This window comes from Bradyrhizobium sp. Kon58 (assembly GCF_055807455.1).
This window is the reverse complement of the sequence record NZ_JBVVOT010000010.1, coordinates 115,343-173,013: the sequence shown is the minus strand read 5'-3', so window position 1 is coordinate 173,013 and position 57,671 is coordinate 115,343. Positions and strand designations below refer to the sequence as shown.

The 57,671-nt window shown below is 60.7% G+C and carries 51 protein-coding genes and 2 pseudogenes (2 of these 53 running past the window's edge); 36 read left to right on the top strand and 17 right to left on the bottom strand.

The features are described from left to right. The 12 genes from AC0L20_RS19240 to AC0L20_RS19185 form a co-directional block, all read left to right on the top strand. Positions 1 to 130 carry the 3' end of an aldehyde dehydrogenase family protein gene (locus AC0L20_RS19240; protein WP_473290805.1) on the top strand. The gene continues 1,301 nt to the left of window position 1, outside the view, so 130 of the gene's 1,431 nt are visible here — the last part of the coding sequence; the start codon falls outside the window, past its left edge; the stop codon is at positions 128 to 130. 23 nt (positions 131 to 153) lie between these two features. Further along, positions 154 to 1,053 carry a helix-turn-helix transcriptional regulator gene (locus AC0L20_RS19235; RefSeq protein ID WP_473290803.1) on the top strand — a complete coding sequence of 300 codons (900 nt, stop codon included), beginning with the start codon at positions 154 to 156 and terminating at the stop codon, positions 1,051 to 1,053. Positions 1,054 to 1,178: 125 nt separating this feature from the next. Then, the gene (locus tag AC0L20_RS19230; protein ID WP_473290801.1) at positions 1,179 to 1,904 is read left to right on the top strand and encodes an SDR family NAD(P)-dependent oxidoreductase; all 726 of its coding nucleotides are present in this window, start codon (positions 1,179 to 1,181) and stop codon (positions 1,902 to 1,904) included. A 42-nt stretch (positions 1,905 to 1,946) separates the two neighbouring features. After that, complete coding sequence (locus tag AC0L20_RS19225; RefSeq protein WP_473290799.1) at positions 1,947 to 2,282, top strand: hypothetical protein; 336 nt, start codon at positions 1,947 to 1,949, stop codon at positions 2,280 to 2,282. 185 nt (positions 2,283 to 2,467) lie between these two features. Then, positions 2,468 to 3,181, top strand: coding sequence for a TetR/AcrR family transcriptional regulator (locus tag AC0L20_RS19220; RefSeq protein ID WP_473290797.1), 714 nt, complete (start codon positions 2,468 to 2,470; stop codon positions 3,179 to 3,181). A gap of 108 nt (positions 3,182 to 3,289) precedes the next feature. Next, complete coding sequence (locus AC0L20_RS19215) at positions 3,290 to 5,701, top strand: xanthine dehydrogenase family protein molybdopterin-binding subunit (RefSeq protein WP_473290795.1); 2,412 nt, start codon at positions 3,290 to 3,292, stop codon at positions 5,699 to 5,701. Next, positions 5,698 to 6,555, top strand: a complete 858-nt coding sequence (locus tag AC0L20_RS19210; RefSeq protein WP_473290793.1) for an FAD binding domain-containing protein — start codon at positions 5,698 to 5,700, stop codon at positions 6,553 to 6,555. Before AC0L20_RS19215 ends, AC0L20_RS19210 begins: the two co-directional genes overlap by 4 nt. After that, positions 6,555 to 7,046: a (2Fe-2S)-binding protein gene (locus AC0L20_RS19205; RefSeq protein WP_473290790.1), complete on the top strand. Its 492-nt coding sequence runs from the start codon at positions 6,555 to 6,557 to the stop codon at positions 7,044 to 7,046. The genes AC0L20_RS19210 and AC0L20_RS19205 overlap by 1 nt, the downstream gene beginning before the upstream one ends. A gap of 27 nt (positions 7,047 to 7,073) precedes the next feature. Continuing rightward, complete coding sequence (locus AC0L20_RS19200) at positions 7,074 to 8,408, top strand: MFS transporter (protein ID WP_473290788.1); 1,335 nt, start codon at positions 7,074 to 7,076, stop codon at positions 8,406 to 8,408. A gap of 25 nt (positions 8,409 to 8,433) precedes the next feature. Then, a complete protein-coding gene (fahA, locus tag AC0L20_RS19195) occupies positions 8,434 to 9,741 on the top strand; it encodes a fumarylacetoacetase (RefSeq protein ID WP_473290784.1) in 1,308 nt (435 codons plus the stop codon). 21 nt (positions 9,742 to 9,762) lie between these two features. Continuing rightward, positions 9,763 to 10,551, top strand: coding sequence for a cyclase family protein (locus tag AC0L20_RS19190; protein ID WP_473290782.1), 789 nt, complete (start codon positions 9,763 to 9,765; stop codon positions 10,549 to 10,551). A gap of 472 nt (positions 10,552 to 11,023) precedes the next feature. Beyond that, the gene (locus AC0L20_RS19185) at positions 11,024 to 12,169 is read left to right on the top strand and encodes a hypothetical protein (protein ID WP_473290780.1); all 1,146 of its coding nucleotides are present in this window, start codon (positions 11,024 to 11,026) and stop codon (positions 12,167 to 12,169) included. Positions 12,170 to 12,183: 14 nt separating this feature from the next. Here AC0L20_RS19185 and AC0L20_RS19180 read toward each other — a convergent pair whose 3' ends face one another. After that, complete coding sequence (locus AC0L20_RS19180) at positions 12,184 to 12,789, bottom strand: TetR/AcrR family transcriptional regulator (RefSeq protein WP_473290778.1); 606 nt, start codon at positions 12,787 to 12,789, stop codon at positions 12,184 to 12,186. Between the two features lie 191 nt (positions 12,790 to 12,980). On the opposite strand from AC0L20_RS19180, the gene kce reads away from it, so the two are divergent. Together kce and AC0L20_RS19170 are read left to right on the top strand one after the other, a co-directional pair. After that, a complete protein-coding gene (gene kce / locus AC0L20_RS19175) occupies positions 12,981 to 13,913 on the top strand; it encodes a 3,5-dioxohexanoate:acetyl-CoA acetone transferase (protein ID WP_473290776.1) in 933 nt (310 codons plus the stop codon). A gap of 114 nt (positions 13,914 to 14,027) precedes the next feature. Further along, entirely contained in the window at positions 14,028 to 14,786 is a 759-nt protein-coding gene (locus AC0L20_RS19170; protein WP_473290774.1) for an SDR family NAD(P)-dependent oxidoreductase, read from the top strand. Between the two features lie 6 nt (positions 14,787 to 14,792). Here the strand turns inward: AC0L20_RS19170 and AC0L20_RS19165 are convergent, their stop codons facing one another. Next, positions 14,793 to 15,815: a LysR family transcriptional regulator gene (locus AC0L20_RS19165; protein WP_473290771.1), complete on the bottom strand. Its 1,023-nt coding sequence runs from the start codon at positions 15,813 to 15,815 to the stop codon at positions 14,793 to 14,795. A 21-nt stretch (positions 15,816 to 15,836) separates the two neighbouring features. Beyond that, positions 15,837 to 16,517, bottom strand: a complete 681-nt coding sequence (locus tag AC0L20_RS19160; RefSeq protein ID WP_473290769.1) for a glutathione S-transferase family protein — start codon at positions 16,515 to 16,517, stop codon at positions 15,837 to 15,839. A gap of 238 nt (positions 16,518 to 16,755) precedes the next feature. On the opposite strand from AC0L20_RS19160, the gene AC0L20_RS19155 reads away from it, so the two are divergent. The 10 genes from AC0L20_RS19155 to AC0L20_RS19110 all read left to right on the top strand — a co-directional run bounded on the left by AC0L20_RS19155 (position 16,756) and on the right by AC0L20_RS19110 (position 25,550). Next, positions 16,756 to 17,775 carry an NADP-dependent oxidoreductase gene (locus tag AC0L20_RS19155; protein WP_473290767.1) on the top strand — a complete coding sequence of 340 codons (1,020 nt, stop codon included), beginning with the start codon at positions 16,756 to 16,758 and terminating at the stop codon, positions 17,773 to 17,775. Positions 17,776 to 17,821: 46 nt separating this feature from the next. After that, a complete protein-coding gene (locus tag AC0L20_RS19150) occupies positions 17,822 to 18,829 on the top strand; it encodes a zinc-dependent alcohol dehydrogenase family protein (RefSeq protein ID WP_473290765.1) in 1,008 nt (335 codons plus the stop codon). Beyond that, positions 18,826 to 19,839 (top strand): ABC transporter substrate-binding protein, encoded by a 1,014-nt coding sequence (locus tag AC0L20_RS19145; protein ID WP_473290762.1) that lies wholly within the window; start codon positions 18,826 to 18,828, stop codon positions 19,837 to 19,839. Before AC0L20_RS19150 ends, AC0L20_RS19145 begins: the two co-directional genes overlap by 4 nt. Next, a complete protein-coding gene (locus tag AC0L20_RS19140) occupies positions 19,829 to 20,611 on the top strand; it encodes an ABC transporter ATP-binding protein (RefSeq protein ID WP_473290759.1) in 783 nt (260 codons plus the stop codon). The genes AC0L20_RS19145 and AC0L20_RS19140 overlap by 11 nt, the downstream gene beginning before the upstream one ends. A gap of 143 nt (positions 20,612 to 20,754) precedes the next feature. Beyond that, entirely contained in the window at positions 20,755 to 21,366 is a 612-nt protein-coding gene (locus tag AC0L20_RS19135) for an ABC transporter permease (RefSeq protein ID WP_473290756.1), read from the top strand. Positions 21,367 to 21,370: 4 nt separating this feature from the next. Beyond that, positions 21,371 to 22,126, top strand: coding sequence for an ABC transporter permease (locus AC0L20_RS19130; protein ID WP_473290752.1), 756 nt, complete (start codon positions 21,371 to 21,373; stop codon positions 22,124 to 22,126). Positions 22,127 to 22,435: 309 nt separating this feature from the next. Continuing rightward, positions 22,436 to 23,056, top strand: a complete 621-nt coding sequence (locus tag AC0L20_RS19125; RefSeq protein ID WP_473290748.1) for a cysteine hydrolase family protein — start codon at positions 22,436 to 22,438, stop codon at positions 23,054 to 23,056. A 68-nt stretch (positions 23,057 to 23,124) separates the two neighbouring features. Continuing rightward, a complete protein-coding gene (locus AC0L20_RS19120) occupies positions 23,125 to 24,066 on the top strand; it encodes an enoyl-CoA hydratase/isomerase family protein (protein WP_473290746.1) in 942 nt (313 codons plus the stop codon). Positions 24,067 to 24,097: 31 nt separating this feature from the next. Next, positions 24,098 to 24,526, top strand: a complete 429-nt coding sequence (locus tag AC0L20_RS19115) for an OsmC family peroxiredoxin (protein ID WP_473290744.1) — start codon at positions 24,098 to 24,100, stop codon at positions 24,524 to 24,526. Positions 24,527 to 24,584: 58 nt separating this feature from the next. Continuing rightward, the gene (locus AC0L20_RS19110; protein ID WP_473290742.1) at positions 24,585 to 25,550 is read left to right on the top strand and encodes an alpha/beta fold hydrolase; all 966 of its coding nucleotides are present in this window, start codon (positions 24,585 to 24,587) and stop codon (positions 25,548 to 25,550) included. Positions 25,551 to 25,617: 67 nt separating this feature from the next. Here AC0L20_RS19110 and AC0L20_RS19105 read toward each other — a convergent pair whose 3' ends face one another. The 6 genes and pseudogenes from AC0L20_RS19105 to AC0L20_RS19080 all read right to left on the bottom strand — a co-directional run bounded on the left by AC0L20_RS19105 (position 25,618) and on the right by AC0L20_RS19080 (position 32,848). Continuing rightward, positions 25,618 to 27,696 (bottom strand): hypothetical protein, encoded by a 2,079-nt coding sequence (locus tag AC0L20_RS19105; protein WP_473290740.1) that lies wholly within the window; start codon positions 27,694 to 27,696, stop codon positions 25,618 to 25,620. A gap of 101 nt (positions 27,697 to 27,797) precedes the next feature. Then, on the bottom strand, positions 27,798 to 29,126 hold the full coding sequence (locus AC0L20_RS19100) for a cytochrome c (RefSeq protein WP_473290738.1): 1,329 nt from the start codon (positions 29,124 to 29,126) through the stop codon (positions 27,798 to 27,800). Beyond that, entirely contained in the window at positions 29,126 to 31,282 is a 2,157-nt protein-coding gene (locus tag AC0L20_RS19095; protein ID WP_473290736.1) for a xanthine dehydrogenase family protein molybdopterin-binding subunit, read from the bottom strand. The genes AC0L20_RS19100 and AC0L20_RS19095 overlap by 1 nt, the downstream gene beginning before the upstream one ends. A 7-nt stretch (positions 31,283 to 31,289) precedes the next feature. Continuing rightward, positions 31,290 to 31,745, bottom strand: coding sequence for a (2Fe-2S)-binding protein (locus tag AC0L20_RS19090; RefSeq protein WP_473290732.1), 456 nt, complete (start codon positions 31,743 to 31,745; stop codon positions 31,290 to 31,292). Positions 31,746 to 31,967: 222 nt separating this feature from the next. Further along, positions 31,968 to 32,453, bottom strand: a pseudogene (locus tag AC0L20_RS19085) (LysR substrate-binding domain-containing protein); the annotation flags it as partial. Further along, positions 32,393 to 32,848 (bottom strand): alcohol dehydrogenase catalytic domain-containing protein, encoded by a 456-nt coding sequence (locus AC0L20_RS19080; RefSeq protein WP_473290729.1) that lies wholly within the window; start codon positions 32,846 to 32,848, stop codon positions 32,393 to 32,395. The pseudogene AC0L20_RS19085 and the gene AC0L20_RS19080, both read right to left, overlap by 61 nt. A gap of 304 nt (positions 32,849 to 33,152) precedes the next feature. On the opposite strand from AC0L20_RS19080, the gene AC0L20_RS19075 reads away from it, so the two are divergent. From AC0L20_RS19075 to AC0L20_RS19055, 5 genes are all read left to right on the top strand, one after another. After that, on the top strand, positions 33,153 to 33,665 hold the full coding sequence (locus AC0L20_RS19075) for a winged helix-turn-helix transcriptional regulator (protein WP_473290727.1): 513 nt from the start codon (positions 33,153 to 33,155) through the stop codon (positions 33,663 to 33,665). 169 nt (positions 33,666 to 33,834) lie between these two features. Continuing rightward, complete coding sequence (locus tag AC0L20_RS19070; RefSeq protein ID WP_473290724.1) at positions 33,835 to 34,404, top strand: TetR/AcrR family transcriptional regulator; 570 nt, start codon at positions 33,835 to 33,837, stop codon at positions 34,402 to 34,404. A 14-nt stretch (positions 34,405 to 34,418) separates the two neighbouring features. Then, complete coding sequence (locus AC0L20_RS19065; RefSeq protein WP_473290722.1) at positions 34,419 to 34,799, top strand: cation:proton antiporter domain-containing protein; 381 nt, start codon at positions 34,419 to 34,421, stop codon at positions 34,797 to 34,799. A gap of 169 nt (positions 34,800 to 34,968) precedes the next feature. Then, positions 34,969 to 35,229, top strand: a complete 261-nt coding sequence (locus AC0L20_RS19060; protein WP_473290720.1) for a hypothetical protein — start codon at positions 34,969 to 34,971, stop codon at positions 35,227 to 35,229. A gap of 124 nt (positions 35,230 to 35,353) precedes the next feature. Beyond that, on the top strand, positions 35,354 to 37,057 hold the full coding sequence (locus AC0L20_RS19055; RefSeq protein ID WP_473290717.1) for an FAD-dependent oxidoreductase: 1,704 nt from the start codon (positions 35,354 to 35,356) through the stop codon (positions 37,055 to 37,057). On the opposite strand, the gene AC0L20_RS19050 is transcribed toward AC0L20_RS19055, so the two are convergent. Continuing rightward, positions 37,054 to 37,440 carry a winged helix-turn-helix transcriptional regulator gene (locus AC0L20_RS19050; RefSeq protein WP_473290714.1) on the bottom strand — a complete coding sequence of 129 codons (387 nt, stop codon included), beginning with the start codon at positions 37,438 to 37,440 and terminating at the stop codon, positions 37,054 to 37,056. The two genes, AC0L20_RS19055 and AC0L20_RS19050, sit on opposite strands and share 4 nt — an antisense overlap. A 109-nt stretch (positions 37,441 to 37,549) precedes the next feature. Next, on the bottom strand, positions 37,550 to 38,587 hold the full coding sequence (locus AC0L20_RS19045; protein ID WP_473290709.1) for an AraC family transcriptional regulator: 1,038 nt from the start codon (positions 38,585 to 38,587) through the stop codon (positions 37,550 to 37,552). 50 nt (positions 38,588 to 38,637) lie between these two features. On the opposite strand from AC0L20_RS19045, the gene AC0L20_RS19040 reads away from it, so the two are divergent. Next, positions 38,638 to 39,420, top strand: coding sequence for an alpha/beta fold hydrolase (locus AC0L20_RS19040; protein ID WP_473290706.1), 783 nt, complete (start codon positions 38,638 to 38,640; stop codon positions 39,418 to 39,420). 149 nt (positions 39,421 to 39,569) lie between these two features. Here AC0L20_RS19040 and AC0L20_RS19035 read toward each other — a convergent pair whose 3' ends face one another. Beyond that, positions 39,570 to 40,343, bottom strand: a complete 774-nt coding sequence (locus AC0L20_RS19035) for an SDR family NAD(P)-dependent oxidoreductase (protein ID WP_473290701.1) — start codon at positions 40,341 to 40,343, stop codon at positions 39,570 to 39,572. A gap of 535 nt (positions 40,344 to 40,878) precedes the next feature. On the opposite strand from AC0L20_RS19035, the gene AC0L20_RS19030 reads away from it, so the two are divergent. The 6 genes from AC0L20_RS19030 (at position 40,879) to AC0L20_RS19005 (ending at position 49,216) form a co-directional block, all read left to right on the top strand. Next, complete coding sequence (locus AC0L20_RS19030; protein ID WP_473290699.1) at positions 40,879 to 41,793, top strand: LysR family transcriptional regulator; 915 nt, start codon at positions 40,879 to 40,881, stop codon at positions 41,791 to 41,793. Between the two features lie 113 nt (positions 41,794 to 41,906). Further along, positions 41,907 to 43,979 (top strand): hydantoinase/oxoprolinase family protein, encoded by a 2,073-nt coding sequence (locus AC0L20_RS19025; RefSeq protein WP_473290697.1) that lies wholly within the window; start codon positions 41,907 to 41,909, stop codon positions 43,977 to 43,979. Beyond that, positions 43,976 to 45,745: a hydantoinase B/oxoprolinase family protein gene (locus AC0L20_RS19020; RefSeq protein WP_473290695.1), complete on the top strand. Its 1,770-nt coding sequence runs from the start codon at positions 43,976 to 43,978 to the stop codon at positions 45,743 to 45,745. The genes AC0L20_RS19025 and AC0L20_RS19020 overlap by 4 nt, the downstream gene beginning before the upstream one ends. A 31-nt stretch (positions 45,746 to 45,776) precedes the next feature. Then, positions 45,777 to 46,763: a Bug family tripartite tricarboxylate transporter substrate binding protein gene (locus AC0L20_RS19015; RefSeq protein WP_473290693.1), complete on the top strand. Its 987-nt coding sequence runs from the start codon at positions 45,777 to 45,779 to the stop codon at positions 46,761 to 46,763. A gap of 87 nt (positions 46,764 to 46,850) precedes the next feature. After that, positions 46,851 to 47,825: a fumarylacetoacetate hydrolase family protein gene (locus AC0L20_RS19010; RefSeq protein ID WP_473290691.1), complete on the top strand. Its 975-nt coding sequence runs from the start codon at positions 46,851 to 46,853 to the stop codon at positions 47,823 to 47,825. A gap of 47 nt (positions 47,826 to 47,872) precedes the next feature. Next, the gene (locus AC0L20_RS19005; RefSeq protein WP_473290689.1) at positions 47,873 to 49,216 is read left to right on the top strand and encodes an MFS transporter; all 1,344 of its coding nucleotides are present in this window, start codon (positions 47,873 to 47,875) and stop codon (positions 49,214 to 49,216) included. A 54-nt stretch (positions 49,217 to 49,270) separates the two neighbouring features. On the opposite strand, the pseudogene AC0L20_RS19000 reads toward AC0L20_RS19005, so the two are convergent. From AC0L20_RS19000 to AC0L20_RS18980, 5 genes and pseudogenes are all read right to left on the bottom strand, one after another. Continuing rightward, positions 49,271 to 49,571: pseudogene (locus AC0L20_RS19000) on the bottom strand (transposase); the annotation flags it as partial. Between the two features lie 40 nt (positions 49,572 to 49,611). After that, positions 49,612 to 50,961: a hypothetical protein gene (locus tag AC0L20_RS18995; protein ID WP_473290686.1), complete on the bottom strand. Its 1,350-nt coding sequence runs from the start codon at positions 50,959 to 50,961 to the stop codon at positions 49,612 to 49,614. Further along, complete coding sequence (locus AC0L20_RS18990; protein ID WP_473290684.1) at positions 50,958 to 52,817, bottom strand: AAA domain-containing protein; 1,860 nt, start codon at positions 52,815 to 52,817, stop codon at positions 50,958 to 50,960. Before AC0L20_RS18990 ends, AC0L20_RS18995 begins: the two co-directional genes overlap by 4 nt. Positions 52,818 to 52,943: 126 nt before the next feature. Beyond that, a complete protein-coding gene (locus AC0L20_RS18985; RefSeq protein ID WP_473290682.1) occupies positions 52,944 to 56,996 on the bottom strand; it encodes a protein kinase domain-containing protein in 4,053 nt (1,350 codons plus the stop codon). Between the two features lie 241 nt (positions 56,997 to 57,237). Further along, on the bottom strand, positions 57,238 to 57,671 hold the 3' portion of the coding sequence (locus tag AC0L20_RS18980) for a 4Fe-4S single cluster domain-containing protein (protein WP_473290680.1). 220 nt of this gene lie beyond the right edge of the window; the window shows 434 of its 654 coding nt (coding positions 221-654); the start codon falls outside the window, past its right edge — the gene reads right to left on this strand; its stop codon occupies positions 57,238 to 57,240.

Here is a 57,671-nt window from a genome sequence, read left to right as displayed (position 1 = left end):
GGGCGTACCGAACGACCGAGGCGCGCCCTTCGGAGGCTACAAGCAGTCGGGTAACGGACGAGAGTGGGGCCGATACGGCCTCGAAGAGTATCTCGAGGCCAAGGCGGTCGCCGGATTCAACGCCGCCTGAGCCTCCGCCGGTCCAACGCAAGCATGAGCGCACGTTCCGGGTTGATAAGCATCGAGGGCGCACTGTCCAATCAGCTGCGCCCCCCCTTGTTGACGAGCAGGGGGCGTTCGTGGTCGGGAGCGACGGTCGATCTCCATGAGCTAGACGAAGAGGTCGGCTTCCAAGCGCCGGCCTATGATCACCACGTCGTCATCATGCATTGCGCTGGGGGCGGGGAGATCATCCAGCGGCGGGGAGGCGAAGTTTATAAGGGCGATGTGTCGCCAGGGTCGATCATGATCCTTCCGGCCAAGACCGAGTCGTATTGGTCCTTCGCCAGGCCGCTGAAGAAGCTCAAGATCAGGGTACCGCAAGAACTGCTTGCCGACGCATCGACCGTGATCGAGAGCGGACCACGCGATGTCGTCCTCAAGAACGTCTTCCATGCGCGCGATCCTTTGATACAGCGACTAGGTGCCATTCTCCTGGAAGAGTTGGAGCGTCCGGACCATCCCGCGCAACGTCTGATCGCGGAGGGTGCGTCGTGCGCATTGGCGGCACATCTCGTTCGATCCTACGATTTCTGGGGAGTAGACCATCCGACGCCACGATCGAAGCTTGCTCCGAGGGCTCTGGCAGCGGTGTACGACTACGTCGACCAGAATCTGTGCGGCGGAGTAACATTGTCGGATCTGGCGCAGGTCGCCGGGGTTAGCCGTTTCCACTTCGCGCGAATGTTCAAGAGCAGCGTCGGCTTGACCCCTATCGCCTTCGTCGAGCGATCCCGGATCGAGCGTGCAAAAGAGCTGATCCGAGTAAACGAACAGTCGCTGGCTGAAGTGGCTTTAGCGGTCGGGTTCTGCGACCAGAGCCACTTCACCCGTCGTTTCCGAGTTCATGCCAACTGCACTCCAGCCGCATTCGCCAAGAGCTTGAAGCGATAAGGGCGAGCGGTCTGACAGCGCAACGAAAAACCATATCGCGCAATACCGTTCCATACGTTAGAGGAGCCGCTCTCTAGCATCCATTGGTCGCTCGACCTCAGCCGAGCGACCAATGGAGCATGTGCATGAACGAGATCGATCTTCGCGGGCGCGTGGCCGTCGTCACCGGTGGTTCCAACGGTATCGGCAAGGCTATCGTCGAGCGCTTCGCGGCATCAGGAGCGACGGTCGAAAACTGGGACCTGGAGAAGGCGGAGGCAGGCAAGAACGTCAAGACGACGTTGGTGGATGTGACGGACCATGCGGCGGTCACGGCGGCAGCGACGGAGGTCAAGTCTCGGCACGGTCGGATCGACATATTGATCGCAAACGCCGGAATTTCCGGCCCTGACTTCACGACCTGGGAATATCCCGTAAACGAATGGCAGCGGGTAATGCGGATCAACGTGGAGGGCACCTTCTTCTGCTGCAAGGCGGTCATCCCGGCGATGCTCGAAGCCAACTACGGGCGGATCGTCGCCATCGCTTCGGTGGCCGGCAAGGAGGGCAACGCACGAATGCCTGCCTATTCCGCGTCCAAAGCCGCCATCATCTCGATGACGAAATCCCTCGGGAAAGAACTGGCAAACAAGAACATCGCGGTGAACTGCGTCACTCCGGCAGCCGCTGAAACACGGATTCACGGTCAGACCAGCGCCGAGCAGGTCAAAACGATGCTTTCCAAGATTCCGCGAGGACGCTTCGTGGAGCCGTCGGAGATCGCATCGATGGTCGCCTGGCTCGCTTCGGAAGACAATAGCTTCTCGACCGGAGGCGTATTCGACATCTCCGGCGGCCGCGCCACGTATTGAGCGATGCGCCCCCAACGCGGAACCTTTTGGGATACCGAAGACATGTCTCTGGGCGAAGACGAAAGGCTGGTGAGGGAGCTCGGCATGTCGGTCGCGCACGAAGGCGTGGCATACGTGCCGTCCAACCTACGGCTTACCAACGGCCAGATAGCCGTACCGGAGCTCATCGCGATGAGCGGGTGGTTAGTCAAGGACATAGCCGATGCGGTGAGAGCCGCTCAAAGCGCCCGTCCGGCGTTCGACGAAACATCGTTCGAACTCTGCGGCAGGACGATCGGTTCGGACTGTTCGACGCCCCGCAGGCCTCGTCGGGACGAACTCGCCGATGGAACAGTCGATCCTCAGTCGGCGGGCCGAAGGCGCGAGGGGACTGTCTAGGTTTTGGAGGGTCTTGGTGATGCGCATTCCGATGGGGGCGCGCAGTTTTCGGCGGATGTTCCACGTTACCGCCGGAGATGGCCCCTCCGACATTATCGCGAGGCTCGCGACGAAGTCGCCGTCAGTGGACCGGATCCGTGGGTTCCCGATATTGACGCCGGGAAGTGCATGCCATAACCGAAAGTATGGAGTTCAAGCACACCGATCACCGAGACCAAGAGCTCGTCGCCCGCATTCTGCGGTCTGCGGAAGTCGTTTTCGCGGATCGCGGACCGGACAAGGCGACCCTGCGCGAAATCACCACGAAAGCGGACGTCAACATCGCCGCGGTGAGCTACTACTTCGGTTCGAAGGCAGTATTGACGCGAGCTGTCTTCGACCAACTTTCCGCTCGATTGAACGAACTTCGCTCCAGCGAACTCGAGCGTTGTCTGGCGGAAGCAGCCCACGACGACCGAGCGCCGGACTTGTCGTCGATCCTCGAGATTTTCGTCAGCCCCTACGTGGCGACGGGGAAAAGCGGCCAATTGTTCGCCAGGTTGATCATGCAACACCGCGTCGCCCCATCGGAATTGACCTCGGCGATCATCAAGAGCCATTTCGATCCGATGGCCAAACGGTTCATCCAAGCCATCTCCCTCGCGTGTCCGGGATTGGACCCCAAAGAATTCTACTGGCGCTATGTCTTCATGATCGGAGCGGTCATCTACAGCGCTGCGGATCCTGGAGTCTCAGAGCGGGCCGCCGCCTTGTCGGGTGGAGCGGTCGATGCACACGACCCCGAAGGCTTCAGGAAGGCGATGATCGCCTTTCTCGTCGGAGGCATGTCCGCTCCGGCCGGTCCGGACACAGGTACTGCGACGCCGACCAAGAAGTCGCGCAAGGGCAGCCGCGCCTAATCGCTCATATTGAAGCCGACCTAGGCGCAGCCATGCGCAGAAACGGCTTGACGAAATCTAAACAGACATTTTAAAAACGTGTTTAAGAATTCTTGACGGCGAGGAAACATGGCTGTTCGGCGAGATGAGCCCAAAGGGAGGGAGGCCCAGAATTCGGCCTCGATGCCGCTCGCCGGCGCTTGGCTCGGCAGGAGCGTCCCGCGGATCGGGGGGGACCGATATGTGTCCGGCGGCGTTGAATACGCGGCGGACCTCGTGCCGAGAGACGCGCTTTTTCTCCGCGTCGTCCGGAGCTCGTTGGCTCACGCCAAGATCAGGAGCATCGACGTCGAGGCCGCGTCCCGCTTCCCCGGAGTTGTCGCCGTAATCACCGGCGAACAGGTGCGGCAGATATCGCGGCCCATGCCAACGCGGGTGCCTCGCGAAAGATTCCCCGGCTATCTCGACACCTACTGCCTGTCGGGCGACGAGGTCCTCTACGTCGGTCACCCAATCGCGGCGGTTATCGCGGTCACCGCGAACGACGCGGAAGCCGCCATCGAGCTGGTGAAGGTCGAGTACGACGAATTGCCGGCCGTGCTCGACGCCGAGAGCGGTCTGAATGCGAGTTCACCCAAGGCTCGATCGGCGTGGAATACAAATCTCGTGGCCGGCGACAAGATCCGGCAGGGTGACGTCGAAGCCGCCTTCGCCGTAGCCGATCACGTGGTCCGAGGGAGCGTCTCCTTCGCGCCCGCGACGAGCGCTCCAATGGAGCCGCGCTGTTACTTCGCTGAATGGGACCGAAGGCGTTCCAAGCTGACGCTGACCGGCACGATGCAACAGCCGCATCCCACGCGCTGGATGATCGCGGAGGTCATGAGCCTTCCCGAAGCTCAAGTCCGAGTGGTCGCAACGGACATGGGAGGTACCTTCGGCCTGAAGATGGTCGGACATCCGGAAGAGGCGCTCGTCGCGATCCTAAGCCGACATCTGAACCGCACCGTGGCTTTCGTAGAGAGCCGCGAAGAATGCTTTCTCGCCAACGCCAGGGAGCAGACCCATCATTTCGAGTTGGCTGCTAATGCCGACGGAAAGCTTATGGCGTTCCGCGATCGGATGGTCGCCGACATCGGGACAGTATCGGCAGTCGGCGGTTGGCTGATGGCCATGGTTTCTCCCACTGTTATTCCGACCGTCTACGACATTCCCAACTGCGCGGTCGATTCCTTTCTGGTGACCACCAACAAGCCACCCTGGCAGGGCGTGCGCGGCTACGGAAAAGAGACAGGCAATTTGGCGGTCGAAAGAGCGGTCGACCTAATGGCGGTCGAGCTCGGAATCGATCCCGTCGAGTTGCGGCGCAAAAATCTACTCGCGAAATCCTCCTTCCCGCATCGTCTTCCCAGCGGACACAACCTAGACAGTGGCGATTACGAGGGTGCGCTTGATCAGCTGCTTGAAATGTTTCCCAGGGCGCGTTGGGAGGCGGTTGCCGGAAACGAAACGCGAGGCCGAGTGGGTGTCGGATTTGCATTCGAGTTGACGCCCGAAGGTGCTTCCTTTCCGGGCTCGATGCCATCCGGCTTCGAGACTTCGACGGTGATCGTCGATCCGACGGGAACGGTTCGCGTAGCGACGAGCGTGACTTCACCGGGAAGCGGTAACGAGACCGGGATTGTCCAATTGGTAGCCGACGTATTCGGCGTCCATACCGCCGAGGTGGCCATCGCCCAAGGCGATACCGACATCACGCCTATCGGCGGCGGAAACACAAGCAGCCGAAGTCTTATGTTTGGAGGTGCGGCCGCAGTTCTGGCAGCACGGGATGTTCGCGAGAGAATTTCCACCTACGTTTCGGAATTGCTCGGTGTGGGCGCCGATCAACTCCAGTACGTCGCGGGCGAGATACGGTCCGGCGACGGCAAAAAGACGATACCGTTCAAGCAGGCCGTTTACACGATCTATACGCAAGCGTACTCCGCAGCGGCTTCCGTCGAGCTGCCGTTGCAGACCTCGAAGACATATCGGGCTTCCAACGTCCGCCACGTCCCGGACGAGCATGGGCGCATAAGCTCCTATCCGTCGTTCCCGTATTCGGTCCATGCCGCCGCCGTCGAGGTCGATGCCGAAACGGGCCAAGTACGGGTGCTCGACTACGCCGCGATCCACGACTGCGGCATCGTCGTGAACCCGGGCCTCGTGGAGGGGCAATTCAAGGGCGCCATCGTGATGGGCATCGGGGCTGCTCTCTGGGAGGAGCTCCAATTCGGGCGAGACGGTACCCTGACGACCAATCGTCTCAAGACATATGTGCTGCCGCGATCGATGGATATACCTCCGCTAAGAATCGGTCATCGCTGCACGCCAAGCCCTTTCCATCCCTTGGGCATGAAAGGCGCGGGCGAATCCGGCTTTGGAGGTGCCATCGCGGCGATCACCAACGCGGTCGCCAATGCTCTAGGCGAAAGCGGCCGATCTGTGTCGCGAATCCCTCATCGGCCAGAGCGGATTCTCGCGCTTCTGGGAGGCGCGCGATGATCTCCCATGACTTTCAATACGAGGCGCCCGAGTCGTTCGATATCGCTTTGGACCTATTATCTTCGTTCGGAAGCGAGGCGGCGGTGTTGGGAGGCGGCACTTGGTTGGTGCCGAACATGACATACGGTCGGCACCGCCCGAAAGTGGTCATCGACCCGAAGAATCTTCCACTACGCGCGATCACCCGATCGGGCGATGAGCTCGTCCTTGGGTCCCGGACCTCCTACGCCCAAGTCATCAATTCCAGTGCCGTCGCCGACGGGGCGCCCCTGCTGGCGAAAATGGCGCAGCAGGTCACGGGTGGCCCCCAGATCGTCGGGCAAGGCACTGTCGGCGGCTCCGCGTGCTACGGAAACCCCTCGTCGGACGTGCCGGCGTGTCTCGTTGCACTGGGCGCACGTATGATCCTTCGGAGCAAGGACGGGACGCGAGACGTCCCGGCCGCGGGGTTCTTTCTCGCACCTTTCGCTACCGCAAAACGAGACGATGAGCTGCTCGCCGAAATCCGCTTCCCGATCACGTCGAAACGGGCATCCTGCGCCTACGAGAAACTGAAGTTCAGTACCGGTTCCTGGCCGATCGTAACGGCCAATTGCATCGCATCGACTTCGGTCGGAAGCGGATTGCATCTGAAGATCGCGGTCGGTGGCGCCAACGAAACGCCGGTGGCGTACGAGGTCGTGACCGACACCGATCCTTCGGAAGCTGAGCTCTCGAATATTGCGCAGCGTAGCGTTCCCCTCATCGAGCGTGAGTGGGCCGATGAGTTTGCCGGCCCGGGTTACCGTCGCTCCGTCGCGCCGGCAATAGTCCGCCGCGCCCTGCGTGCGGCTCTCGGAAGGGACCGGGTCTGATGCGCAAGCAAAAACTCTCGTTCAAGCTGAACGGAGAAGATCGCATTTGCGAGGCGGATTCGCGTTGGCTGCTGGTCGAGGCCATACGCCAACTCGATGCTACAGGCACGCGAGTGGGCTGTCTGACGGGGGATTGCGGCGCATGCACGATCATGATGGACGGCGCGCCCGTCAAATCCTGCTTGGTTCTCGCCGTGTCGGCAGACGGCGCCAGCCTCACGACGATCGAAGGTACCTCGGGTCAGGCCGTCGATGCCGTCAAGACCGCGTTCGTCGCCCGTAACGGCTTCCAGTGCGGCTACTGCACATCCGGCATGGTCATCTTGGCGACGGAATTCCTTAGCCGCAAGCGAGACCCATCCGAGGCGGAGATTCGCGAATCCGTCGCCGGCAACCTCTGCAGGTGCACGGGATACGACGACATCGTGGCTGCGATCGGCGATGCCGCGCGGGCGTTGCAACAACAACACGCCGAAAAATCAGGGGCGTAACTTCATTTTTAGGACGGGAAACCAGATATGAGCATGGAACAAGAACCGAAGCACACGCCATTCACCGCTGCATTCTCCAGCCTGCTGGGAAGCTGCATCGAATGGTACGACTTCTACATCTACGGTACTGCGTCGGCATTGGTGTTCAACGCAATCTTCTTCCCCAGCTTCGATCCGCTGGTCGGCACGCTTCTCGCGTTCGGAACATTTAGCGCCGGCGCCGTGATGAGGCCGCTTGGGGGCATCGTCTGCGGCCATTACGGGGACAAGATCGGCAGGAAGTCGATGCTGATCTGGACATTGATCATCATGGGCGGTGCAACGGTCCTGATCGGCATGATTCCCAGCTACGAAACGATCGGAATCTGGGCCCCAGCAGCGCTCATCTTCCTCCGATGCGTTCAAGGACTTGCCTTCGGCGGCGAGTGGGCTGGAGCCGTCCTTATTGCCGTCGAGCATGCGCCGCAGAAGCGCGGAGGTTTCTTCGGAAGCTTCCCGCAAATGGGCTCACCGATCGCTCTATTCCTCTCGACGGCGACGTTCGCGTTGTTGGCCACGCTGCCCAAGGAGGACTTCATGTCCTGGGGATGGCGGATTCCGTTCACTGGAAGCGCGATATTGATCGTAATCGGCCTTGTATTCCGCCTCGCGCTTCTGGAATCTCCGGCCTTCGTCGAGGTCCTGAACAAAGGCGAAGTCGTTCAGCGGCCAATGATGGAAGTTCTCAAGAACAACATGACGCAAGTCCTTGTCGGAGCCGGTATCGTCCTGTCGACCACGGTTGCGTTCTATGTACAAGCGATCTTCGTGGTGTCGTACGCCAATCAGACGGTCGGCGCCTCGCGGCAGGACGTGTTGAATGCCGTCCTCATCGGGTCGGCGTTCGAGTTGGTAATGCTGCCGCTCTTCGCGATTTTGGCGGATCGGATCGGGATGCGTCCGGTCGCGTTCTTCGGCGCACTCTGGACGGCAGCATTCAGCTTCCCGTTCTTCTGGCTGGTCGATCAGGGAAGCTTCTTCTCGATAACGCTGGCCATTACTCTCGCCATGGTGGGTATCAGCTCCTTGTTCGCCGTGCTGCCGGCCTATGTATCTAGCCTCTTCGAACCCAAGATCCGGTACACGGGAATTTCACTCGCCTACAGCATTCCGGCCGGCGTCGTCGGCGGTCTGACGCCGCTGCTCGCGAGCAGCCTCTTCATTTGGGCCAAGTCCGCGTGGCCGATCGCTCTGTATCTCGTGGGCATCGGTTCGATCAGCATGATCTCCGTGCTGCTCAGCCCTCGGTCCGTCCGCAAGAGCGCGGCTCAAGACAATTCACCGGTTTCGATCGTGGGAGCGCGCGAGCGCTCGGCGGTCTGACAGATTGACGATGGAGTAGTCACAGATGGTCGAGCTCAACGAAACTCATGACCCGAAACTTCGCAGCTGGGTCGATAGCGCCAACGACGAGGGTGGGGATTTTCCCATCCAGAATCTTCCCTTCTGCATGTTCTCGCAAGGCGGCGGAGCGCCCCGAGCGGGCGTAGCCATCGGCGATGCGGTGTTCGATCTGGGCGCCGCCGCGGAGCTGAAGCTTATCGACGAAGCTGCACCGTTCGTCCGGGCCTGCACGGGCGGGGGCCTCAACCCATTGATGGCGGCAGACCGCAAGATCGTGAGCCGGCTGCGGGCGCGTTTGTCTTCGCTCCTCTCGGCCGAATCCAAGGAAGCTGTCCAAGAGCGCTCCAAGCTCGTCATCAAACGGTCTGACGTCAGCCTGCATCTACCTGCGGAGGTCGGCGGGTTCACCGACTTCTTCACGTCTCTCTATCATACGGAGCGGGGAGGGCGGATCAACCGGCCCGACAATCCAGTACCGGAAAACTTCCGCTACATGCCGATCGCCTACAACAGCCGTGCAAGCTCGGTGAGGATCAGCGGCGAGGAAATCCGGCGACCAATGGGACAACGGAAAAATTCCGACGGGACCGTCGAATTCGCGCCCACGAAATCTCTCGATTTCGAGCTCGAGCTCGGCGGCTTCATCGGTACGGGAAACAAGCTCGGAGATCGGATTCCGATCGGTGAGGCTGACTCTCATATCTTCGGCTATTGCCTGCTAAACGACTGGTCGACACGCGACGTCCAACGATGGGAAAGCTTTCCACTCGGTCCATTTTTGGCTAAGACGCTTTCGACGACCGTTTCGCCTTTCGTCGTCACTTCGGAAGCGCTGGCTCCGTTCCGTACCTCGGCCGCACAGCGTCCGGCAGGCGATCCCGCCCCGCTTCCGTATCTTCTTTCGTCCGACGATCAGCGAAACGGGGGGATCGATCTGATGATGGAAGTCTTCATCCAGACCCCGACCATGAAGAAGGACGACAAGGTACCATTCCGCGTAACCCGGACCAACTTCAAGGACATGTATTGGACCGTCGCGCAGATGGTTGCTCACCACGCAAGCAACGGCTGCAATTTCAGGACCGGCGATCTGTTCGGTAGCGGCACGGCCTCGGGGCCGACCGACGAAAGTCGGGGCTGTCTGGCGGAGATCACGACCGGCCGAAATCCGATCGACTTCCCGAACGGAGAGAAACGCACCTGGTTGGAGGACGGAGATACGGTCGTGTTCAAGGCCCGGGCCGAACGCGCCGGATACGTTTCGATCGGCTTCGGCGATTGCTCCGGCCGCATCCTTCCCGCTCAACCCTGATCCAGCGCTCGGAGAGTAACCGTGGTCCGTCGTCTCATCGATATCTCTGTCGCATTGCAAGCCGGCATTGCGAGCGATCCGCCGCACGCATTGCCCAAGATCAATTATCGCAACCATCACGATACCGCCCCCGCAGTGGCCGAATATTTCGGCGTCCGCATCGATCAGCTTCCCGATGGCGAATATGCGGCGGTCGAACGCTGCGAGATCAGCACCCATAACGGAACGCATCTTGACGCTCCGTACCACTACTTCTCCTCGATGAACCACGCTCTGAAGCCGGGAGGCGAGCCGAGCATGCGGATCGACGAGGTGCCCCTCGACTGGTGTTTTCAGCCCGCCGTTAAGCTGGACTTCCGCCGCTTTGAAGACGGCTACGTCGCGACTCCCGCTGATGTCGAATCTGAGCTCCAGCGGATCGGCCATAAGTTGCGGCCGCTCGAGATCGTCGTGGTAAATACCCGCGCCGGTACCCGCTATGGAGAGGACGATTACGTCGACGCAGGCTGCGGCATGGGGAAAGCCGCGACCCTATGGATGCTCGAACGAGGCGTTCGGCTTGTCGGGACGGACGCTTGGAGCTGGGATGCTCCGTTCTCGCATACCAAGCGAAAGATTGCGGCGGGCGGCAACCCAGATCTGATCTGGGAAGGACATCGGGCGGGGCGCGAGATCGGTTATTCGCACTTGGAGAAACTACACAATCTTGAAGCGCTTCCCTCCGATGACTTCCAAGTGGTGTGTTTTCCCGTCAAAGTCCACAGAGGCTCGGCCGGATGGACGCGTGCAGTCGCTATTGTCGACGAGTAACAGGCTCAGAGCCTCACTTATCCCACGGACACCACGCTGAGACCTGTCACCAACCAGGGGCTCCAGGCCGCCTCGGCCTTGCAAAACTAGCGGGTCATGTCGAGGCGACCCTCACAGCGGCACGAGGGGGAGAGAACCAAGCCGGTAGTGCGAACACAACGGCCGACGCGGTACTCGTTGTATTTCCGGAGGTCGTCGACCCACTTCCAATCGGGGAATTGCCGAAAGGCGATCGAGGATCCGTAAAACCCCTCCAAGGACCCTCGTACCGTCCGTCGTCAATTCCGGCTTTTCCTCCGATCGGTGGTCTGCCTCCTACTTTGCAAGGACTTCTCCGACCGATACCTTGAGCGAGCGGGCCGATAGCGCCCGCCTCCTGAGGTGCTTTCAATCGATGAGCGCGCGAAACCCCGTCATAGTTCATCTCGTGCACGGTACATGGCCGCATGGCCCGTTGGGGTTGAAGCGCGCCTTGACGTGGTTCGATCATCGTTCGGGTGTGATGCGAGCGATACGTGGGCGTATTCGCGGCAAAGTCGAGTTCAAGACCTTCCCGTGGTCGGGCCGGAATTCCTTTCGAGCGAGGGAGATCGCCGTTAAGCAATTCATGCGGCACTTGGACGAATCCATAGTGGCGAATCCCGAGTGTCTTCACGTCGTGCTGGCCCATAGTCACGGCGGAACCGTCGCGGCTAAAGCCTTAGCGTACATGAGCAACGGATTCTCCGGACATTGCAAAGTCAGAGCCCTCATCTGCATGGCAACGCCGTTCGCCTTTCTCTCTAAATTCGGCTCCCATAAGCATACCACCGTCTTCTTCGGCGCCGTGGGCTCGCTCATTACGGCTTTGCTTTTATTGATTTTCCCTGAGACATGGGCGATCGCATCCGACACTCATCCTGTCATTCCTTACGTCGCCTCCTTTGCCCTGCCGCTCCTCATCGGGTTTCTCTTTTTCAATCTCCACCTGAAGGTGCAGACACCTTGGGACTATTTGGACTTTCCAAAGATCTACCCTTCCATCGCCGTGCATTTGATTCGAGGCACTCGCGACGAAGCTTCGCTGTCGATTGGATTCGCACAATCTCTGCAGGCGCTGATCGACGGACTCTATCGGTCTTTCGATGGTGGCCCGAGCGGCGGCGTCCGGTTCGGACTATCGTATGCGGTCTTCCTTGTGCCGGCGATTCTCTTGGGGGCCACCCTTTACGACGATCGGCCGCTCTCTGAAGCCGCAAATTTTTGGATCGTCTACACGCTCGGCTTCGGAATCGGGGCGTTCGTCCATCTCGTCGCCTATGCCCTGGTCGCGGCGGCCGTCGGTTTCACCGAAATGCGCTACTGGCCCTCGGTCGTCGAAATCGCGGAATCGCCTCCGAAGACACGCTGCTTCATCAGGAGCTATTCGGATATGGACGAGTCGGATGCAACCTTGCGTCACAAAATCTATGCGGTCCCAGATGTGCAGGACGACATCGCTTCGATCATCCAAAGAGTCGTGCACGGCATCGATCAGACGATTGACGACCCCGAATGGGAGTACCCGAACTGGTCGGACCGGCCGCATTGGACTTGCGTTCCTACCGTTCCAGAACCGGATTCCGACGACCTGGACTAGGCGCCGTCACAACATCATGCGGGCGTCTTGAGAATGCTTATTGCAAGTCGCGGCAGATCCTTGGCGAACCGCTGATCGAGGGGCAAATGTCCGAGAAAGAGACGAAAATAGACAGCTCCGTAGATTGCGTCGATCGCCGTATCGATGTCGAGATCTTCGTCGAACTCACCGTTTCTGATGCCGTTCTCGACGACTTGCCTGACGGCCATCCTCCTGTTTTCGAAGAAGCGCTTACGGAATTCCGCAAGAAGCGCCGGATCGGACTGCCCCTCGGCCAGAATTTCGGCAACGATGCGCCCCAGTTTCCCGCGGTACTGCTTGATCAGAAGCGAGATGTGCTTGCCGATCGCCTCGCTCGCGCTATCGACGTCGCGTATAGGAGTGCTGGGCAGCATGACGTCGACAAAGGCCTCGATCACTACCGCCGACTTGCTTGCCCACCAGCGATAGATCGTGGTCTTGCCGACGCCAGCCTTCTGGGCGATCGCCTCGATAGTGAGCTCCCGCACGGTGGTGGAATTCAGCAGCTCGAGCGTCGCTTCCAGGACGGCTTGACGGGATGCCTCGCTTCGGGGGCGTCCGGCCGGGCCGGTTTCCTGCTTAGGGCTTGATCGGGCCATCGTAGCTTTCGAAGATGAATTCGATACGTAGCGTCTCGTTCATACATCCTGACCTTCGTCTAGGGAAGTTACAACCTCGTCTGGAGGGAAGGCGATGCCGACCCATTCTTTCTTCCATGCCGCAACGGCATTGGCGATCCGCTCAGGGATAGAGGACCAACGCGCATCGGAAGCGACCACGGGATCCGCTCATGTCCTCGCAGAAAGTCATCGTTACCTGTGCCGTCACGGGCAGCATCCACACGCCGACAATGACACCGTATCTGCCGATCTCGGCCGACGAAATTGCGGCAAGCGCGATCGGAGCCTACGAGGCCGGCGCGTCGATCCTCCATCTGCATGCCCGGGACCCATCCGACGGTCGTCCCTCAGCGGACCCGCGGCACTTCATGCAATTCCTTCCCCGGATCAAACAATCGACCGACGCAATCGTGAACATCACTACCGGCGGTGCACAATGGATGACGCTGGAACAACGGTTGTCGGCGGCCAAGGCGGCATCGCCGGAAATGTGCTCGCTCAATATGGGTTCGATGAATTTCGGGCTGTATCCGATGTTGAACAAGTACGAAAGCTTTCGTTACCCCTGGGAACCGGAGTACCTCGAAAATTCACGAGACGGCGTCTTCAAGAACACGTTCAAGGACATCGAAGCGATCCTACACGAGCTGGGAGAGGGGCACGGCACCCGATTTGAGTTCGAATGCTACGACATCGGACATCTGTACACGTTGGCCCATTTTCTCGACCGCAAGCTGGTCACTCCGCCATTGTTCGTCCAAACCGTATTCGGAATCCTCGGCGGTATGGGGACGGATGCCGAGAACCTCATGCAAGCACGGCGCATCGCGGATAAACTCTTCGGCGACCAGTATCATTGGTCGGTTCTTGCGGCCGGGCGGCATCAAATACCCTTCGCGACGATGGGGGGAATCCTCGGCGGCCATGTCCGTGTGGGCCTGGAAGACAGCGTCTTCCTCGGAAAGGGACAGCTCGCCCCGGATAACGCTTCTCAGGTGAGAAAGATCAGGACGATCCTGGAAGAGCTGGGAGCCGCGATCGCGGATCCTTCGGAGGCACGCGAGATGCTGAAGCTCAAGGGTGCTCATGCGGTCCGCTTTTAAAGGCGGTCCACGAACGATGCCAGATCGTTACGGTGGCCATGCCGCGTCGGTATTAGCCTGCCCATGCGGCAGCGACTAGAAAATGTATTCGATGAGAAATGCAGGAGAGCAAGCATGCCGATGAGCGCCGGTGGAGCGGATTTTTCCGTGCAAGGCAGGGTCGTCATCGTGACGGGTGCCGCGGCGGGCATCGGGCGATCGATCGCGCTCGAGCTCGGCCGGGCGGGGGCGAACGTCGCCTGCGTCGACGTGAACGAAGACCACGTCAAGACGGTCGCCGGCGAGATCGGAGAAAACGCTCTCGCGGTAAGGTGCGATGTGCGCGATGAAGCGCAAGTCAACTTGACCGTCGAGCAAACGCTCTCGAAGTGGAAGAAGATCGACGGGCTCGTCAACAATGCAGGTGCGATCCGGAGCGCACATGTCATCGACCAGTCGCTTGAGGACTGGCGATTTATTTTCGATGTGAATGTGGTGGGAACCTTTCTCTTCACGAGAGCAGTCCTGCCTCATATGAAGGCGCGAAAATCCGGTCGGATCGTCAACATGACGTCGGCTCTCGGCGTCCGAAGCACCGTGGGCGCTGCGGCATATGGAGCATCGAAAGCTGCCGTCTCGAGCTTCACGAACACCCTTCATCAGGAGGTGGCCGACTTCGGCATCCGTGTGAGCGCCATCGCTCCCGGACTGACCAACACGGCCTTGGCGAGCGCGAGCCTTTCCGAGGATTATATGCGTCGGATCGCCGCTCAATATCCGGGTGGTCGCCTCGGAGAGCCCGACGATATCGCCGGTCTCGCTCACTTCCTCATGAGCTCCGCCTCCGATCACATCTCCGGGTCGGTAATCTTCGTGCGGCCGCCGGGCGGTTGATCTTTGCTAAGCTGCGATCGGGCCAGGACCGGGGGCTACGTCGACTTCGCGCGGAGCGAGCGGGTGCTCCCCAGTCGCGGTGGGGTCGGATCGCTTCCGTGTCTGACCAACAGAAGTGGTCGAATCGAACCATAGATGGGTGGCTGCGGCGTCATCGATCGACCGACGCAGGATTTCGCTCAGCCTTTGGGATGCGACCGTGACGCGCCTCTCTCGCTTTCGCGTCAGAGTCCACGTGACGTACAGATTTTTGATGGGGACTGCATCCACCAATCCCTCTCGCAGGGCGGATTCGCAGGCCGAGTGGGGCGCGACCGTAAAGATATTCCCCGCTCGGATGAGTTCGATCAGCAAAGGAAAATGGTCGGCTTCCATGACGACGCGAAGCGGGAGCCCGGCGCGATGGGCGGCGTTCTCGACGATCATGCGCATGGAGTTGGGTCTACCCGTCAACGCGAGGGGAAACCTCGCCAGATGAGCGGTCTCAAGTTCTCCGTGCCCGCGTTCGACAAAACCACGAGGGCCGACGAGAAGCAGTCGCTCTCGCGCCAGCGGAACGGCTTCTAGCCCCGTATCGACGTCCAAATTTCCGACTACCGCAAGGTCTAAGCCACCTGCCAGTATGGCATCGTTCAACGTCACGCTTGCTTCTTCCACGACCTTGACGAACACGTCGGGATACTCGTGCCGGAATCGGTTCAAGAGCGGCCCGGTCACGATCCGACGCAAGGACGGAGGCATCCCAACAGCGACCTGGCCGACTGCGTCGGTCGCGGCGGCCATGAGTTCATGACGGGTCTCGTCGATCTGGCGGAGAGTCAGGCAGGCGCGTTCGCGCAGCAGACGCCCGGCGGCCGTCATGTGAACCCCGCGAGCGTGGCGCGAAAAGAGCTGAACGCCGAGTTCATGCTCGAGTTGCCTGATCTGCCGGCTGAGCGCGGGCTGGGCGATCCTCAACGCCGCGGCCGCGCGACTGAAGCTCTCGAGATCGGCGACACTGAGGAAGTACCTAAGTTGCCTGACGTCCATCGATCGCTCCTGCCCCCGGGGCTACGGCCACGTATCCTGTGCGGCCGGACCAGGCCGGTCGGCGGATGGTATCGCCCTGGGCATGAGATCGTAGGGATGTGCCCAGCCGGGAAGGGCGGCGATACGCTCGAGCCAGGAGCGTATGTTCGGATACCGACCGCGATCTATGCCGCTCGCCTCGTCGTAGTATTGATATCCGCACATGGAGATATCGGCGATCGTCGGCGCGTCCCCGGCGACGAAAGGATGCTCGCCGAGCCTGTGTTCCGCGACATCGAACGCGATGGTCGCCTGACCGTGCAGCCATTCCGTAACGGGATTGTCCTCGATCTTCCGGATGCCCTTCATAAAGCGCAACGTCGCGTAGCTTGGCGTGAAACGATGATTGTCGAAGAGCATCCAGCGGAGGACCTCGCGGCGCTCTTCGTCGTTCCTGCCTCCGAAGCGGCCCGTGGCCTCGGACAGATAGTTCAAAATAACGCCCGATTGCGACAGGACGAGCCCCCGCCCTTCCAGGACAGGTAGCTCGCCCATGTCGCTCACTTCCTTGCGGAAGGCCGGCTTGGACGTGTCGTCGAAGAAGTTCACGAACCGGGGGTGCCACGCGAGGCCGCACAAATTCAGCATAAGAGCAACCTTGTAGCAGTTGCCGGATTCGCCGCGACAATAGAGAGCGAACTCATCGCTCGTGCTTGCGCTCATGACACCCTCCCATCGATCTTGTCCGGCAGTCGTAACAAACCGCGCCGGCTGACACAATAAAAAACGATACGTTACGTATTGATTTGATGCCTTGGCGATGTTACGGTCGCGCGGCGGACGATGTTCCGACAAACGCCAATCAGTGGCCTGAAGACCGATCTGAGGAAGAGGGAGGTATCGGGTCTACGGCAGCTGCCGGTGCAGCGCGCCTCCCGCACTCCCCTTCGGATCAAACGAGATGAAGTCCTACGTGATGCCCGCCAATACGCAAGTCAGACTCTCCTCGCGCCCCGTCGGAATGCCTTCGGTAGAGAACTTCATTCTCGCCGATGCCCCGATCCCGTCGCTTTCGGCCGGCGAGGTTCTGGTCGAAACGCTGTACCTTTCTCTCGATCCCTACATGCGCGGTAGGATGAGCGAGGCGAAGAACTATGCGGCTTCGATCGACATAGGAGACGTCGTTGTGGGAAGCGCCGTCGGTTGCGTGATCGACAGCGAAGATCCGTCCTTCAAGCCTGGAGAAATCGTGGAAAGTCCCAGCGGATGGCAGTCATACGCCGTCGTGCAGGGGGCTTCACTGCGCAGGATAGATCCGAACCTCGCGCCAATCTCTACCTCCCTCGGCGTGCTCGGTATGCCGGGCCTGACGGCCTATTTCTCGACGTTGTCGGTCGGCCGTCCGATGCCGGGCGATACGGTCGTCGTGTCCGGGGCGGGCGGTGCCGTGGGACAGCTTGCAGGTCAGTTTGCGAAGCTCACGGGTTGTCGCGTGGTCGGTGTCGCCGGCAGCGATCGGAAAGCAGCTTATTGCAGGGACCAACTCGGCTTCGATGCTGTGGTCAACTACAAGACCGCGTCGAATCTCAAGGAGGCAATCGCGCAGGCGTGCCCACGCGGCGTGGACGTCTATCTGGACGGGGTCGGGGGAAGTATCTCGGCCGCCGTGAACGAGAACCTCGCGCTGCACGCGCGCGTCGTGATCTTCGGGCAGATATCGCAATCGAACCTCTCGTCGCCCGAAGTCGGACCGGTCAGTATGCGGTACATGCTGACAAGCAGGGCGCGCGTCGAGGGCTTCATCGTGAGCGATTGGCAGTCGCGGAATCACGAAGCGCTCACCCGCATTTCGTCGTGGTTGCGCGCCGGCTCGGTCAAATATTCCGAGCACATCGTCGAAGGACTTGAGAACGCTCCGGCCGCGTTCATCGGGATGCTGAGCGGCGACAATCTGGGCAAGACCCTCGTAAAGGTGAGGTAGCGCTCGCACCGCGAAATTCGGCAAATTGCAACGAACGGGTAGTCTGATGAAAGCCGTCCAGTTCAATCGTTTCGGTCCGGGGCACGAAGTCGTCGAATACGTGGATGTTCCGGACCCAGGCGAACCCGACGCAGGGGAAATCCTAGTCGAGATCCTGGCGACCCCGGTCAATCCGTCCGATTTCGTGAATTTCGCGGGCCTGTTCGGACCCTCGCCCCCGCCATTGCCGGCGATGGCAGGCGGCGAGGCTGTTGGTCGGGTCGCCAAGACCGGCGAGGGGGTGCAGCATCTGCAGCCCGGAGATCGCGTGTTGGCGCTGAGCGGTGGCCGCGGGAACTGGTGCGAGAGGATAAGGATGCCTGCGGCGGGCGTCGTCGCGCTCCCGAAGGAGGCGGATACTCTTCAACTCGCGATGATGGCGGTCAACCCGGCGACGGCCTGGCACATGTTGAAAGGCTTCGTCCAACTGAACAGGGGTGATTGGATCCTGCAGAACGCGGGAAATTCCGGCGTGGCTCACAGCGTGATCAGGATCGCCGGACTCATGGGGTTGCGAACGGTCAGCGTCGTGCGCAGGGCCGACCAGGTCGCGCCGCTGCTCGCGATCGGCGCAGATGCCGTCGTTATCGACAAGCCGGACCTCGTCGAGGACGTCGGTTCGGCAACCGGCGGAGCGCCGATCAGACTCGCTTTCGACGCAGTCGCGGGCGCCGGAACGGCTCGATTAGCACGGTGCCTCACACGCTCCGGCACCGTGGTCACGTATGGGCTTCTTTCCAGTACGGATTGCGTGGTCGGTGCCTCGGACGTCGTCTTTCGCGACGTCGGCCTTCGTGGCTTCTGGTTCACACATTGGTTCGAGACGGCACCCGCGGCGGAACGCAATGCCGTTTACGATGAAATCGGCCGATTGATCGTCGACGGCACCATCAAAGTGGAAATCGAGGCCGTTTATCCGATCTCAGACGTCAAGCAAGCGCTGCTGCACGCCAACCGACCAGGTCGCCAGGGCAAGATCCTTCTATCGCCGAATCCGCATTTGACGTCCCATTGATCGAAATCGAGGCGCCGCGCCGAAGAAGCGCGGGCTTGAACATGGAGGAAAACAATATGACGTTTGCCAGGACGACCACTTCGTATCTTGGTCTAGTGATCCCGTTGCTCGTAGGGCTGATCTGCTCCGGTGCAGCTCCCGCTGCATCTCAGACGAGCCTAAAGTTCGGGTACACGCCGACGAGCGAGTACGTGGGGGCCTATATCGCTGCGGAGGAGAGCTTTTTCAAGTCCCGAGGCCTCGATGTCGAACTCGTGCTTGTTCCGCTGAATTCGAATATTCCGTCCGCACTCCAAGCAGGCTCGCTGCATGTCGGCGGACCGACGACCGCGACCTTTCTTCAGGCGGTGGACGGCGGTCTGGATCTGGTCGCGATCGCTGGGGGCAGCATGATGACACGAGACAGCACCAACTTCTCCGTGGTGGGAAGGTCGGCCGCTGGTCTCCAGAAGCAATCCGACTTCGTCGGCAAGCGGGTCGGCATTCCCGGCATCGGCGCCTTGATGCACGTCATCTTCCGCAAATGGCTCATGGTGGCCGGGGTCGATCCAAAGAAGGTCACGTTCGTTGAAGTCGGATTTCCGCAGATGCCGGACGTGATCCGCGGAGGCACCGTGGACGCCGTGCTGTCGATCGAGCCGGTCACTACCCGTATTCTCCAAACAGGACAAGCCGCGGTAGTGACCACGATGGTGAAGGATTTGCCGGACGATCTCATGATCTTCGTCTATGCGACGACGGCAGCGTTCGCGAAGGACAATCCCGAGACGGTACGTAAATTCCGCGAGGCTCTGGTCGATGCCGCGGCGTTCATGACCCGCAATCCGGACAAGGCGCGAGAGGACATTTCCAAATATACGAAGTTGTCGCTCGATGTCGTCAAGAACGTGCCGCTCCCCGAGTTGCAGATCGAATCCAACGCGAAGCGCCTGGTGGATTGGATCGATATCATGAATGATCAGAAGATGCTCAAGGGCAAGATCGACGAGGCGCGTCTCAATGTCCGGTGATCGGCGCGTCAAGTCGGGTGAGCTGACTTGCGAGCACGTCACTGTGAACCTCGGCGGCCGCAAGATCCTCGATGATGTGTCGTTCAAGGTAGGAAGGGGCGAATTCGCGTGCGTGATAGGCCCTTCCGGATGCGGTAAGACAACCGTGCTCCGCGTGGCGGGCGGCCTAGTCAGGCCCGCATCGGGTACGGTGAGTTTCGACGGCGCAATGCTTTCCGGGCCTTCGGAAAAAATCGCCGTCGTCTTTCAGGATTACGGACGAGCTCTGCTGCCTTGGAGGACGGTCTACGGAAACGTGAGCCTCGCGTTCGAGGCGGCCGGCGTTCCCCGCTCCGAACGGGCGGACAAGATTCATTCGCTGCTCGCGACGGTAGGGCTACGAGATCACGTCAACAAGTTCCCCCGCCAACTGTCCGGCGGCATGCAGCAGCGACTTCAAATCGCGAGATGCCTCGCTCAGGAACCAGATTGCCTCCTGATGGACGAGCCTTTCGGGGCACTGGACGCCATGACGCGCCAGTCTCTCCAAGACGAGGTACTTCGTATCGCGAAGGACAGGCGCATGACCGTCCTTTTCGTCACCCACGATCTAGAAGAGGCGATCTATCTGGGCGACGTGGTGATCGGCCTGGCGGCGAACCCCGGGCGGATCGGCAAGTTCGTCCGGATCGACCTTCCGTCTCCGCGCAACCAGCTCACCACCCGTGAGGACACCGAATTCCTGCATTTGAGGCGCGATCTCTTCGACCTCGTCCAAGGGCATCACGGATGAAGGCCTGGCGTGGGTTGGTCGTGCCGGCTGTGGCGATCCTCCTTTGGGAGGCCGCGTTGCACGGTGTGCGGACACAGAGCGACACAATCGCGGCTCCGAGTGCGGTACTCGCCTCGCTCCGGCAGCTTTTGTCAGACGGAACGTTGCTCAGGACCACGTTCGAGACGCTGACGGCGTCCTGTCTCGGTCTCGCATTGGGCTTCGGTACGGGCGTCCTTGCCGGCACGCTTCTCGGGATATTTCCAAGAGCGGCCGCCTATCTGCTGACCCCGATCGAGTTGATCCGTCCGATACCTTCGGTCGCACTCATCCCCCTGTCGTTGATGGCGTGCGGCTTCGGTCTGTCGATGGAAGCGGCGATCGTAGCCTTCGCGACGTTTTGGCCGACGTTGATTCTCTCTCATACGGCGATAGCCGCCATCGATATGCGTCTGATCGAGGTCGCCCGTCTTCTGCGTCTTGGACCCATTGCGCGCGTCACCAAGATATTGATTCCGGCCGCCTTGCCTAGAATTCTGATGGCTTTGCGCCTAGCGATCGGGTTGGCACTGGTGGTGGCCGTGACCGTCGAAATCGCGGCGAATCCGCAGGGTCTCGGCTACGCGCTCATCATCGCTCAGCAGTCTCTCCGTCCCGGCGATATGCTTGCCACCCTGATCTGGGTCGGCATTCTCGGTTGGGGGCTCAATGCGCTCTTGGTCATGCTGGAGCGGCGGCTCTCGAGCGAGCAAGTCCAAACGATGTCGGAGGTATAGAGCCATGTCGGCCGCGACGTCGGTCTTGAAGGCGCTGGCCGGAGCGCTGGCGATGTCGGCGGTCTGGTTCATCCTGTCGCATTTCGCCATCGTTCCAAGGATATTCCTGCCCAGCCCGTCCCAAACCTTCCAAGCGCTCGCATTCGGTTGGACCGATGGAGATCTTCCGGAACAGACGTCCGCGACGCTTCTGCGCATGATCGAAGGTTGGCTCCTATCAAGCTTCGCCGGAGTACTCGTCGGATCAGCTGTCGGAATCTCATCGGCCGCGCGCGCTTATCTCTCGCCGACCCTGGAGTTTCTAAGGCCGTTACCGGCCTCGGCGATCATTCCCGTGGCTATCGCGGTATTCGGCCTAACGCCCGAGATGGTCCTGGGGGCCGTAGTTTTCGGGTCGATCTGGCCGACGCTGCTGGCCACGGTGCATGGTTTTGCCGGCATCGATCCCCGGCTCCGCGAGGTCGCGCAAACTCTCCGCCTCTCGAACCTTGCATTCGTCGCCAAAATCGGCTTGCCGAACGCCTTGCCCGATATCCTGTCCGGTATGCGCGTCTCGATGACCGTGGCACTTATCGTCACGATCGTCGGGGAGATGATCACGGGGCAGTCCGGGCTCGGATCGGCCATTCTGCTGGCGGGCCGGTCGTTCCAATCGTCCGATCTCTTTGCAGGCCTTATCCTTTTGGGCGCTCTCGGAGTGATCTCCAATGTGCTCTTGAGATCTGTGGAGCGTCGGTTACTTCGCTGGCAGCTCAACTGATACGTCGCGCGGCGACAGTCGTCCCCCTTGTTCCAAGCTGCTGGCCGGACGATGCCAGGCCTCCCATTGACGAATGCGTGATAGTTACTTTAGAAAATGAAGCGACCTTGACCAGGCAGCGCGCTTGGTTCATATGGACGGTGTCGAAGCGGTCGGTAATCGCTTCGATCACGCAATAAGTTTCGAGCGAAGGGGCAAACCGGCCATGCGTCCGGTGGCTTTCGCTCGCCCACGGGGGCGATACGGCCCGTGATCAATGTATCCCATGCGCCGAGGCCAAGCCTCAGGCGCCATCAGAACGAGGCATCCATGGCGGAAAAAACCTACGTCGCCGACCGTACGGCTCTACTCATCGTCGATCCGTACAACGATTTCATGACCGAAGGCGGGAAGCTCTATAACGCGATCAAGCCGACCGCGGATGCGTCAGGCATGTTCGACAACCTTCGCAAGATCATTCCGAAGGTGCGTTCCTCGAAGATCAAGGTATTCATCGTACCTCACCATCGCGCTCACCCCCACGATCACGATGGTTGGAACCATATGAACACGTTCATCCAAAACAGCTTGCCGGTCAACGCCTTCGAGCGGGGCTCCTGGGGTGGAGAGTTCAACAAGGAATTCGGTCCGCAAGAAGGGGATGTCATCGCCAAGGAACACTGGGCCCAAAGCGGCTTCGCGAACACCGATCTCGACTTCCTGCTCAAGCAGAACAAGATCGAGAAGATCATCCTGGTCGGTCTCATCGCGAACAGCTGCATCGAATCCACCGCGCGGTACGGCATGGAGCTCGGTTATCACGTTACCCTGGTCAAGGACGCGACCGCCGCCTTCAATCCCGAGGGTATGGTTGCCGCTGAGACCAACGCGCCGATGTTCGCACACGCGATCCTTACGACCAAAGAGCTGCTCGAACAGCTTCCGAACTGACGAGAACTCAGCGCCCCGGATCGATCGATCCGGGGCGCTTTCGTTTAGGATCGGAAGGATCTCGCTCCATGACGATCACTCGCCGAGAGACCCTTTCGCTGGGAGCGGGACTGCTGCTCGCGCCTGCCGGCGCAACTCGCGCGGCGGTCGCCGCGGAAAACCAGGCAGAGAGAAACATGCAGAAGCAATTCGAGACGATACGGACCCGCACCGAAGGCGGCGTGCTGTTCGCTAATTTGGATGCTCCGCCGCTCAATCTCATCGGACCCGAACTCGTTCGCGACCTTGTCGATCTGATGGACGAACTCGATCGCAGCGAGGACATCGCCGTCGTGGTGTTCTCGAGCGCCGATGCGGAATTCTTCATCCCGCACGTGGATATCACGAAGGTTCCTCAATATACCAAGGAAGCCGCACGTATCTCCGGAAGCGCAAGCGGATCGCTGGGAGGCCTATTTCGACGACTGAGCGAGCTTCGCCAGGTCACGATCGCACAGATCGAAGGTCTGGCTCGAGGTGCCGGCAGTGAATTCGCGCTTGCTTGCGACATGCGGTTCGCCTCGCGAGAAAAGGCGGTCTTCGGACAGATAGAAGCCGGTTTCGGGGCCGTACCCGGAGCGGGAGGGGTCCAACATTTGACGCGCCTGTTGGGGCGCGGGCGCGCGATGGAAGTGCTTCTATCCTCGAACGACTACGACGCCGATTTGGCAGAGCGGTACGGCTGGATCAATAGAGCGCTCCCTCAGGTAGAGCTCGGCCCGTTCGTGACTTCGCTGGCAACGAGAATCGCGAAGTTTCCTCCGGCCGGAATTGCGGCGATCAAGAAGAGGGTCAACGACATTGCGCTTCCGGCACTGGCCGATGTGCGCATGGACGCGGCGCTCTTTCAGCAGACTATCCGCGAGCCGCGCGCTCAAGCAAGGACCAAGGAGTTGCTGGAGGGTGGGTTGCAGACCAAAGGCAACCTCGAGCGGAAGTTCGGCGAGGCACTTGGCCAGTTGAAGAATTGAAGCTTTTCAAATCAACTCGACGAGGAAGAACATGAAAGCCACGAGTTTCTCCACTTGGAAGGGATCCTGGAAGCAGGGTGAAGGGGACATCTCGACTTCGTCGAGCACCCTGCGAAACGAACCCTTTACGTTCGCGAGCCGCTTCGAGGGAGCCCTCGGCGCTTGTCCCGAGGAATTGCTCGCTGCCGCCCATGCCGGCTGCTTCAATCAGGCCCTGGCGAACAACTTCGGAATGATCGGAAAAGAGGCTGAAAGCATTGAGACGTCGGTGACGATCGATTTCGGCCACGACGTGGCGGGCCATCCGGCGATCAACGGTTCGCATATCGTCGTGAAGGCGAAGGCGCCCGGCGTAACGCAGGAAGAGTTCAATCGCTGTGCGGAACGATCTCGGACGAATTGCACGATCGCCAAGGTCCTGAAATGCGAGATCACGATGGACGCGACGTTGCTCTCCTGAAGTTCCAAGCTACGAAAAGATATCCCAAGGTATGTCACTTATCCGATCAGCGGGAGCTGTGGCTCTCGCCGCGCTCTTCATTCTCATCGACCCTGCGTCGGCCGAGTCCCGTAAGTCCAATATGAAACAAACGTCCGATCGCGCGCTCGTCCATAGCTTGCCGGGGTTCTCGGAAGGGTTCGCCAAAGTCAACGGGGTGCGGCTCCATTACGTGGCAGGCGGAAAAGGGCCGCTGCTTCTGCTCCTCCCCGGGTGGCCCGAGACGTGGTGGGCCTACCACAAGATCATGCCCGAACTTGCGGTCAAGCACCGCGTGGTCAGTGTGGACATCAGGGGGATGGGTGCTTCCGACAAACCCGAAGGCGGCTACGACAAGAAGACGATGGCCGACGACCTGTCCGCTTTAATCCGCGAGCTGGGCGAACAACAAGCCGACGTGGTCGGCCACGATATCGGTGCCATGGTCGCGTTCAGTCTGGCGGCGAACCATCCCGAGCAGGTGAGAAAGCTGGTGATGCTCGACGTTGCGCATCCCTTCGCAGGATACCTTAAGCTACCGCTGCTTCCGACCCCCGGAACATTCAGCGACAAACTGGACGAAGATCACCCCTATCTGTGGTGGTTCGCGTTTCATCAGGTAAAGGGATTGCCCGAGCAGCTTTTAGAGGGGCGCGCCGGCCTGGAGCATGCTTGGTTCTTCAAATACATGGGGAAGGATGAGGGCTCGATCGATGCGCATGATCGCGCTGTCTATGAATCTGCGTATTCGAGCCGCGATGCGATTCGGGCGAGTAACGGTTGGTATCAAGCGTTCGGTCAAGATATCGCCGACGATGGTCGATACGAGAAGCTCAGCATGCCGGTTCTAGGTCTCGGCGGCCCAGGTTACCCCAGGCTCAAGGCAGCTCTGGATGCAAAGGCGCCCGGCTCCCAAACCTTCCGGATCGATGGCAGCGGACACTTCATCGCAGAAGAGAAGCCCGCGGCGCTTCTCAAATACCTGCTGGAGTTCCTGGATAAGTAGGACTCGCGCCGCTTCCATGCGCCGCACCCGGACCGTAGCGAGCATCGAGCCGCGGTCATCCGGAGGGCTACGACCTGCGCGGATACGGTATTCCCATCACGCACCGAAGAGCTTGGGCCACGATCCATAGATTTGCGAAGGTGAACAACAGTCCTGCGATCGAAGCGATAAAACAGGACATTATCTTCTTCATTCGGAGCCAGAGGGACGGGACCGGGGCAAGTGCAAAGTCGGGCAACGTGAATTTCGACGGATCGGCGGCCTCGTACGCGACCTTTATCGGGACGTTCGGACAATTGGCGGTTTGTCCCCACATCAGCGGTGTATTTTGGCATTGCCGCTCGACCAGCGAAGTGGCTGCGTCGAAATCGAAGAAATATCGCTTATAAAACCATCCGACGCTGCGCGGGCCCACATCGACCGGGGCCGCCCCGGCCGGAGTAAACGAAATGTACGTCCGTATCACGGGTACGCGCCCAGATCCCGTGACCTCCGATCCGGCGAACAATCGCGGGTCGGCAATGGCAGTTTCGACCCGGCCGCTTTTGAACTCGCCCAACTGCGCAATGAAAGCACCGTCGACGTCGCTTGCCGACAGCCAGAACGCATGAACGAGAAAGAAGGAGGCGGCAACCGTTGCGGCGACTGACAGCACAGCCGTCACAGAGGCTGGCAGACGTAGAGCGTCGCGTTGCGCGATCGGCCGAGAAGGGAGCAACGTCGGAGGGTGCAGCGGGCGCCGGACCGATTCAATTCCGGCGATTTCGTCGCGCACGACTGCCGCAACCATCGGGTCGACGAAGTAGCCGACATGGGCGCGCAATAGCAGTCGCCTTTGCCCCGTCGACCGATCCCGTGCTTCGAAGGTCGGTGAAAAGCCCATCCTCGATCCGATAGGATCCCATGGTCGGTTGACGTTAATCCATGAGAAGCGGGACAGCCGGGAGGCTATCGATTCGGCAACTGCATGCGGCGATTCTGGGAAGAGATAATCCGGGTAAAATCGTTGAAAGAAACGACGAACAGGCGAACCGAGCGTGACTAAAACGACCTCGTCGGCGGGTAGCCACTGCTTCGACGAAAGCAGCGAAGAAAGTACGATAGCCGATCCGAGGCTGTGCGCGGCGATGTAGAAAAGTCCGTCGGAGCAGCGTTCACGAGCCTCCGAAACGACGCGATCGAGCTCGTCCCGTGTCCCGTTACGGAACTGACGATCTCCGATAAAGAGAAGAATGTCCAACGCGATCTTCAGAACATGTCCGAAAACAGGTCTTACCTTTGCGAGGATGAAAATCGCGCAAACTAGACCGACGCTCGTTATGGCCAAGTAGAAGATGGCTGATCCGACCGCAGCGATCAAATCAGTGTTCACGCCAAAGAACGGCAGAGTGACTACGAACAAGAAAGCCATCAACGCCCCGGTGAACACGAGCGGCGCGGCGAAAGCGGCAGCGATGACGCCCGCCGTAGGCCGTAGGTCGTAGGTCGGGACGAGAAACACTACCAGCAAAGGGCCAAAAAGCCCGAGGGTCATCTGACGAATCGAAACCCGAAGCGGCGAGGTTGAGTTATGTAGGGCTGCAGACACAAGCGATAAAACCGCTTGGGTTATCAGCACAGATAGCCAGGACCAGGACGCGATACGTACGGCGGTGATGCCGAGGTCGAGGCCGGACATGACAACCTGGGTTACGAGTTGTCGCGGGAGAAACCAGAGAGCGGTAGGATCGGCAAGATCGCGCCAACCGCTTACCTTGTCCGGTTCAAGCAAGAATGCGGCGCGGGCCGTGAGAAACAAACCGGTTGTTGGGATCAGCAAGAAAGCCGCGACGATGACTGCGAAGCAGCACCTGCTGATGATCAGGCTAATCTCGCTCAGTCCCGCGATGATCGTCGTGCTTGCCGATCCCTGCGAGCACCAATCGATTCGTATCGACGACCGCAAAGCCACGAAAAGCCGGTCGGCTGAGGCCCACCGGAATTGCCCTTCCACAAGGACGTGGTCCGCGGCCGCTTCGTTCCAATCAACGAAAAATCTGTGCTCCGACCCGACGTTCGGAAAGGCCGCGGCGATGCCCGCGGTAGCATTGAACAGCGCGTCCTTCGTCGGCAATCCGACGCCGTGAACGATGATGAGCGAAGGCATGTCGAGTTGTCGCGAGAACCGGGTGAGCTGCAATGCAACGACGCCACGCCGGACTCTACACGAAAACGACGCCAATCACGTAGTTTGAAGCAGCTTACCCGTCAATTTTTGGCTCTTAAGCGTGCCACATTGCCGGCGACCAAGCTCGAAGGCGCCGATCCGAACCTCGAAGTGACGTAATTGGTCACGGCTGCGATCTCCGCGTCACTATAGGCACCGAAAGTGGGCATGAACGGCCGCGACGAATCTCGTGGCCCAGTCCCATGGAGAATCATAAGGGTAATGTTGGTTCCCGCCGCATCGCTGACTGCCCTCGCGCCCGTCAATTCGGCTTCCGGCGTCAAGCGAGCCGAACCGTCCCACGCGTGACAGCTCGCGCAAGCGCCCTGGAAGACGCGAAGGCCAATCGCTTGGTCCGTTATCGTCTTGGGGTTCGGCGAGACCGATGCCGTGACCGTCGGGGAAAGCGATCGATCGCGGATCCCCGTGATAGATCTGAGGTACGTGACCATCGCCCGGACGTCGGCTGCCGACAGCTTGCTCGTGCTCAATTCGACGACTTCGGCCATCGGCCCGGATGCCGCTCCATGTCCCGAGGAGAAGCCCTTCGATAGGTATTCCGCCAATTCTTCGTCCGTCCAGTTGCCGATACCCGTGCTTCCGTCGGAAGTGATGTTATAGGCTTTCCAGTTCTCGGCCACACCTCCTGCGAATTTCCTCCGGGTATTCATGGCCTGCATGAGATTTCTCGGCGTGTGGCATTCACCACAATGGCCGGCGGCCTCGACGAGATACGCTCCGCGATTCCACTCTGCACTTCTGTCCGAACGGGGCCGGAAAATGCCCGCGCGGTTGAAGAATGTCGACCAGACCGCCATCAGGGGCCGCTGATTGAAAGGGAAAACGAAGGTATTGGGACGATTCTCACGGCGAATCGGCGGGAGCGAAAGCAGATATGCCTTGATCGCCAAGACATCGTCGTCCGTCAACATGGCATAGGACGGGTATGGAAACGCCGGATACAGACGTTCGCCGGAACGACCGACGCCTTCATGAACGGCACGCAGGAATTGCGCATCGGTCCAGCCTCCGATGCCGGTCTCCTTGTCCGACGTAATGTTCGGCGTGTAGATAGTTCCGAAGGGAAGTTCGAACCCCCGCCCGCCGGCATAGGCTTGGCCGCCTGCTTGAGTGTGGCACGCCGCACAATCCGCGGCTCGCGCGAGATACTCCCCGCGCGTCACGAGATCCGCCGAAGCAAGTTCAGGCGGAACGCCGGTCGGCGGAGCCCCATTGTATTGATCGAGAGAGACCGCCCTGCCGCCCGCGAAATCCGTCGGTCCCGGTTGGAAAATCAGGTAGCCGGCAAGAGAAACGGCAGCGAACGCGGCCACGCCGAACAATAGCGCTAGTTTGCTACGCATTCCCATCACGACCTCGCCGCGACCATCGCCTTGTCGATCGGCATGCGGGTCAGTTTCTTCCCAGTGGCGGCGGACACCGCGTTCGCGATCGCCGCTTGGACGGTAACGGTCCCCGGTTCGCCGATGCCGCCCGGTGGTTCGTCGTTCTTTACCAAATGACATTCGATGATCGGAGTGTCGTCGATCCGGGCAACGCGGTAGTCGTGGAAATTCGATTGCTCGACGCGGCCGTTCTTGATCGTGATATGCCCGTGGAGTACGGCGCCGATACCGAAGACGGTGCCGCCCTGCATCTGCGCTTCTACGGTGTTCGGATTTACGATGGCTCCGACGTCTACCGCGTTCACCACGCGCAAGACGCGCACGTCGCCGTCGTCCGCTACGGCGACTTCGGCGATTGTCGCCAGAAATGATCCGAACGCCGACAAGAGCGCTACGCCCCGCCCGACACGAGTGCCCGGCCTGGCGGCAGGCGGCTTCAACCATCCGAATTTCTCGGCTGCGAGATCGAGAACCGCACGTGCTCTCGGCTTCGAGGCGATAATGCGCCGGCGCAATTCGATCGGATCTACCTTGATCTCGCGGGCGATGCGATCGATCAGGCATTCCGCGGCGAAAACACTGGCGTTCGGTCCGACCCCGCGCCAAAAACTAGTCGTCACGTGAGGGGTCTCATGTCGGATATATTCGATGAGAGTGTCCGCAAAATCGTAGGGCATCTCGACGGCTCCCTCGATCGCGTCCGCGTCGACGCCATCCTTCAAGACCGTCGGTACCCAACGGGACAGGATCGAAGACCCTGTGATGCGATGATGCCAGGCAACGATCTTGCCCTGTTCGACTTTGGCCCGCGTGTGCAAGTGATACATCGGGCGGAAGAAGTCCTGACGGATGTCTTCTTCGCGCGACCAGACGACCTTCAATGGCCCGTCGACCTCCTTGGCAATCCGCACCGCCTTTACTACGTCGTCCACGTCGAGACGGCGGCCGAACCCGCCACCGATAAGATGGTTGTGTACCGTGACCTTGGCTGGATCAATTTCTGCTGCCTTGGCCGCCGCGAGTTGCGCCTTCACCATCACCTGGGTGCCGACCCAGATATCGCATCGGTCGTCGTGGAAATGCACGGTACAATTCGCGGGCTCAAGCGCAGCGTGCGCCTGAAACGGCAGCTCGAACGTCGCCTCGAACACGCCCTCGCCCTTGAGCTTCGCAGGAGCATCGCCCTCCCGCTTGGCCACGGCGCCAGCTCCCTGGGATGCAGCTGCGATTTGCACCCAAAGTTCTTTCTGGGAGGTGCCGGCGAAGTCGCTTTCGCTCCAATCGATCCTCAGCTCCTCCAGTCCCCGCATGGCGGACCAGGTATTGCTCGCGACCACGGCCACCAGATCGTCGAGTACGACGATACGATGCACGCCGGAAACGAGCTTGGTGCGGGAGTCGTCGACCTTCAGGACCTTTCCCCCGAGGACGGGACTGCTCGTCATGGTGGCGAACTTCATATCAGGGAGAAGGACATCGATTCCATAAACCGCGGAGCCATCGACCTTGGCCGGAGTGTCGAGCCGCTTGAGAGGCTTTCCGATGAGGTTGAACCATGAGCGGTCCTTCAGCGGGAGATCGGAAACGGCGCGATCGGACCGTACCAATGCGACAAGCTCGCCATATTCTGCCGAGCGACCGGTTGCAGAATGAACGACGCGGCCATCGCTCGTCGAGAGCGTTCCCAGTTCCACCCCCCATTTCTCGGCCGCCGCGTCCACCAAGAGGGCCCGAGCCTTGGCTCCGGCCTTGCGCAAAGGGAGATACCAAGCCATCATCGACGTTGACCCGCCGGTCATCTGTTCCTTGAAGATCGGATTGGCATAGCGGGCGCGGTCGGCAGGCGCGTGTTCGACCTTCACGCGAGCGAGGCTGACGTCGAGTTCCTCGGCCAATAACATCGCCATCGATGTGTAAGCACCTTGGCCCATTTCCACCGAGGGTATGGTCATCGTCACGCTGCCATCGGAAGCGACGCGAACGAATGCGTTCAGGTCAGCAGATCTGGGCCCTTCAGCAGCCTCGGCGTTCGGTTCGAATAGTCGAAAGCCGACCAAAAGACTTCCAAGGACCGCTCCACCCTGGATGATCGATCTACGCGAGAGTTGGATAGTGGTCATCGGTCCCTCACGCGTCCCGGGCGATTTGCTTGATCGCTTCACGAATGCGAACGTAGGTACCGCAACGACAAATGTTGCCGGCCATTGCGGCGTCGATGTCTCGATCCTCCGGGATCCCTGTTTCGGCCAGGAGTGCGGCGGCGGCCATGATCTGGCCCGATTGGCAATAGCCGCACTGAACTACCTCGTGGTCGAGCCAGGCCTTGCGGACGCGCCGTCCTATCTTGGTATCGCCGATGCCCTCTATGGTCGTGATCCTGCCCGCGCCGATCGCGCCTACCTGAAGCTGGCACGACCGCACGGCGGTTCCGTTCAAATGAACGGTGCACGCACCACATTGCGCTATTCCGCAACCGAATTTCGTTCCGGTCAAACCCAGCATATCGCGCAGAACCCAAAGCAGCGGCATGTCGGGCGGAACGTCGACGGATCGAGTCACTCCATTGATCGATAGATTGAGCACGGAAAGCCATCCTTGCTTAAAGCAGGTCAAGTCGCTTACTAACTTCAAAAAGTGAAGCAATCAAGGAGGCGAATGATATTGTGATCTGCCGTGATCTACGTTTTCGGCACCTCGCGGCAGAAGGAGGCGAGCTGCTCCCGAAGCCAGCTCTGCGCTGGGTGCGTATCGCTCCGTTCATGCGAAGCCATGGAAATCGTGAAACCTGGAACCGCAAGCGGCGGCTCAAAGATCCAGGCGGTCCAAATAGCGTCTTGCAAGTCGCGCCGGTGCCAGGGCGATCACGTCGCAAAGGGAGACGGCTTCGATAAGGAACATGAAGGATGATGCCTCGAAAACGACGCGCCGTGATAGGCCAAGCTCGGACAAGGCGTCGTCCGCCGGGCCTCGGAACCCCTCGGTCCGTGGAGACACGATGATATGGCGCGCGGTGACGAATTGCTCGAGCGAGAGCTTCCCGTTCAGGACGGTGCCCTTGCGGGCGATGCCCACGTAACGTTCCTCGATGACCTCGCAATTCCTCAGACCGATCGCATCGGCGTCGTGCGGCTGGAAGAAGGCGAGGTCGACTTCCCCTCGTTCTATCTCAGCGCCGATGGACTTCAGATCCAGTGCTTTGGTCTTGATGCGGGTAGCTGGCGCTATCTCGTTCACCTGGAGAAGGAAGGGAAGCAGAATTGCGATCTGCACATAATCGCTCGAGGCGATACAGAATGTCGCCTCGGAATTGGAGAGAACAGAGCCGTCGCTTTCCCGAAACCTATCGCCGTCGGCAAGTCTACCATGGCCGCGGACTCGGCTAAGGCATACTGCGCATGCCCATGCGAAGGCACAAACCCGGCCACTCGATCGCCGATCTTACGGTCCGTGACCCCTGATCCGATGGCAGCGATCGTTCCGGCTATCTCCGTGCCGGGATGGTAGGGAAAGGGCGTCGGCGTCAGGTACCGGTCCGTCCGCCGCATGATGTCACCGTAAGGAACGCCCGAAGCTTCGACCTTGACTACGATCTGGCCATCGGCGGGAGCACCGATTCTGGCTTCGGCGATCGTCAGGACGTCGGGGCTGCCCACTTGAGTGGCAACAACCTGCTTGGTTGGAAACATGGGAGCGTCCTGCTTAGACTGGGCGGCCGACAGACTAAGGAAGAGGCGGTACCCAACGAAAAAGCCGAGGAAGGGGACAGGATGTCCCTACCAAATCAAGACTTCATATTATGAAGTCACAACGGTACTATCAAGGAGGCTGTGGACGAATTGCGCTCTTGTGAGCGGAGGATCGCTGCAGGATGTGCTAGATTTCGGCGAATCTCGGCTGAATTTCAGAGATATACTTCAAAATCCGAGCCTGATAACTATGTTGTGACGCGAAGCATCGCCGTTCGAGAGGCGATCCGGGAGTGTATTTTCGATGAGCTGGGACAGTGTAGCAGATAGTCTTTGTCCGATCGCCAGGGCGCTCGGAGTAGTCGGGGACCGTTGGACCCTGCTGATCATGCGCGAACTCATCATGGGCAACCACCGCTTCGATGAGATCCAGGCTCAAACCGGAATGTCTTCGCATCTCCTCTCGACGCGCCTCAAGCGGATGGAAGAGGACGGTATCGTCGAACGCAGGCAGTACAGCAAGCGGCCGCCTCGCTACGAATACTATCAGACCGCCAAAGGCAAAGAGCTCGACCAGATCATTCTGCTGCTCAGGGCCTGGGGCATGAAGCATTGCGACTTCGGCGCCAAGGATGAACCCGCGATGCGTGTCGTCCATCGCGAGACGGGACGCCTGATCGACGCGAACTGGAGGCCTCCCGACAAGGGAAAGAGATTCACCTTCGATGACGTCGACTCGAAGATCAGCAAAGGGTTTGCTTCGGAGAGGCAGCAGAAGCGGTCGTCATTCCGTGCCGCCCGAGGTCTTTCCGATTAATCGACGTCGTTCGTATCCGCGATAAAGCCAAAGCTTTCGTCGAAAATCATACCGTCGACTTCACCTTCAGGCATTGCTCCATCGCGAGAGCGCTCAAACCTTATGTCCGTCAGGTTTGATTTCTAGTTAGATGACATATATCATCTAATCTGTCAAGCGAGGAGCGTTGATGCGATATAATCCAGCAGATACTGCGAAAACGCGCCAGAAGATCGTGAAAGGCAGTGCGAGGTTATTACGAGAGGAGGGCCTCGCCGTAAGCGTCAACGATCTGATGAAAACCGCTGGTCTGACCCATGGTTCCTTCTATCTCCACTTCGAGTCCAAGGAAAAGCTGACTACGGAAGCGCTGAAGGAGATTTCGGATGGAATGCTGCAAGACCTTCGAAATCTGCCGAACAGCGACAGCGGAAAGCTGGCCTATTTCGAGCGCTATCTCGGCCGAACTCACAGGGACAATCCAGGTCGAGGGTGCATGATGGCGGCCTTGGCGCCCGAAATTTCGCGCGCACCTAGGTTTCGGAAAGTCTTCACGGATCATCTGAAGGCGATGATCGGACAGATAGCCGAAGGTTTCCCGTGGCAAAACGGTCGGAGTGTCCGGAGCGAAGCGATCGTCACGTTATCTGCCTTGGTCGGAGCGCTGGTCCTCGCGCGTGCCTCGAACGATGCGGCACTGTCCGAAGAAATACTCGATCACGTCAAGGACGCTCTCGGTCGGCCTGCGACGGGTTCCTAGGCTGTCATCCGCAGATGCAATCCACGAATATCGATCCGAACTCGACGGTTGCTGCCCTTTCTCCAGTCATCGTACTCTTGGCAAGCGGAGTCGGTATCGCGATCGCGTGCCGGGCCATCAAGATAAGTCCGATCGTCGGTTATATCGTTCTCGGGCTTGTCCTCGGAGAGTTCCGCGCGGCGCTGCGAATCGAGGAGCATTTCGTTTCCTCGCTGGCCGAGCTCGGCGTCGTCTTCTTGCTGTTCGATCTCGGCCTCCATTTCTCGCTGGAGCGGTTGAGATCGCAGGCGCGCGACACCTTCGGTTTCGGACCGGCCCAGATCGTCTTCGGGACGGTGGGCATCGGTGCGCTCGGATGGTTGTTGGGGCTCCCCCCGTCGGGGCTGCTCTGGTAAGCGCGACGTTGGCGTTGTCGTCGACGGCCGTCGTCGGGTCGATCATCGCCGAGCGGCACCAGCAGAGCTGCCCCGCCGGGCTGACGGCCATGGCCATTCTGATCTTTCAGGACATCGCTGGAATCTTCCTTTTGATAGTGGCGCGACGCTCGGCTCCGGGGAATCGATTTTGCCGCTCGCGGGATATGCGCTGGGGCAGGCTTGCCTGGCGTTCATGGCGGCCGCTCTGCTCGCATGGGTCGTGGTCCGTCCGTTGTTCGATCTGATCTTCGCTTCGCTTGGAATGAGTGCCTTCGACAGAAATGCCTACTCCACGAACTGCGGTCTGCTTACCGACTTGCTGAAGGATCTCGGCGTTCCGCCAACGATCGTCTCGGCGTGGATAGAGTGGGGTGGAAGACAGGATCGGTCGCTCGAAGTTGCCGCGTAATCGTGATCGGGATCCGCCCAAAGGGGCGAACAAAAGCCATAAACTTCCGTTTTTGAAGTGACGTGTACTTTCGGGATATCGATTTCCCGTAACTATCCGATCCCGAAAATGGAAAGTTAGCGCAATGAACGACGTGTCCGATGAGATCCTGACCAAGCGGCCGCCGGGACCTCGACATGAGGAGACCTTTCCGAAACTCTCTACGGTAGATATCGAAAAACTACGTGGTTTCGGAACGGCTCGTCGCTTCGCGGCCGGCGAGCGGGTGATCGAGACGGGCAAGGAACATCCCGGCATGCTCGTATTGCTGTCGGGCGGGATCACCATCACCCAAAGAGACGCCTTCGGGAACGTGCGGCATCGGGCCGATCACGAAGCGGGCCATTTCGTCGCGGAGATCGGCCAGCTTTCCGGGCGACTCGCTCTGGTCGACGGACATGCCGTTGGCGAGGTCGAGGCCGTCGTGGTGCCGCCGGAAGGGCTGCGGGCCCTGATGGTGGCGGATGCCTATCTGGGCGAGCGTATCATTCGAGCCCTGATCCTGCGACGCATGAACCTGATCAAAGAGGGGGCGGGGGGACCTCTCATCATCGGATCGCCCGAGGCGCCGGCGATACTGCGGCTGCAGGGCTTCCTGACGCGTAACGGCCTTCCGCATCACCTCCTCGACCCGAGCGTCGACGACGATGCCGCCGACATCGTCGCCAGGTACTCCAACGTCGCCTCCGATCTGCCGCTGGTCGTCTCGCCCGACGGGAATGTCCTGCGCAATCCGTCGGTCAGTCAGCTCGGCCATGCGCTCGGCATGCTGCGCCACATCGTCAAGGATAAGGTGTACGACGTTGCCGTGATTGGGAGCGGGCCGGCCGGTCTTTCCACGGCGGTCTATGCAGCATCCGAGGGCCTGTCCGTCGCGGTATGCGATTCTCTCGCCTTCGGAGGACAAGCCGGCGCGAGCGCCCGTATTGAAAACTATCTCGGATTTCCAACAGGCATTTCCGGTTTGGCTCTCACCGCCCGTGCGTTCAATCAAGCCCAGAAGTTCGGCGCGGATATGATGATTCCTGTCACCGCGACGTCGCTCGACTGCAGTCGTCAGGACGGAGTGTTCACGGTCAGGCTCGACGATGGCGATGAACTGAAGGCGAGATCGCTCGTCATCGCAAGCGGCGCGCGGTATCGCCGGCCCAACATTCCAGACCTCTCCGACTTCGAGGGGCGCGGCGTCTGGTACTGGGCGTCTCCGGTCGAAGCCAAGCTGTGTCGGCAGCAGGAGGTCGTTCTCGTCGGAGGCGGCAACTCGGCCGGTCAAGCAGCCGTCTTTCTGTCGGGACACGCCAGCAAGGTCTTGATGCTCGTCCGCGGCGCGGGTCTCGCCGCGAGCATGTCGCGTTACCTGATCGAGCGCATCGCGGCCACCACCAACATCGAATTGAAATTCAATTCGAGCATCGCCGGCCTCGATGGCACGGCTGCAAGCGGCCTCCAGCGGGTGCGCTGGAAGGAGGGGGCGGGAGAGCACGTCGAAAACGCCCGCAATCTATTCCTGTTCGTCGGGGCCGATCCTGCCACCGATTGGTTGGCCGGCTGCCGCGTCGAACTCGACAGGTCCGGGTTCGTGCTTACGGGAGCTCACATGCGACAAGATTCCACGAAGGCGCTCGAAACGACGGTGCCCGGTATCTTCGCTGTAGGCGACGTGAGGGCAGGTTCAATCAAGCGCGTCGGGGGCGCCATCGGAGAGGGCGCTCAGGTCGTGGCCGCGATCCACGCCTTCCTGGCCAGAGACGACCGCTCCCTCGAGGCGAGCCGCGTTATCGGGTCCTAGGACGAAGAAGGCTCCGCCCCAGTCGACCGCTTCTCCTTCATCACGACGTCGAGCTTCTCGAGCTCGTCGTCCTTGAACAGATGGCTCCGGCCCCAGAGCGAGAGTGCGTCGAGAATCGGTCTCAGTTCGGCTCCCTTGTCGGTGAGAACATACTCGCGATGCCCGGGCTTCGTGGTTTCCACCCGGAGAATGGAAAGGGCTACGAGCCCCTTCAGGCGCGACGACAAAATATTCTTTGCGATGCCGAGATTTCGCTGAAAGTCGCTAAAGCGACGGATTCCGGCATATGCGTCCCGCACGATGAGCAACGACCACCAGTCGCCGACGGCCTCGACCGATCGAGCCATCGGACACGGGTCGTCCTGGAGAGATTTTTTCTTCACTGCGATCCTCTCATCGTTGAGCCAAGTGTCCGATTACGAAACCAGGGCGCTCGCTCAGCGCGCAGAGCGGGAGCGAATATATCACTTCAAAAACGAAAGCAAACGTAGGTCACCCCATGGTAGCGCGACCAGTCGCAGCGTTGCCCGCATCGGTAGCGCGGGGCCCGTCGGCCAGACGAGGCCGTGCGTCGGCCGGCGAATGCCCGAACCTAGACTTGTAGGCTCGGCTGAACGCTGCTTCCGAAGCGTAACCCACGCGGCGAGCGACGTCTCCGACGGACAGCATTCCGGTCCCGAGGAGATCCGATGCACTCATCAACCGTACGTTAGTCAAATAGCGGAGCGGCGGAACCCCGATTCTGGAGGCGAAGCGTTCGGCGAAGACGGAGCGAGACATCGCGGCCAGTCTCGCCAGATCGGCGACCGTCCACGGACGGAACGGGTCGTCGTGAATTGCGATGAGCGCCCTCCCGATCTGTGGATCGCCGACGGCGCCGAGCCAACCGCTCTTGCTTCCGCTTTGCTCCGCCCATGAGCGGATCGTTCGGATCACGAGCACGTCGATCAATCTCGATATCATCAAGCTCGCGCCCGGCGCGGATACGGTCGCTTCGGCGAGCAGAAAGTAGGAAAGCGTTTCCAGCCACTCGGCGTTGGAGCCCACGCATCGAGATACGCGTATCATGGTCGGGAGAGGTTCGAGAACCGACGGCAATGCGTCGCCCGCGAAACGAAATGATCCGCCCAAGAGAAGCGTCTGTTCGCCGGGGCCGTCGACTTGGACCGTCGGTTGGTCAGAACCGACTTCGATTCCGAAGCGTCGATACGACGTCTCATCGGGGCCGCCGCGGAGCCGATGACCCAACCCGTGTGCGAGCAGAAGGAGGTCGCCTTCCGACAGTTCGACATCGGGTCCCTGCTCCGCGACCACGTACGCAGTGCCCTTCTTGACATAGACGAAGTGTCCGGGTCCGGCGTCGAACGAAAGTCCCCAGCTCCCCCCGAGCTCGGCGGAGTAGATCCGCTCGCCGTTGAGGCGCACGAGGCCCAGGACGTTAGACAGCAGGTCGGGACCGCCCGGGCGCGTCCCAGTTCGAGATCCGGACGATCGGGCAGCAGACCCGGAGCGCAAGTCATGGTGGTTCATCTCGTGACCCCTATGTTCGCATCCTCCGCAACCAACGAAGTTGAACTCAAATGAAGACACTCATCATCGCAGCGCTCTCCACCGTCCTGATGACCGTCGGTGTACAGGCCGCCGAGAAGCCGCCGATCGTCCTCGTCCATGGCGCGTTCGAAGATGCGTCCGTGTGGAAGGGCGTGCAGGCCGGTCTCGAAAAGTCGGGATACAAGACGGTGGCCGTGAACCTGCCCGGTCGCCCCAGCAACCCCCTCAATCCGGGCCAAACCAGCTTGACGGTCTACCGAGACGCTGTGCTCAAAGCGATCGAACCGCTTCCGTCCCCGGTGATTCTCGTCGGTCACAGCTTCGGCGGCATCGTAATCTCCGAGGTCGGTGAGGCCGCGCCGGCGAAGATCAAGAGCCTGGTGTACCTGGCGGCATTCCTGCCGAGGGACGGCGAGTCGCTCGTCACCCTGGCGAACCAGGACAAGGGCTCCGAAGCAGGTCCTAAGATCCAATTCATGAAGGACAAGGGCTTGGCCTCGCTGCCGCGGGAGATCCGTGGCTCCGTCTTCGTCAACGACGGAAACACGCAACAGAAGCAGATCGTGACCGATGCCATCGTCGACGAACCGCTTCCGCCGCTTGCCGAGCCGGTCCACCTGAGTCAGGCGTTTGCCGGTGTCGACAAGGTCTACATCCGGACGAAGCAGGACAAGGTGATCACTCCGGCCGCCCAATCCGCGATGCTCGCGGCAACCAAGGTTCGAGCAACCTACGATATCGACAGCGGCCATGCGGCCTTCGTCACCCGCGGACCGGAACTGGTGGCCGCCATCATCAAGGCGGCGAAATAAGCCCGTCGTCCGATCGACAAGAAACGCTCGGCGTCGTTCGCCCGTGCCTGCTTGGGGTGCATGGGCGAACCGACGTTCGGCGGGCCTCGTCGTGCGGAGCGACGCGGGGCGCGCGCTCCGGGCGCTCTGGAGTGAAGCAGCGCTCACGACTAGGGACGTCGGTAGACGGGGGCGCCATAGGGCGCGCCCGTCGTTCCGCCATCCACCACGATCTCTGCAGCGGTCATCGCAGACGAAGCGTCGGACGCCAGAAAGAGAACGGCGCGAGCGACCTCTTCAGGCTTCGCGATTCTACCCATGGGATTGCTCTTGTTGACCGCGTGCATGCTTTCCTCAATCGGAATGTTCGCCCGCGCGCCACGGGTCCATATCGGGGTCTCTGTCGCTCCCGGCACGACCGTGTTGACGCGGATTCCCGATGGCGCCAGCTCGGCAGCGAACACTTTCGCCATCGAGCTCACGCCTCCTTTGCTCGCGGCGTACGCGGCAGCTCCCGGACTACCTAGCTGCCGCTGGATCGAACCGTTCAGGACGATTGCGCCGCCGCGCGCCATGAGCGGCAGGACCGCCTGAACCGTAAAGAAAACACCGGCGAGATTCGTGCGCACGATCGCATCGAACGTTTCCCATGCGGTCTTTCCCAAGGGGGTAGGTCCCGAAATGCCGGCGTTCGCAAACAGCACGTCGAGCGCCCCGAATTCGGATCGTACCTCGGCGGCGACCGCAGCGTGCGAGTCCGGACGATCCAGATCGGCCTGTATCGCGACGACCGAGCCCAATTCTCTCGCGGCCGCGCTCAGTTTTTCGCGGTCGCGCCCCGTTATCGCGACCTTCGCGCCTTCCTTCAACATCATCCGAGCGGTAGCAAGACCGATTCCGCTATTACCGCCGGTGATGAGCACGGTCTTATTTATCATTTGCATCGCGTTTTCCTCGGTCGAACATCGCGGAACTTATCGCTGTCGGTCACGCTGGCGAGCGCGGGGGCCCCTCATCGAACCCTTACGCCAGCGGGCGTTTGATTTATACCTGACAATCATCAGGTATAAAAGCACACACATTCTGAGGTCCGAGCGACGTTTGACTCATAAATAGAGTTCGACTATAATCTATAATAGCTTTGTGCGAAAGTTCACTTTTCGTGCGATGTCGGCTGCGTGCCCGAACATCCTGGCCGCAAGAAGAGCTTACAACTGTGATCTGCCGGGGTGGCTCGCGTCCGCCGACGAAATCTCTTGAGCGGACAAAGCCAACTGTTCCCCGGAAACGCACCCTGTTCTTGGAGGCATTGCCGCTCGAGCGGAGCTCGGTCGTCACGAGCTGAATAGCGGTCGACGGGCGAGGCCATTTCATCCGGCGAATCCCTCCGTTATAGAGAGCAAGACGCTCCCATTTTGACGAATCGCGGATGCGCTGCGCGTCGATAGCTCGAGCGCTCGGCATCGAGAGGTTGGGTGGATGGATATCGATCTGATCCGACTATTCGTCGCGGTCGTCGACGAAGGAGGCATCGCTCCCGCGGCGCGCAGCATGGACCTCTCGCCGTCGTTGGCGAGCCGCCGCATCGCCGCGCTGGAAGCGGAAATGGGAGCCCAACTGCTTGTGCGCACAACCCGTTCCTTGGCGGCCACACCTGCAGGCACTGCCCTTTTAAATTGGGCAAGGGGGTCGATCTCGGACTGGGGAAGGATCCGCGACGAGATCGGCGCGATCCAGGGGCGCGCGTCCGGCCTCGTGCGGGTCGCCACCAACGACTATGCGGCGGTGGAATACCTTCCGCCGATTCTCGCCGAGTTCGTCGAGCTTCAGCCGGATGTGCGGATCGCCGTGTCCATCACGCAGGAACCGGCCCGTCTGCTCGACGGGCAATGCGACCTGGCGATCCACGCCGGGCGCCGACCGGATGCGGAACTGGTCGGCCGCCGGATCTGGGAATACAAGCGTCGACTGGTTGCCTCCCCGGCGTACCTGGCAAGAAGAGGAATGCCCCGAACCTTATCCGAACTGACAAGCCATTCGTGCCTGACGCATACGGTCAGCGAACCGTCCGAGTGGTATTTCGAGGATTCCGAGCGCAAGCTCGTGCCGCTCAGGGTGCGCTCGCAATTGTCCGCGGACAGCTGGACCATGCTTCTGCAACTGGCTCTCTCCGGCGCGGGCATCGCGAGATTGTCGGACGCACTCGTCCGAGACGCGTTAGCCGACGGCCGCCTCGTCGAGCTGTTCAGCGAATTCCGTTCGGTGTATCCCGACGGCGATCCTCCGGCCATGTGGGTCTTGGCGGCGCATCGGGATCCGCCGCTGCGTATCCGGCTCCTCGCGGATCACATCGCCGAAAGATTGCTCGTCTATCGGGAAGACAGGACCCGATGAACCATTCGTGCAGAATCTGCACGAAGCTCGGTCATCCTGGAAGGCTACACAGAACGTTCACACTTCACCATTCTCCCCGCCAACGACAATAGGTTGATCTTCGGGGAGGAGTTTTGTCCCACTTCATTGCTGCCGACACCGGCGGAACGTTCACGGACGTCGCCGTCTACGATGCCACAAGGCAGCAGATTTCATTCGCGAAATCTCTCACGACCTACGGCGATCTCGTGGACGGAGTGGTCGCCGGCATCGACGAGGCCAAGGGCGATTTCGGGTCCGCGATCGCCTTGAAGCATGGCACCACTCACGTCATCAACGCTTTCCTGCAGCGCAAGGGGGCAAGAGCCGCGCTCGTGTGCACCCGCGGGTTTCGCGACGTGATCGAATTGGCCCGCGGAAACCGCCCGACGCCATTCGATATCGCCGAACGACGCGAAGCGCCGCTGATACCGCGCGCCCGACGCTTCGAAGTCACCGAACGCGTCTCGCCCAGCGGAGAGGTCATAGAAGCTCTAGATGAGAGCGAGGTCGTCGCCCTGGCTTCCATACTGGAAGAGGCGAACGTCAGTGCCATCGCCGTCTCGTTCCTCAATTCTTACGCGAATCCACGTCACGAGCAGAGAGCGGTCGAGATCCTCAGCGAAATGCTGCCCGGAGTGTATTTCACGTCGGGATCCGCTCTGTCGCGAGAATGGTTCGAATACGAGCGGACCGCGACCGCTTCAGCGAATGCGTATGTGGGACCTGCGATCGCGGCGTACGCCGCGGGATTCACCAAGCGGCTACGCGACCGGGGCTTCGGCGGCGGCCTGACGATGATGGGCTCCAACGGGGGCATCATGTCGTTTGAGGCGGCCGTCGAGCGGCCGGTGGCTCTCGTCGAGTCGGGGCCTATCGGCGGCGTCATCGCGGCTGCGGAATACGCGCGAGCCATCGGACTCGACAAGGTGGTCGCCTTCGATATGGGAGGCACCACCGCGAAATGTGCACTCGTCGAAGATGGCTCGTTCGCTGTCCAGCCGACGTACTGGGTAGGCGGCTATGTTCGAGGATTTCCGATCAGAAGTCCGGTGCTGGACATCGTGGAGGTCGGAGCCGGCGGCGGATCGATCGGTTGGACCGATGCACAAGGGCGATTGCGGGTCGGGCCGCGGAGCGCGGGATCCGAGCCGGGGCCGGCGTGTTTCGGGCGGGGCGGCTCCGAACCCACCGTGACGGACGCCAATCTCCGCCTTGGACGGATCGGCGGCGGCAGTTTCCTCGGCGGAAGGCTATCGCTGAACCGTCAGGCAGCAGAGACCGCGATCCGGGATCGCGTCGCCGTACCGCTGGGATACGGAAGCGCAGAGGAAGCCACCACACGCGTGGCTCACGGCATCCTCGACCTGGCCACGACACTCATGGCCGGTGCGGTCAAGGAGATCACGGTCGCGCGCGGCTACGATGTCCGCGAATTCGTTCTCCTGGTGTTCGGTGGGGGCGGCCCGATCTTCGGCGCGGAACTCGCCAGAAATCTCGGAATACGACGGGTCGTCGTGCCGCCGCAGCCGGGCAATTTTTCGGCGTTGGGAATGTTGATGGCCAACGCGCGGGTCGATCTGTCGCAGAGCGTCATCGCCGATCTGCTCGAGTCAGGCATCGCAACCCTCGTCTCCGTCCGCGACAAGCTACGCGAGGACGTCGAGCTTGAGGCGGCGCGCGAATTTCCCGGAAAGCCCATCACGTATCAATGGCGGGCCGATATGCGCTACCGCGGACAACGTCACAGCATTCCGGTCGAGTTCGCGGGCGATCCGTCGGCCGGAGCCCTTAAGTTTTCGTTCGAGGCAGCCTACGGCAAGCGCTTCGGACGCGTGCTGGGCGAAGACTTCAGGCCGGAAGTCGTCGGTTTGCGGGTCTCGGCGGAAAGCGCGGCCGATCGTCCGTCGTTGAAAATCCTGGCTCCGTCGACAACCGGTGCCGCTCCGACGCCGACAGATCGAAGGCCGATGCATCTCCGACCGGGCGGCTGGATCGATGCGCCGGTCTGGAAGCGCGATGCATTGCCAATAGGTTGGACGACGACAGGACCCGCGGTGATCGAGGAGTACGGCTCCACGACGTTGGTCGGCGACGGCGACATCGCAACGGTCGGTCCTCTCGGCGAGATCATCATCCAGGTAGCCGGAAACGGAGCAGGCCGATGAACGTCGTGACGCCGCATATTGTCACGGATAGCGATCCGATCGACATCGAAATCCTGCGACACGAGGTGCTTTCGATCCCGAACCAGATCGAGAAGAATATCGAGCGAAGCGCGTTCAGCCCACTCGTGCAGGAGTACAAGGACTACTCCGTGGGCCTCGTCGATCCGGCCGGATCGTTGATCGCGCAATCGCGAGGAAGCCTGCCGATCTTCGTCGCGAACGCCCTCGGCACCGGCGTCCGCGAGGCGATTTCGTTGCACGGGGCCGACAATCTCGTGCACGGAGACGCGATCCTCACCAATTCGGCGGCGACTCTCGGGCAACATCTCAACAATGTCGTACTGCTTACCCCCGTGCGCGAGGGGGGAGCCGCAAACGGCCCGTTGATCGGGTTCTTCGCGGTGCTGGTTCACTGGATCGACGTCGGCGGCTCGGCGCCCGGTTCGAGCACCGGCACCGATACGGCCGACGTCTGGCAGGAAGGCATCCAGTTGCCGTGCGTGCGTCTTTTGAATGCGGGAAAGCGCGTCGAAGACGTGTTCCGCCTCTGCGCCGTCAATAGCCGCTTCCCGAAGTTGTTGCTCGGCGACCTGGAAGCACAGTTGGCCGGCTGCCTCCTCGGCAGGGACATGTTGTTGGACATCGCGGGCAGACGTGGAATCAACCTGCTCAACGCGACGTTCGAAAGCATGCGGCGGCAAGCTCGCAATGCAGCCGCGAGCGTCATCGCCGGGATTCCGCCGGGCGAGTACGTTGCGCACAGTTTCCTCGATGGCGAGGGCGACGGCACCGTCCCGATCACGGTCAAGGTACGTCCAGTCGACGGACGACTGATCGTGGATCTATCGGGGTTAGGTCCGCAGATGGCAGGGCCGTCGAATGCCGGACGCAACGGCGGAGCGATCGCCGCCGCCCGCATCGCGGCCAAATATCTGCTGACGCCGCAAGAGCCGGTCAATCAAGGCGATTTCGATTTGTTGGACGTCGAAGCGCCGGACGGGACTTTCTTGACCGCTCGCCCCGGAGCTCCGATCGGAGGGTCCGGCAATACGATTCCGACCGTCGTGGACACGATCCTGAAGGCGATGGGCGAAGCTGTGCCCGCAAATGCGATGGCCGCGCATCACGGGACCTACGGTGTCCACACGATCTTCGGGCATCTACCCGAGACGGGCGAATTGTTCACCAATCTCGATACGGTGACTGGCGGGTGGGGGGCCACGATCGAGGAGGACGGAGCATTTCCGTTGCGCTCTAACGCTCACGGCGACGTTCCAGACATTCCGATCGAAATGCAGGAAGCACTTTATCCGTTCATGCTGACTCGCAAAGCGCTGAGGCCGGACAGCGGCGGCGCCGGCCGACGCCGGGGCGGTCTGGGTGTCGAAAAAGAATACCGGATACTCTTCCCTTGCAAGATGAGCCTCAAGTTCGAACGAGGCAAATGTCCGCCATGGGGAATGGCAGGCGGGAAAGCAGGACAAACCTGCTTCGTCGAAGTTCAGCGCAAAGACGGCTCCTCGATCAGAACTTGGAAGGGCACCTACGCGCTCGGCCCCAGCGACTGCATCCGCGTCGTGTCCGGTGGAGGCGGCGGATACGGGCCGCCTCACGAACGGGAGATCGCCCGCGTGATCGCAGATGTCGAGGCCGGATACGTCAGTCGCGAAAGCGCCCTCGAGGACTACGCGGTCGTTTTCGATTCTCACGGCGAGGTCGACGGGGAAGCGACCCGACGGAAGCGAGAAACTCTGAAGCGGACGTGATCCGGCGCTCAAAGAAGACAGGGAGGATCGGTTGAACAAAGCAGCTGTTATCGATAGGCGGGCGTTGTTGGCAGCAGGTGCGAGCCTCGTACTTCCGCGTCTCGCTTTCGCCGCCGACGCTTGGCCGACGCGAAACGTGCAGATCCTCGTCGGATTCGGCGCCGGCGGCGTTACGGACGTCGCCATCCGACTTCTAGCTGAGGGCTTGAGGCCGCGCCTGGCCAAGCCCATCGTGATCGAGAACCGGTCGGGTGCGAGCGGTATGATTGCCGCGCTCACCGTCGCGCGCGCCGCTCCCGACGGACATACATTGTTGGGCATGCCGGGCACGATCACGATCGCGCCTTCCGTTCTGAAGGACGTCCCGCTCGACGTACGACGCGATCTCGAACCCATTACGATATTCGCGACGTCGCCGAACATTCTGATCGTATCTTCCGGCTTCGCGGCGCGAACGCCGCAGGAGTTTCTGACGGTCGTCCGAAGCAAACCGCGCGACGAGTTCGCATATGCGTCGTCCGGCGTCGGAACCACGGTCCATCTGATGGCCGGCATGCTCGAGCGCGCGGCCGACATCAAGATGCGCCATGTGCCGTTCCGCAGTTCGGCCGACTCGATCCAGTCGGTGATCGCCGGCGAGCTGTCGGTCGTCTTCTCGTCCTTGAACTCCGCGTTGCCCTTCATCCAGTCGGGCCTCGTCCGCGCGCTCGGCGCCGCAGCCGAGCAGCGGTCCCCTCTTCTGACGGACGTGCCGACGTTCCGGGAGGTCGGGCTGAACGGCGTCATATCCGACACCTGGTTCGGCCTCGCCGGTCCGGCCGGCATGCCGCGCTCCATCGTCGAACAGATTTCCGGACTTTGCGCGGGAGTGATGGGCGACGCTTCGGCGAGCGCGAAGCTCGCTGCCCTCGGCGCGGAGCCGCTGAATCTGGGCCCGCAAGCATCACGCGAACGCATGGATCGCGAGCTGGCAGCGTTCGCCGAGCTCACCGCCGCGATGGGCATTCGTCCGGATTAGCCACGACGATAGACCGCTTAGTTTTTCGAATTCTGCCGCTGTTCAACGCGATCGGCAACGGTGGAGTCCTCTAACCCGGGTATAATCATGAAACTCGCGACCTTCAGTGTCCGAGACGAACCGTCGCGCGTGGGGCTCGTCGATCCGGCGGAGGGACGCATTCGAGACCTGTACGCCTTGGCGAAGGGGACGAAGGGTATCGACGCTGCAAACTTCGCCTCGATGATGGCCTTGATCGAAAGCGGCGAAATCGGTCTCGCACAATCGGCCGAACTCTCGGAAATCGTGAAGCGAGGAAACGTCGATGGGTTCGCTCTGTCCGAAGTCGTTCTGCACGCGCCGTTGCCCGTGCCGCCGCAAATCCGCGACTGCTCCGTCTTCGAGCAACACATTCGCGATGCGCCTCTCGGAATGTCCCGCCTGAAGGCGTCGCTCGGAATTGGTGCGGTCGATATCGCGTCCCCCCAGGTGCCGCCGATCTATCGGGCCCAGCCCCTCTACTACATCTCGAACCGGTTCGGCGTGACCGGACCGGACACGCTGGTCGCGTGGCCGCGATACAGCGCGGTAATGGATTTCGAGCTCGAGGTCGCGGTCGTGATCGGCCGTCGTTGCAAGGATGTCTCCGTACAGCGTGCCGCCGACCAGATCTTCGGATTCACGATTTTCAACGACTTCTCGGCACGGGATCAGCAGGCCAAAGAGATGATGGGCGGCCTCGGGCCGACGAAGGGCAAGAGCTTCGATTGCGGCAACGCGATGGGACCGTGGATCGTGACCCGCGACGAAATCGACTTGCCGATCGATCTGGCTGCCGACGTGCGCGTCAACGGAGAAACATGGGCCAAGACCCGGACCACCAGAATGCTCCACGGCATCTCCGAGATGGTCTCGTTCATCTCGGCGGACGAGACCCTTCATCCGGGCGAGGTGATCGGGACCGGCACGGTAGGAGGATGTTGCGGTCTGGAGATGGGCCGGTTTCTGCAAGACGGCGACACCGTCGAACTCACCGTCGAGCGCATCGGGACGCTACGAAACACGGTGAAGCGCCAGATCTAGGCGCGCGCAATCAGCTGCAACAACGATAAACACAAAAAGGAGGGATAATGACCGAGGATATGGAAAGGACGACGCTGAAGCGCGTCATGTGGCGGTTGATTCCGTTCATGGGCGCTTGCTTCATGATCAACTGGCTCGATCGCACGAACGTTGCGTTCGCGGCCCTGACCATGAACAAGGATCTGGGCCTGACGGCGACGACGTTCGGCGCGGGCGCCGGCATTTTCTTCTGGGGCTTCGTCCTGTTCGAAGTCCCCAGCAACCTAGCGCTCGCCAAGTTGGGCGGAAGAATATGGATCGCCAGGATCATGATCACGTGGGGGCTGTTCGCCGCCGCGATGGCGATGGTTCAGGGCGAGTATTCCTTCTACGCCGTACGCTTCCTGCTCGGCGCCGCGGAAGGCGGCTTCTATCCGGGATCCATCTATTTCTTCAGTCAATGGGTGCCACGCAACTATCGTGGTCGCGTCTACGGATGGTTCGGCGCGTGCGGCTCCGTCGCTTCGGTGATTTCAGGGCCGCTTGCCGGATACATCCTACAGATGAACGGGGTGCTCGGCATGACCGGGTGGCAATGGCTCTTCATCCTCGAGGGACTGCCCGCCACGGTCCTCGGCATCGCCTGCATCTTCTATCTTCAGGACAAACCGTCGCAGGCGAAATGGCTGACCGACGAGCAGAGGGCCTGGCTGGTAGGCGCACTGAGCGCCGACAAGGCGGAGGATGCGGGGCAGCCACGCGTCACCGTTCTCAAAGCAATGTCAGATCCCCGCGTGTTGACGCTCGCGGTATGCTATTTCTTCTTCGGGTTCGGTCTCTACGGCGTAGGCCTCTGGATGCCTCTCGTCATCAAGGAGTTCGGATTCACCAACGTGCAAATCGGCTATCTGAGCGCACTGCCGGCGATCTGCGGAATCTGCTGGATGAGCTTCTGGAGCTGGCATTCGGACCAGAAGAGCGAGCGGCGGTGGCATCTGGTCGTGACGGGCCTGATCGGCACCTGCGGACTGATGCTCGTCGCGTGGCAGTCTTCGAACATCTACCTCGTGATGCTCGGCTTCTGCATGACTTCGCTCGGCATCTACGTGACGTTCCCGATCATGCTGACCTGGCCTACCGCCGCGCTATCAGGGTCGGCGGCCGCCGCGGCGACCGCCGTGATCACTTCGCTCGGAACGTCGAACGGCTACTTCGGTGCGCAGATGATCGGAATATTCCGCGATATGACCGGAGATTTCCGCCTGGCGATGCTGCTGACCGCCTGCGGTGTCGCGATCGCACCGCTCGTGGTGGCGATCTTCGGCGGATATCTCAACTCGACCAGATATAGCCATTCTAAAAACACGCTGCCCGGCTCGACCATCGCCGCTCCTGGTGCGGTGGGGCCCTGATCCTCTTGCGCGCCGCAAACCCAGGCCCTTCGGGCCGGGTCAAGGCATATTTGGTTATCGATGTACTGTCTTACGATGGCGCTCGGCGCCGCCGCACGAGGCCGCGAAATAGCCAGGGCTCCAAAGATGACCGCCACACAACTTGGCGATTACATCCGTGAGTCGCCGCCGGCCCGCCTTGGCGCACTTACGAGCATAGTCGGCTGGCGAGGTCGTGCGCGAATGTGGTCGGCGGGTGTTTCATCGCGGCCAGATCGACGTGGCTCGGTGTCTTGCAGCCGGAGCACTGGATCTCTAGCCACAGGAAACCGCCGTGGACCGCCCGGTCGATGATCGGCGACGGATCGATCGGCTCCGCTAAGTGACAGTGCACAAATATTCGCGCCCACCGGTCTCTAATTTGGTAGCGATCTATGCGATCGACCGATGCCCTCGATTTCGTGCCTTGCATTCGGATCATGCACTACTTTCAGAGGGAATTGACCGACCGGCCGCGCGGATTCGATCGCAACACTTCCACCAGCTTTCGCAACTAGCTTTTTCAACCGGTCGAACTCTCCGCACCAAATGTCTTCCATATCGCTGTCACGGCTAGTGTCACGAGCCTCGGCCGAGCCGCCGATGCCGACAGCCCGAACTTGGAGGAGATCCGCCCCTCCCGAAAGCTCCACGCCATAGCCAGGATTGGCCGCTTTGCGCAGAACGACCTGACCCTTGTCAACCCAAGCGGTCGCCATTCCCTCGGATACCTCGTAGCCAAGGCTGGCGAGCCCTTCGAGCACGACGCGCCGGCGCTCCGCCGCGGCCATCGTCTTGAGCTCCTCTTCGATAACCTTGTCGGCTCGCTTGATGAGCTCCTCCGCATTGCTCTTCTGCGGCAATCGTAGAGCAGCGCCGACCTCAGCCAGAAGCGATGAAGCTTCGGGGGATCTGATTGCTGAAAGTTCCGCAAGTCGCGCGCGCAGCTCGTTATCGAGCCGCAGATTGGCTCTCCCAACTTTCACCGCGTTCGCAAGATCCAACAGCAAGCTGTCTGCCACGAGCGATCGTCGCGAAGGAAGCTCTGTTTCCAAGGCTACGACGCGAGCCGCAAATGCGCCGGAATCGATTCCTAGGCCGCGCAATTCTCCAAGAAAGCTATCGACTTGAGCCAGGCATGGATCCTCCGTCAGCTGCGGCTGTCGCGAGATCCACTCTTGCAGCGTGTCTCGGCGTTCGCCGGCTCCGAGCTTGGCTGCAAGCTCGCGTTGTCGGTCGGTCACTGATCCATGTGTTTCAGGCGATGGAAACAGCAATAGCGCTTTGGCCATGGCCGCTTCCAGGCGATCGGAGGATGCCGACGAACCTCCAAGCTCTGCGCGGACATCGGCAGGAATTTCGATTTTAAGAACCTGCAGCCTTTGAAGCAGCGCTTCGGCCGCGAGCTTGGATCGCCTCAGATCGCGGTTCGCACGTGCCGCTGCTTCGGTCGCCTTTTGAATCCGGCGTTCGGAATCCGTCTGGAGAAAAGCGATCTCGGAGGCGACCTGCTTCTGCAATTCGACGAAACGGTCGGCAGCGAGCAAACGGCGAAGCTCTTCGCGGCGGCTGGCGACCTTCTCGATGTCATTTTGCGCGATCGTCCCATTTCGGGTTCCCGAGAGCGTCCAACTATCTACCGCGGCATCGAGCCGGGCTAGGTCCCGACGACAGATCGCGATGATTTCGGCGCGAGTAACGATCCTGAATGCTTTGGGTCCGCTCATTGGAGTCCTCCCTCACGAAGAGCGCCTTCTATGGCATTCTTTAGCCGCAGACGCTCGGCGTCTCCGGCATGCGTCCAGGCATACGACGAAACTCTGTGGACATAGGGAATGGCGCGGCTCAATACCTTCGGGCGCCATATCTCGCGAGCGCGCGCTTTCTCCAACAATTGATGCCTTGGCGCGTCACATTCGATGCCGATCGCATATAGACCCGTTCGGGGATCGGTCACCGCGAAATCGAGGCCGAATGCTCCGCCGTCACGGGCCTTAGTATGCTCCCAGCCATTCGCTTTGAGAAAGGCTTTGACCGACTTCGTGAAGCCGTCGTCCTCTTGATGATCCGCCTCGTGGAGAGGTCGTTGCTCCGTGACTATACGGTCCAAAAGTGTTCTGCCGGACTCTCCGAGGCCCTCCGACACCGTTCTCGCGTACTCGAGGTAACCCTGCAGGTAGTCGCGCGGTATTCTGGGGCCGCTCCGCCTCGTCAACAAATCCGATATCTCGGATATCGGCATCGAGGTGACGATGACGACCTTTTCTCGCGCGCGCGTCACTGCGACGTTCAAGCGGCGTTCGCCGCCGGCATGACCGAGCGCACCGAAACTCTTGCGGAAAGCCCCATGCTCGTTGCGGCCGAAGGTGGTTGAAAAGACGATGATGTCCCGTTCGTCGCCCTGTACGTTTTCGACGTTCTTGACGAAAAAGCTCATATCCTCGCCTTGCTCCGTTCGTTCGCGCTCGCGCATCAACGCTTCACGGAACGCCGCATCGCTTTCGGCGCGGTCCTCAAGGGCATCTTCTATGGCGTCGGCTTGCTTACGATTGAATGTGACGACCCCGACCGAAGGCGGCGATGGATCTTCCCAAAGTTCGGAAAGGTACTGTACGACGTCGTTCGCCTCCTTTTGGTTCGTCTGGCTCTTGTACATGCCGTCTGAACGGATCACTTCGATAGGCTTGATTTTGCGGATCGTCTCCTCGGGGTGACGGACGGGAACGCTGAGCGAATTGGCGTAGAACGAGGCGTTCGAGAAGCCGATCAGCTCGCGATACTTAGAGCGATAATGCACTTGTAGGGTACACGTCCGAAGTACGGTGCGGGCCAGTTGGAGCAGATCGGGACAATCCTTGATTTCTCGTCGATTCCACGTCTCGGCGAAGGCGTCGCGTTCTTCGTCGGTCGCTCCTTCTTCTGGCTCTTCGCCATCGAATATAGCTGCTTCGTCGTTCTCGACCCTGCTCGCAAAAAAGGATGTCGGTGGCATCTGCTTCTCGTCGCCGCTGACGACGACGAGCCGGCTTCGAAACAGCGAAGGCAAGGCGTATTCGACAGGCATCTGCGAAGCCTCGTCGAAGATGACGGTATCGAAGAGCCCGGCTTTGGGTTGTAGAACGCGGCTGGCGACGTCGGGTGTCATGAGCCAGACAGGGCGGAGTGCGAAGAGGCCGAGCGGAGCCGCACGATCGATGAACTCCCGCAAACGCAGCGCTCTCGGACCGGTAAGCCTGGTTATCGGATCCCATTCGGCGGTTGCTCGCACCTTGCTTCGGTCGATTCCCTGAACGAGCAGTTCTCGATTGAAGTTCCGGATCTGGGCATCCGCTTCGGCAAGCGATTTCACCTTTGCCTCGACTTCCTCGCCGCCGAACAGGACGTCGGGGTTGGCAGCTTCCATGGAAGCCTTCCATTCCAGGCGGGCCTCGCGTCCGATGGTGGCACGGACGCAGGCGTCCAGCTCGTTGGAAGGAAGCTTCGACAATTCGGCTTCCATCGATCTGAGCACGGCGAAGATTGCGCGTTCCTTGTCGGCTAGGCGCGCGGATCGAAGGCGGAACTCCTGGTAGTAGGTGAGCATCGGCAACGCCTGGACGATTAGGGCAACGGCTCCCGCATTGGAGCGTCCGTTCTCGACCGCGGAGTATCTTGATCCGAGCCACAATTCATCAAAGTAAGTTTTGAGCCGGTCCAGCGCGACGCGGCTCTATTCTCGTGCTCCGTGTCTGACCAGGGCTTGGCCGCCACGTTCGAAGAACAGACGCAATTCCTCGGTGTCTCCGGTGGCGATAGCCGTATCGAGCTCCGATCTGCTGGGACATCGATCGACGATCGAGTTATGCCCGCTTAGGCCATCGAGAAACGAGCGCAGGCTCTTGGCGAAGTCGGCGAGCTTGCCGGGTGAGAGATCCAGGTTGGGGACTTTGCCGAAAAGGGCGATGAAGTGTTGGTGCAGTTCTCGTCTGGGTTCACGCAAAACCAGTTCGAGCTTGGCTGCATGGTATAGGGAGCCGATGGCATCCGCGCTCTGCGGAAGCCGCATGGACGACAGCATCTGGAGTGCTCGGCGCCTCCGGAGCCAATACAGAGGGTTTATCAACTGTAGACCGCCCGTCGGCGGGCGAGTGCGGTCAGTGAGTTCCGCGACGGATCGCAGGTCCTCCTCGCTTAAGGAGGTGAGTTTGGACGAAAATTTCGGCTTGTAAGAAGGACCATCGAGCGAGGTGAGCTGTTCGTCGATTTGCCCCAATTCATCCAGCATGCGGACGGCTTGCGAAACTCCCCCGCCATCATCTCGAAACAGCGGGCGCAATCGAGCGAGATTCGCCCAAACCGTGTCACTTATGGAACGCAGGTCGTCCGCTTCGGCGAGCCAAGACTGAAAGGCCGTCGGATCTTCCAGTTTCAGGCAGTCGGCCGTCTCAGCGTCGGTCTGCTCGCGTTTGGCTTCGGTCTCGACCAATACTTGAAGATGCTGGGTGACCGCGGCTGTGGTCCCACGATCGGGGTTGAACGGTTTGAGGGAGAAAAGGGGATTGCCCTCGAATTTCGCCGGTAACCAGAACTTCGCGAGCGGGCCGCAATTCTCTTCGAGCGTTGCGACGTCCGTAGGATGTAGACCGGACAGATGCGGGCGAAGTTCGGGAGCATCGACAGGCTTTGGATGACCTTCTTCGATTTCCAACAGTTCGCCCAGAAGCGCCCGGTACGATAGTCCCGTCCGATCGTCCTGCGAATGCAGTGCGGTTAGGCGACGATCGAGCTCTGCCTCGAGCGTCTCGATGCGTGCCGCCAATCGCTCGCGGCTGAGCTTCCATGCTGGCGTTCCTCCGGGCGGTAGGCTGTGCAACGCTTGCGCCTGCGAACGGACGGCGTTGATGATGGACCCGCGATCACGATGTTCGTCTGTGATCATGACGAAGCGATCGCCCAGGCGTTCCTTCTCGAGCCGCTTCCGCACGACGTCGAGTGCAGCCTGCTTCTGACATACGACGAGAAGCGATTTTCCGGTGCCGATGGCGTCCGCCACCATGTTGACGATCGTCTGGCTTTTGCCTGTCCCGGGCGGTCCGGCAATGACCAGCCCCGGAGCTTGACGAGCATCTAGGACCGCGGCCTCTTGTGAAGGATCGCTATCCGCGGTGAAATAACGGTCGACTTCCGCGACTTTGGGCGATGAGGCCGGCGCCGTATTCTGTTCATTCAACCGCAGTGCGGCCTCGAGAGCCGTCGAAGTCGGGGGCACCCCGCGGAGCGTCTCGAGGTCTTTCATCACGGCTTGGCCCATGAACTCGAGATGGAAGAGCACGGCCGCAGGCACGAGTTGGCGTTCTTGCGAACCGATCTTGACGTCCTTGCCTGGAAGTCGCGTCAGCTCATTTCCGGCCGGTCGGGCCAGATGGCTGAAGGTATCCATGGCCGCTTGAACGGATAGGCTGGCGCGGGTGAGTAGCTCGTTCGCCGCTTCCTGCCATCGTTTGGCTTCTTGAACGCCTATCATTCCTTCGAGGGCCGGATTGATGACGACGTGTTCGGTCTCCGTGTCGGGATTCTTCTCTCTTCCATATCCAAGCGTGATGTGACCGCGATTGCCTACCTCCGGATTGACGCGAACCGGCCATAGCAGCACGGGCGCGATCCTCGGCTTCGCATTGGGGCGGCTGTCGCGCATGATCAGGAAGGGAAAGCCCATGTATAGGCCGTCGATCCCGGTATCGCGCTTGTAGAGCAAGGCGCGGGAATGAAGCGATCGCAACCGCCGTTCGACGCCCTCTTCGGTGCCGAAGGCGGCGGGGTCGATGTTCACGACGCGGTTCGTACGACCGAGGAGTTGGTCGAGAATCTCGGTCGCGGGTACTCTGGCAGTGCCGAGCTCAGTGAGGTCGACCCTGGCGGCCGACTTGCCTATCAGCATCCGCGTCAGCGGGCCTCGTATCACGCCTCCAGAAATTCGCTTGGCGAAGAAATCCAGGATCGTAGAGACATATCCTTGCTTCGGGAGCGGTTTCCAGGATTCTGAAGGCACAGAGAGAAGGGCGAGCGCGCGCCCAAGCGGCATGCGTCTGTCCAGACGAAACTGATCCGCCCATTCGTCGGCCTCCTTCAGGCCGCATCTTGCGAAGTTGTGAATGCGCTCGTCGATTGCCTGATAGATCTCGCGACGTGGTCGGGCGAGGAGATCGGTAGCTCTCTCGACCGAAAACTGGCCGAGTCCGGCGGTCGTCGCCTCCTTCTTCGCTTCTTCGATGATCTCGGCGACGGACCTGAATTGGTTCGAAGTCGCGCTGAGCAGGATGAGAAGGTCCTCTTCGGCCGAAAGACGACGTTCGGTGAGTGCGGCCACGCCGGCGTGGTCGGTGTCGGGGAAAAGCTTCCGCCGCTCCTCCCATAGAGCGGCAACGCGTGCCATCGACGTCGACAGAAGGTGCACGCGCAGAGCGTCCTCGTCGACCGAGATTTCCAGTTGGTCAAGACGCTTCCGAACGGTCTCTGACCTCACTTTTAGACGCCATAACCCATCTTCCGGATCGATCTTGCGCAGCAGATCGGGGGCGGGCCCAGTGATCAGGCTGTAACCGTCGGCCGGATGATCGAGCAGCCAACCCGGCGTGACGATGTTGCCCCTGACGATCAAAGGCATCGATGGATTGAGTGTTTTGAGAGCGATGGAGAGCTTCAAGTCGTCTTGAAGGTTCTCCATTCTCAGGATCTGGCGAAGGCCAGCCGATACCGCGGCCTCGAAGCCGGCCTCCGAAGCCCAGCTCGCGACGGCACCTCTGAGGACCAGAGCCTTGGCTTCATCCCAATTCGCTGCTTCGGCGGCCGCCAATGCAAACATGTTTGCGGAACGATATTGCTTTGCACCCAGCGTGATCGACGTGCCGCCCTCGGTCTCGCCGGCGCTTTCGGCTGCGGGCGCGGAAACTGCCTCTCCGCGCAACCAGGCCTGGACTTCCTTGAATTGCCACCGCTGGCGCCTGTCGCGAGCCAGGAGTCCGCGGAACAACGTATTTGTCCGACCGTCCAGATCGGCGGGCAGGTGCACGCCGTTCGTAAGGACGTGGATCAGGAAAGCCTGTTCGTTGATGCCCTCGAAACACGCTCCTTGCGTGATCTTTTCCAGCAAGATCATTCCAATGCTCCACCAGTCGGAAGCGGCGGCGACGCCGCCCGCTATCGCTTCGGGAGCCATGTAACGGGTGGTTTCGAGGGGGGACGCGATGTCCAGGTCGAATTCGGAAAGCCTTGCGGATCCGAAGCCCCCGACCACGAGGTCCAGCGGCTCTCTCGTCCGCACGAAGATGACCGACGGACGCAGATCCCTATGGCGCAATCCGGCCTCGGCGAGAGCATGAACCGCCTGCGCGAGCTCGTCCACCAACTTGTCGATTGCTGCCTGCTCGTTCGGATCGACGGTGAAATCCGCCAATGTACCGCCGCTGAACTCCTCGGCGACATCGTAAGCACGGTCCTGCCAACGCCCGGTGGCGAATAACTCTGGGACATGATCCCGAGGAAGCTTCGCGAGCAAATCATAGATCGCCTGATCCGGCTCCGAGCCGGGTGCGTAGAGCGTCAGTATGCCGCGCTGCCCATCGGACTCGCGCGCGACGACGAAGCGCTCGCGCACGATGCTCGGTGAGGCGATCCGGTCCTCGAGACGCCAACCGTCCACGATCGTTTCGGTCTCGGGCTCTTGCGGCTGCTCCGGTCCCGGTTCGGGGGCGTCGGGTGAGGGGGCGGCATCCGGTTCGACCATCGGCTCGCCGCACACGCTGCAGACGAAGTCGCCGGGAGAGCCTTGATGACCGTTCCGGCACGTAGAGACGCCGGGCGCTGGAGGCTCGGGGCGTGTCGGTCTGGCAACTCCGGGCGCAGTGATATCGACTGCCGACAGGTCCCAGCCACAGGTATGGCCGTTGAACGTGCCTTCGCAGAAGATCTCGGTAACCGGTCGCTCGGTAGTGCAGTTGGGGCAAAGTCTAATCATCAGCCTTGTTCTAACGAGATTGGAAACGCGTATCTTCCGAGATGCGAAGCGTCGATCCGTCGCCTTCGAGAATGGTCCGCAGGCGTCGGAAATCACCGCGAGCCGGGATACCCGCAAGCCAAACGTCTCCGTTTTCGTCGAACATGACGTCGAAGGAGCGGTCTCGCTCGCCGGCCGGGCGGTCGAAGCTCTTGAAGCGTGCACGGCCCAGGGCCGTGATCAGGTGCAGCTCCTGATTATCACTGCCGCGAAGCGCCAGAGTTTGCGCCTCATTGATCAGAAAGGGTCCGGTGACGATCGCATCGATGCGCGACGGCGAGGAGGCGACCGCTTCGGAGATCGTGGTCCACGGATAGCCAGTGAAAACGAGTATGTCCACTGGCGTTCGCGCCTTAAGCTGCGCAACTAGCTCGAACAAGCCGTCTTGCTGATCGAATGGCTCTC

Bases quoted from the DNA above. Each gene is read 5' to 3' on its own strand.
- AC0L20_RS19130 (WP_473290752.1), top strand. From the start codon at position 21,371: ATGTCGGCCGCGACGTCGGTCTTGAAGGCGCTGGCCGGAGCGCTGGCG.
- AC0L20_RS18985 (WP_473290682.1), bottom strand. From the start codon at position 56,996: ATGGTCGAACCGGATGCCGCCCCCTCACCCGACGCCCCCGAACCGGGA.
- AC0L20_RS19045 (WP_473290709.1), bottom strand. From the start codon at position 38,587: ATGAACCACCATGACTTGCGCTCCGGGTCTGCTGCCCGATCGTCCGGA.
- AC0L20_RS19105 (WP_473290740.1), bottom strand. From the start codon at position 27,696: ATGCCTTCGCTCATCATCGTTCACGGCGTCGGATTGCCGACGAAGGAC.
- AC0L20_RS19065 (WP_473290722.1), top strand. From the start codon at position 34,419: ATGCAATCCACGAATATCGATCCGAACTCGACGGTTGCTGCCCTTTCT.
- AC0L20_RS19210 (WP_473290793.1), top strand. From the start codon at position 5,698: ATGATCTCCCATGACTTTCAATACGAGGCGCCCGAGTCGTTCGATATC.
- AC0L20_RS19055 (WP_473290717.1), top strand. From the start codon at position 35,354: ATGAACGACGTGTCCGATGAGATCCTGACCAAGCGGCCGCCGGGACCT.
- AC0L20_RS19215 (WP_473290795.1), top strand. From the start codon at position 3,290: ATGGCTGTTCGGCGAGATGAGCCCAAAGGGAGGGAGGCCCAGAATTCG.
- AC0L20_RS19070 (WP_473290724.1), top strand. From the start codon at position 33,835: ATGCGATATAATCCAGCAGATACTGCGAAAACGCGCCAGAAGATCGTG.
- AC0L20_RS19005 (WP_473290689.1), top strand. From the start codon at position 47,873: ATGACCGAGGATATGGAAAGGACGACGCTGAAGCGCGTCATGTGGCGG.
- AC0L20_RS18995 (WP_473290686.1), bottom strand. From the start codon at position 50,961: ATGAGCGGACCCAAAGCATTCAGGATCGTTACTCGCGCCGAAATCATC.
- AC0L20_RS19200 (WP_473290788.1), top strand. From the start codon at position 7,074: ATGAGCATGGAACAAGAACCGAAGCACACGCCATTCACCGCTGCATTC.
- AC0L20_RS19095 (WP_473290736.1), bottom strand. From the start codon at position 31,282: ATGACCACTATCCAACTCTCGCGTAGATCGATCATCCAGGGTGGAGCG.
- AC0L20_RS19075 (WP_473290727.1), top strand. From the start codon at position 33,153: ATGAGCTGGGACAGTGTAGCAGATAGTCTTTGTCCGATCGCCAGGGCG.
- AC0L20_RS19230 (WP_473290801.1), top strand. From the start codon at position 1,179: ATGAACGAGATCGATCTTCGCGGGCGCGTGGCCGTCGTCACCGGTGGT.
- AC0L20_RS19115 (WP_473290744.1), top strand. From the start codon at position 24,098: ATGAAAGCCACGAGTTTCTCCACTTGGAAGGGATCCTGGAAGCAGGGT.
- AC0L20_RS19125 (WP_473290748.1), top strand. From the start codon at position 22,436: ATGGCGGAAAAAACCTACGTCGCCGACCGTACGGCTCTACTCATCGTC.
- AC0L20_RS19170 (WP_473290774.1), top strand. From the start codon at position 14,028: ATGCCGATGAGCGCCGGTGGAGCGGATTTTTCCGTGCAAGGCAGGGTC.
- AC0L20_RS19165 (WP_473290771.1), bottom strand. From the start codon at position 15,815: ATGGACGTCAGGCAACTTAGGTACTTCCTCAGTGTCGCCGATCTCGAG.
- AC0L20_RS19220 (WP_473290797.1), top strand. From the start codon at position 2,468: ATGGAGTTCAAGCACACCGATCACCGAGACCAAGAGCTCGTCGCCCGC.
- AC0L20_RS19030 (WP_473290699.1), top strand. From the start codon at position 40,879: ATGGATATCGATCTGATCCGACTATTCGTCGCGGTCGTCGACGAAGGA.
- AC0L20_RS19080 (WP_473290729.1), bottom strand. From the start codon at position 32,848: ATGTTTCCAACCAAGCAGGTTGTTGCCACTCAAGTGGGCAGCCCCGAC.
- AC0L20_RS19040 (WP_473290706.1), top strand. From the start codon at position 38,638: ATGAAGACACTCATCATCGCAGCGCTCTCCACCGTCCTGATGACCGTC.
- kce (WP_473290776.1), top strand. From the start codon at position 12,981: ATGTCCTCGCAGAAAGTCATCGTTACCTGTGCCGTCACGGGCAGCATC.
- AC0L20_RS19100 (WP_473290738.1), bottom strand. From the start codon at position 29,126: ATGGGAATGCGTAGCAAACTAGCGCTATTGTTCGGCGTGGCCGCGTTC.
- AC0L20_RS19225 (WP_473290799.1), top strand. From the start codon at position 1,947: ATGTCTCTGGGCGAAGACGAAAGGCTGGTGAGGGAGCTCGGCATGTCG.
- fahA (WP_473290784.1), top strand. From the start codon at position 8,434: ATGGTCGAGCTCAACGAAACTCATGACCCGAAACTTCGCAGCTGGGTC.
- AC0L20_RS19010 (WP_473290691.1), top strand. From the start codon at position 46,851: ATGAAACTCGCGACCTTCAGTGTCCGAGACGAACCGTCGCGCGTGGGG.
- AC0L20_RS19035 (WP_473290701.1), bottom strand. From the start codon at position 40,343: ATGCAAATGATAAATAAGACCGTGCTCATCACCGGCGGTAATAGCGGA.
- AC0L20_RS19140 (WP_473290759.1), top strand. From the start codon at position 19,829: ATGTCCGGTGATCGGCGCGTCAAGTCGGGTGAGCTGACTTGCGAGCAC.
- AC0L20_RS19150 (WP_473290765.1), top strand. From the start codon at position 17,822: ATGAAAGCCGTCCAGTTCAATCGTTTCGGTCCGGGGCACGAAGTCGTC.
- AC0L20_RS19155 (WP_473290767.1), top strand. From the start codon at position 16,756: ATGAAGTCCTACGTGATGCCCGCCAATACGCAAGTCAGACTCTCCTCG.
- AC0L20_RS19205 (WP_473290790.1), top strand. From the start codon at position 6,555: ATGCGCAAGCAAAAACTCTCGTTCAAGCTGAACGGAGAAGATCGCATT.
- AC0L20_RS19120 (WP_473290746.1), top strand. From the start codon at position 23,125: ATGACGATCACTCGCCGAGAGACCCTTTCGCTGGGAGCGGGACTGCTG.
- AC0L20_RS19180 (WP_473290778.1), bottom strand. From the start codon at position 12,789: ATGGCCCGATCAAGCCCTAAGCAGGAAACCGGCCCGGCCGGACGCCCC.
- AC0L20_RS18990 (WP_473290684.1), bottom strand. From the start codon at position 52,817: ATGCTCACCTACTACCAGGAGTTCCGCCTTCGATCCGCGCGCCTAGCC.
- AC0L20_RS19235 (WP_473290803.1), top strand. From the start codon at position 154: ATGAGCGCACGTTCCGGGTTGATAAGCATCGAGGGCGCACTGTCCAAT.
- AC0L20_RS19020 (WP_473290695.1), top strand. From the start codon at position 43,976: ATGAACGTCGTGACGCCGCATATTGTCACGGATAGCGATCCGATCGAC.
- AC0L20_RS19160 (WP_473290769.1), bottom strand. From the start codon at position 16,517: ATGAGCGCAAGCACGAGCGATGAGTTCGCTCTCTATTGTCGCGGCGAA.